The following is a 57671-nucleotide window of genomic DNA, read 5'->3' on the forward strand; positions in this document are numbered from 1 at the left end:
TACCTGGTGGAGTTCGACACCACCTGGACCATCGGCGCCCGGTCCGAGAACACGACCCCCTTCGGTCCGACGGTCCAGCAGTTCACGGCCGATCACACGAACAAGACCAGCGCCTGGATCTCCCAGAGCGACGCCATCGCCCTGGGCATCATCACCCCCGAACAGGCCACCGCGGCGGACGCGCCGATCACCGCCGAGTACGACGCCGCGAAGACCATGGCCGACGCCGAGGCCGCCTACACCGAGCAGCGCGCCAAACTCCCCGCCCTGGTGGACGCCTACCTCGACGCCCACGCGGCCCACGCCGCCGACCCCACACCCGCGAACCGCACCGCCCTCGACGCCGCCCGCACCGCCTACGAGACCCAGAACACCGCCTACCGGGCCGCCCTGGACACCTACAACACCGCCGTCACCGCCTGGACCAGCGCGGCCAACGCCACCGCCGCCCACCTCGCCGGTATCACCCGTTCCGACGCCCCGCCACCGCCGCCGCCCGGACCCGCGACCGGCGCACCCCTGAGCGACCGGATGGAGCGGGAGTTGGGGGCGCGCCCCGCGACCGCCTCGCTCCTGGACACGTTCCACAGCGCCCTCAACACGCAGCCCCCGCCCGTCCCGAGCGGACCGGTGGCCGGGGAGGGGTCCTCCGACCCGGCCGGGCCGCCCCCGCGGCCGGTTACCACCCGGTCGGCGCCCGAGCCGGACACCGGCGACGAGATCACCGTGTTCCTGATGGAGTCGACGGAGCAGGACCCGGCCGAGGAGGACGGACACCTCCCGGAGCCGACGTGGACCCGCGAGCAGGAGGACGGGATGGCCGACCTCCTGGGGCTGGAGGACCCGGCCGCCCGTGCCGCGGAGCTCGATGACCCGGGCACCAACCCGCACACCTTCGACGCGCTGCCCCGGGACCAGCGCGAGGCCGTCGTCGCGCAGGCGGCCACCGGCTGGCTCTCGTCCCTCACCTGGATCCCCTCGCTGGACACCGCCTCCGTCCGGAGCAGGCTGGAGGACCTGACGTACGACGCGGGCGACAACGCCAGCGGAGACGACCCCAACGGCTGGCCGCTGTACGAGAGGAACGGGAACCGGTGGCCGACGCTCACCGAGATCCGGGAGATCCACTCCGACGGCGGGTCCACCCACACCTTCAACTCGCTCGTCGACGACATCTTCAAGGCGCCCGACCCCGGCCGGCGGCTGCGCCACTGGTACGACAACGCGGACGAGGCCGGAGCCCTGGCCAAGGCCAACGGCGGCACCTACCCGACGGCCGACGAGGTCCTGGACACCCTGCGCACCCTGGACGCCGCGACCGACCGACCGCTTCCCGGGGCGGTGGAGGTGACCTTCGCGCCGGGCGGGGACGAAGGCCTGCACGGGCTCGCCGGATACGTCGAGGGCGACCCCTCCTCGCTGGTCGGCACCGAGCAGCGGGAGGCGGGGTACCTGCGCACCTCCCTGGACCGCCCACAGGCGACCGGAGGCGACGGCGAAGGGACGGCCCTGGTCCGCCTGACCGTCCCCGAGGGCGGGCGGGGCCTGTGGGTCGGCGACAGGGCGGGCGCCTCCGACCCGTACACGCTGCTCCTCCCCCGCGGCACCGGCTACCGCGTCACCGGCGTCACGGAGTCGGACGGGATCGTGGAGATCACCGCCGTGGCCCTGCCCCCGCGACCGCGACCGGTGGCCGCGCCCCCGGAGGAGCCCGCCGCCGTCCACGACGACACGGACCACGAGGGCGACGGCACCGGAGACGGCGCGGAATCGGACGCCCCGATCCCGGACGCGGGCACCGACGGCAGGGGCACCCTCGACGAGGACGGCATCCGCCGCTTCGACGCGCCCGGGCAGATCGACGAGCAGGACCGGTGGCTCCAGGACCCGGCGAACAACCCGCACGCCTTCGACACCCTGACACCCGAACAGCAGGGGATGGTCGACGCCTACACCAGGTCGGCCTGGGTCACCCGTGTCGCCCGCGTCCGGCCCTTCCTGCCCCAGACCGTCGCGCGCCGGCTGATGGAGTGGCGCTCGCGGTCCCGGTCGGAGGCGGCCGACCCCGACACGGCGCGGACGGCCCACGGCTGGGACCTGTACGAGGCCAACGGGCTGACCTGGCCGTCCGTGGAACGGCTGCGGCAGATCGCGGCCTCCCCTCAGCCGCTGCCCTCGCGGACCCGGGGGCTCATCCGGTACGTCCTCGACGCCCCCGACCCCCGCGCCGAACTCGACCACTGGTACCACAACGCCGGATACGCGGGGGTCATCGCCCGGCTCAACGGCGGCGTCTACCCCGACGCCACCGCGACCAGGCGGCTGTTCCGCCTCCTGGACGGCGCGGTCGACCGCCCGCTGCCCGAGGGCATGGCCGTGTCCCGCGGCATGCAGACGATCGACCACCTCCTGCGCACGACCGGGGGCACGGACCCCCGCAGGCTGGTGGGCACCGTCCACACCGAGCCCGGCTACATGTCCACCACCCTGGGCGACTCCCCGTTCAAGACGGACGTGGACGGATTCCCCTTCCTGCTGCGCCTGGACGTGCCCCAGGGGAGCCGCGGCCTCTGGATCGGCACACGCAGCCACGACCCGGAGCAGATGGAGCTCACCCTCGGCCGCGGAACCACGTACCGCATCACCGGGGTCGAGGACAGGATCGACCCCGAATCCGGCGGCCCGCAGACCGTGGTCACGGCGACCGTGGTCCCCCTGCCGCGGGCGGTGCCCGACCTCTTCTCGGAGGGGAGCGCGGGCGAGGACGGCGTCCGCAGGTTCTGGAACGCGGAGGAGGCCCACTGGTACGGCCACCGACTCCACGACCCGGCGCACCACCCGTACGCCGTCAACGCGCTCCCCCGGGCACAGCACGACCTCGCCCGTGCCCTCAGCGCGCTCGCGGACGGGTACGACCTCACCCGGACGGGCCCGGACGGCGCCCGCGCACTGCTGGACTCCCTGCGCGCGGCGAGCCGGGTCACCCCGGCCTCCACCCCGGCGGAGCGACAGCGGCTCCTCGGGTGGGAGCTGTACGAGGCGAACGGGTTCACCTGGCCGTCCCCCGAGCAGTTGCTCCGGCTCCTCCCCGTGGAGCAGGGGCGCAACCCCGCTCGGGCCCGGTTCATCACCGACATCCTCCGGCACGGCCCCCAGGAGGCCGCCCGCAGGCTGGGCCGGCTGTACACGACGGCCGGGGACGCCGGAACCCTGGCCCGCGCGAACGGGGGCGCCTACCCCTCGCCCGAGAGGCTGCGGGACATGCTGGCCCTCTACGAGCAGGTCGTCCGCCGTCCCCTGCCGGAGGCGGTGGAGACCACCTGGTACCTGGACCACGCGTCCGCGCCGGCACGGCTGCGCGGATTCGACCCGCGCGATCCCTCCGCGCTGACCGGGACCGAGCAGGCCACCCGGGGCTACACCGCGGTCGCGCTCAACCCGCGGCCGACCGGCAGGGGCGACGGGTCGGCCGCGGTCGTCCGGCTCGTCCTGCCGGCGGGGGCGCACGGCCTCTGGCTGGGCGACGCGGGCACCCACCCCCAGAACCAGGAGATCGTCCTCCCGCCGGGGACCGCGTTCCGGATCGACTCGGTGGACACGTCCGGCGACCGCCCCGTGATCACCGCGCGGGTGCACGCGCCGACGGGCGAGGCCGCCCCACCCGCGGTGGTGAGTGCGCCGCCCGCCTCCGCCGGAGCAGCGGTCGACGGGATGAACGACACCGCCACCGGTCCGGACACGCCCGTCACCGGGAGCGGACCCGGCGACGGGCGGGGGTACGTCGACGGGAACGGGATCCGGAGGTTCCGCACCGAGGAGGAACTCGACGCCTACGACCGGTGGCTCCACGACCCGGCCCACAACCCGCACGCCTTCAACGCCCTGGGCCCGGAGCACCGGGACCGGATCATCGGCTACACGATCGAGGGCTGGCTCAACACCGTGGCCCGCGCTTCCATGAGCGCGGACCGGGTGGCGATCGTGCTGGACCTGATGCGCCAGGACACCGTCGCGGCCTTCGAGACCCACCCCATGGGCTCGCGCGGCTGGGAGCTGTACGAGATGAACGACCTCGCGTGGCCGACCCTGGACCGGCTGCGGGAACTCCTGGCCCAGGGGCGCGTTCCGGAGAGGGCCGAGGGCTTCGTCCGGTACATCCTGGACGCGCAGGACCCGCAGGAGGAACTCGACCACTGGTACGTGCACGCCGGTGAGGCCGGGGAGATCGCCAGGTCGAGCGGAGACGCGTTCCCGACCCCGGAACGCGCGCTCGAACACCTCCGAATCCTGACAGAGGCCATCGACAGGCCCCTGCCCGAGGGGATCGAGGTGATCCGCGGCCTGGAGGAACTGGACCACATCGAGGGCTTCGACGGCAGGGACCCCTACTCCCTCGTGGGCACCGTCCACACCGAGCGCGGGTTCATGTCCACGTCGCTGGGCAACGCGTTGGCCGGGGTCACGGCCAGGTACACCCACGCGCTGCACCTGGTCCTCCCCCGCGGCTCCCGGGGGATGTGGATCGGTTCGGAGAGCAGGTACCCCGGCGAGCGCGAGCTGATCCTCCCCCCGGGTACGACCTACCGGATCACCCGGGCGGGCTGGGGCGGCTCCCAGGGGCTGGACGGCCTGTACATCGAGGCCGAGGTGCTGGTCCCGCAGCGGCCCACGACCGTTCCGGCCACCGCGCGGCAGGCCGAGGACGCCTCGGACGTCCAGGTGTTCACCGTGCGGACCGACACGGACACCACCGTCACCGGCCCCGGCGCACCCGTCCTGGACGGTGGCGCCGAAGCCTTCATGACCGCGCTCCTGGGGCTGGACACCACCGCCGGCGCAGGTGTCACGGCCGCCGCGGTCCCCCCGGAGACCGTCGCGGAGGATCCCGCCGGCCCCCGGGAGGCCGGGACGCGGGCCGCCGGCCCGGACCTGCCCGACGACCGCCCCGGACGGGTCGACCCCGACGGCGTGCGCCGGTTCGCCACCGACGACGACGGCGCGGGGTACGGGAGGCTCGTCCTCGGCGGACGGTTCCCGTCCCTGACCCCGGAACAGCAGAACTCCGCTCGGGCCTACACGAAGAACGCGCAGTTCTACAACGACTTCTCCCGGCACGACGGCCCCGAGAGCGAGGTCCTGCGGCTCAGCGGGCACCGGTTCTTCGGCGCGTGGGTCGAGAAGTGGTTCGGCGGGCACACCCCGACCCGGGAGAACGCCGAGGAGACCTGGGGCCTCCTGCGCGAGGGGATGGACCTGCTCGACCGGGCGATGGAACCGATCCCCGAGACGGTCGAGGTCCGGCGCTCGGTGTTCGGTGTGGGCTTCATGGCCCCGCCGGGGCGCCCCTTCCACGACCCCACGGACCTGATCGGCACGGAGTTCGTCGAACGGGGGTTCCTCTCCGGGTCGCTGGGGATCGAGACCGTGAACCGGACCACCGCCTACCGGTTCCACCTGGCCGTGCCCGCGGGGCACCCCGCCCTGTGGATCGGCGACGACAGCGTGCACCGGTCCGAGCGGGAACTCCTCCTGCCGCGCGGAACACGCTTCGGGATCGACGACGCGCTCCAGGACCCCGAGACCGGGCAGTGGGTTCTGCGGGTCACCGTGTTCCCGTTCGCCCCGGCACCGTGACGGAGGAGAGATGACCGACGAGGAGCAGGCCGACCGGGACGCGTTCCGACCGGACTTCGCGGGCGCCGAACCCCGGTTCGCCGCCGACACCGACGGGCCGGTGCTGCACGTCCCGGTACTGCGGGGGGACGGGAGTGCGCTGGGCCGCCTCTGGGCGTCGCGGGACGGGGCCGCCGCGGGGTTCCTGCCCGTGCCCGGTCCGGCGGGGCTCAACGCCAAGGGCGCCTGGGTGCGCCGCCTGATCCTGGACCGAGCGGAGGGCCTGGACGCCCTCGGCGCACTGGCACGCTGGACCGGGGCCCCGCAGGACGACCGGGCGGGGGCGGTCCCCCCGGGGAGCGTGCCCGAGCACGCCGACCACCTGGACGGACTCCCTCCCCCCTGATCCGGGCAGGACCCCCGATACCGCGGTGACCGCTGGAAGCGAGAGGAAGTGAGGACGGCCATGGACGGTGGACGCCCCGAGGAGAGCGGATACCGCACGGACCACGGCGGGCCGACCACCGGCCCGTCCGGGGAAGGCGCCGCCGACCCGCCCGGCGGCACGGAGTCGCACCCGGGCACCGGGCCCGGTACGTTCGACCGGTGGAGCGACGAGGCGCTGGCCCCGGAACTGGTCGGCCGCTCCTACGCCCCGGTCGCCGGCGGCCCCGTGCTGTACGTCCCCGTGCAACGGGACGGCGGCCTCATCGGGTACCTGTGGGCCTCCGAGACCGAGGAGGCCGGCGACTTCCAGCCCCTCCTCCCGCCCGACGTCGCGGGCAACATCGCCCGCGGCTGGTGGACGATGGAGCACGTGCGCCTGCGCGGTGAGGGGCTGACCGCGCTGGAGGCGCTCCGCTCCTGCGCCGGGAGGGTCGACGACCCCCGGGGAGGACGGGTGGACGCCGACACCCCCGAGTCCCGCGCCGCGAGCCTGGAGGAACTGCGCGCCCTCGCCCGCCGGTGAGGACGACACGGTCCAGGCCGTGGACCGCACCCACGACGCGGGCCGCGGGCGGCCGGCCGGATCCGGGCCCGTACCGGGACGCCACCCGCCGCCGGACGGCAGGGGACCACGACCCCGACGACCAGATCTTCACCGAGTACCGGCGACCGCGGGTGGGGCCGCCTCGCCCTGTCAGGACGCACGGGCCGACAGGGTGGCCCCACACGTGGTCGACCGCCTCGGACGCGCCCGGACGGAGAGACCTCGCGCGAAGCGCACGAGGCCGTGCCGGAGTCAGGGCTTGCGAGCGACGCCCCCGTACTGGGCGACCTCCTGGACCGTGCCCACCTGGGCCTCCTCGGGCCGCCAGAACGGCACGGAGACCACGCCGGGCTCCAGCAGTTCCAGACCGTCGAAGAAGGCGCTGATCTGCTCCGGGGTGCGCAGGTGGATGGGCTGGGCCGCGTTCTCGTTCCAGGCATTGGCCGCCTCCACGATCTGGGGGCTGGTGTCGGTGCTGTCGCACAGGGCGAGGAAGCTGCCCGAGGGCAGGGCGTCCACGTAGGCGCGGGCTACAGCGTAGGTCCGCTCGTCGGCGGGGAAGTGGCCGAGCGTGCCCATGATGATCAGGCCGATCGGCCGGGTGAAGTCCAGGTGCTCGCGAGCCTGGGCCAGCAGTGTCTCCGGGTCCGTCAGGTCGGCGTCGATGTAGTCGGTGGTGCCCTCCTCGGTGCTGGTCAGCAGGGCTCGGGCGTGCGCGAGCACCAGGGGGTCGTTGTCGACGTAGACGATCTTGGACTCGGGGGCGATCGTCTGGGCGACCTCGTGTGTGTTGTTCGCGGTGGGCAGGCCGGTGCCGATGTCCAGGAACTGCCGGATGCCCTCCTCCCGGGCCAGGTGGGTGACCGAGCGGACGATGAACCGGCGGTCCGCGCGCATGAGCTCGACGATCTCGGGGAAGGCCTGTTCGACCTGCTCTCCCAGGGCACGGTCGACCGGGTAGTGGTCCTTGCCGCCCAACCAGTAGTTCATCACTCGTGCGGAGTGGGGGACGGTCGTGTCCAGGGGGGTGTGCGGGGTGTTCGTCATGAGCGCCTTCCGGCTCGGCCGATGATCGAGGGATCATCGGTCATTCTCCTCGCTCACGGACCCTTCTCGCAAACAAGAATCCCCTGTACACAAGGGTTTTCGCGGGCATCGACGCCCCTCCCGCCCACCGACCGGGGGGACCGCGGAGAGTGCTCGGGGCCGCCCGGGAGGAACCCACCGACACCGGACTCCTGTCCCTTCTGCGACCGGGACGACGCCGGAGGGGCCGGCCCACCGGGCCCGGGTGGCGGATCCCGGGAGCCCGGGCGGTGTCCCGGGCCGCCGTGACCGCCCGGCGGTGCGGCGCGGTCCCGGGCGGTCTCGGCCGTGCGACCGCTCATACGGCGCGATCACGAGGCCAGAGCGCGAAGTGCGGCGACGGACTTGCGCAGGCCGTACGCGACGACGGTCGAACGCCCGTCGGGTCGGTCCCAGGTGAGCAGGGCCCGCCCGGCCCCCGGATCACCGTCCCGTGCCGTCGGTTCGCCGGTGACCGGCAGGGGACCCACGACCTTGATCGCGAGACCGGCGACCTCGGTCCAGAAGAAGTCGTCGGTGGGCGGTCCCGCCGCCGGGAGTCCGAGCACCGAGGCCGCCGCCACCCTGCCCTGCGCGACGGCGTTGGCCCAGAAGGGGGCGCGCCGCGGAGGGACGGATCCCTCGTTCGCACGGAGGTACGTGACGTCACCGGCCGCGAAGACACCGGGCACGCCGGTGGAACAGGCGTGGTCGATCCCGACCCCGAGCCCGTCGGCCAGGCCCGACCCGGCGAGCCAGCCGGTGCACGGTGATTCGCCGGCGCAGGTGACCACCAGGTCGGCGGTGAGCACGGTCCCGTCCGGGAGCCTCACCCCACTGACGGGGTCGCCGGCCAACGTCGCGAGCCCCCGGGCGTGATGGAACCGGATACCCCGCTCCCGCGCCCGTGCCGTGATCGCGGCGGACAGGTAGCCCCCGAGGACCCGTTCCAGTGGCCGATCGACGTCCACGACGGTGACCGGGACACCGCGCGCGGCGCACGCACCGGCCACCTCCATGCCGAGGAATCCGGCGCCCAGCACGATCGCGGACCGGGCGTCGGCCATGCGCGCCCGCAACCTCCGGGCGTCGTCCAGGGTCCGGAGGACGAGTTCGCCCCGCTGGCCGGGCACGGCGATCCGTCGCGCCTCGGCCCCCGTCGCGATGATCAACGCGTCGTAGGCGAACGATCCGTCCACGGCGGTCACCACACGACGGTCGACGTCCACTCCGGTCGCGGTCGTCCGGGCCACGTCGACCCCGAGGTCGTCGAGACGCAGGCCCAGACTCTCGTCCGCCGTCGGGTCCTTGAGGACCGTCTTGGACAACGGCGGCCGGGAGTACGGACCGTGCCGCTCGGCGCCGATGACGGTGATCGCCCCGCCGTACCCGAGGGTGCGGAGTTCCCGAGCGGCCGTCGTGCCGGCGAGTGATTCACCGACGATGAGCACCGACGCCGGCGTGGTCACGGGATCGCCCGCAGGACGGCGACGGGGCAGGAGTTCACGGCCGCCCGTGCGGCGGAGGCGTGTTCACCCGGCACCTCGGCCCCTTCGAAGTGGTAGCGGAGTTCGGCGTCGTCGTCCAGGCTGAACACGTCCGGAGCCCGCTCCGCGCACAGGCCGTGGCCCTCACAACGGTCGTAGTCGACGGAGATCCTCACCGGCCCTCTCCCTCGCGAGTCGGGACGAGTTCGAGCGGCAGGCGCTCGAAGCGGTGGATGATGTTGTTGAGCGCCCACTCGGGCGTGCCGGTCACCTCGATCCGGTCCACGCGGTCGATCAGGGCGCGCAGCATCGCCGACGTCTCCAGACGGGCGAGTCCCTGTCCCGCGCAGCCGTGGGTGCCGTGCCCGAAGCCGAGCTGACGGGCGGCATCGCGGCGGATGTCGAAGGTGTCCGGGTCGTCCCACTCGCGGGGGTCGCGGTTGGCCGAGGCGTAGACCACCAGGAGTCGTGAGCCCTTCGGGATCGCGGTACCGGCGACCTCGCAGTCGCGGGCCGCGGTGCGCGCGAAGGCGCGGAGCGGCGATTCGTAGCGGACCACCTCGTTGACCGCGTTCGGGATGAGCCCGGGGTCCTCCTTGAGCAGTCGCCACTGATCGGGATGCGTCGCGAACAGGTACAGCGCACTGGATATCGCACTGATCGTGGTGTCCAGCGACGGGGCCAGGTAGTCCATCATCAACGTCGCGCACTCGGCGTGCGGCATCGCGCCGGCATCCGCCGCGCGCAGGATGTCATCGCCCATGCTGCCTTCGAGCACGGTCCGTTCCCGGACCACGCGATGGGCGAAACGCACCATGCCCAGTGCCGAGGGGAACGTCTTCATCGACTGCCGGTTGGCGGGCCCCTGGGCGTCGAACGCCGCGCCGGCCCACCTGAGCAGGTGCTCGCGGCCCTCCTCGGGCCAGCCCACGAAGTCGGGGACGACCGACATCGGCAGCTCGGTGGCCATCTCCACGCCGTCCACCGTCCGGCGTGCGACGGCCGCGTCGACGACCTCGGCGGCCTGCCGCTCGACGGCGTCCTTCATGGAGCGCAGTGCCCGTGGCGTGAGCCGGTGCGCGACCTGGCCGCGGCGGCGCGCGTGGTCCTCACCGTCGCTGTAGAGCGTGGTCCCGCGGCCGGTCCGGTTGGCGACGCAGTTGAGTGCGACCCCCTCGCCGGAGATGAAGGTCTCGTCGTCCAGCAGGACGGCCTTGCACTCGGCGTACCGGGGCAGCGCGTAGACCTTGTGCCTGCTCAGCCACACGACGGGACCGAGGTCGCGCAGTGCGGTGTAGCGCGGGTAGGGGTCGCGGATGGCCGCGGCCGAGTACAGGTCGGAGCGGTGGACCGGGACCTTCGCGAGAGTGGACATCACGCCTCCTTCGGCCGACGGGCCACACCGGTGCGGAGGACCGGGGTGGCGGAACGGTGTTCGGACGGGTCGGTCATCGACCGCCTCCTTCGCTTTCTGACGATATATTCACTTACGATCATAACGTCAGTCAAGCAGATCCGAGGATTTCGTCAGAACCGAGGTCGGTGTCAGGGAGGGGGTGTCGTGGACGGCGACCCCACCGGCAGGCGCCGCAACGCCGTGCGACGGCGGGTCCGGGGCGCGACGCCCACGGAGGTCGACCGTCGACCGCTCCTCGCGGTCCGCGCCCGGACGTCCCGGCGCGGACCGACTCCCCGGCCCCGGGCCGTGCCACGCGAGGGCGTCAGGCCGCGGGGAGCGCCGTTCCGTCGACACGTCCACCCCGGGGGCGGCACGCCCCGGACCGGCGAGGACCCCCCGGTGGGGCATGGCGGGACACCCGACTCACGTCCCCTCCGCCGATGTGGTCGACGCCCTCGCGGGGAGTCCGTCCTCGAACGGGGGCAGCCTGCCGAGAAGCGCGCCGGCGACGCCGATCAGCGCGGCCAGCACGAGCACGGGGATCAACGAAGCCGCCCAGGAGTCCGTCACCGCGTAGAGCAGACCGGTCGCGAAGGTGGCGGCGCTCGCCATGAGGTAGCCGCCGCCCTGGACGAACGCCGACAACTGGCCCGCGCCCTCCGGCGTCCTGCTGCGAACGCCGATCATCACCAGGGTCCAGGAGAACGCCCCGGACCCGGCCCCCAGAAGCGCGGCCCACAACCATCCGTCCAACATGAGCGGCGCGAACATCACACCGATCCACCCCGCCGAGGTCAGCGACGCGAAGGCGATCGGAAGCAGCAGGGAACCGCGCGTCCCGCGGATCAGGAGCGGCAGCATCAGGGAGACGGGGATGCTCAGGCCCGAGATCACGCCGAGAAGGGCCCCGGCGTGGGCCGTGTCACCGCCCGCGTCGACGATGAGGGCGCTCCACCAGCCGAACTGCACGTAGGCCTGCGACGCCTGGGCGCCGAAGCACAGCGCCATCGCCCAGCCCAGCCTCGTCCTCGCCGCGTCCGCGATGGACAGGCGTCGCCCTCCTGGTCGGCCGGTCCCGCTCGACCGGCCGGCCACGGCCCAGGGGATCCACAGGGCGAGGCTCAGGAGGGGCAGCGCCGCCCAGACGCCCAGTCCCCCGCGCCACCCGCCGGAGACGTCGCCGATCGGAACGGCGGTGACCGCGGCGATGGTGGCCCCGAGATTGATCGCCACGCCGTACAGCGCGCCGACCACGACGATCCGCCGGGGGAAGTGCAGCTTGGCCAGCGCCGGCAGCACCACGTTCCCGACGGCGACGCCGGCCATGGCGAGGCCGGTCGCGAGAACGAACACGAGCGATGATCCGGTCAGCGCCCTGGCGACGAGACCCGTGGCGATCGTCGCCAGGAGCAGGATCGTCACCCTGTGCGGGCCGTACCTGGAGATGACCCGACCCGCGCCGAGACCGACGAGCGCGAAGAACAGCGTCGGCAGGGTGGCGAGGACGCCGACGGCCGCGGCCGTCAGGTGCAGGTCGTCCCGCAGGGTCGGCAGCAGCGCGCCGAGGCTCCCCACACCGGAGCGCAGCGACAGCGCGAGCGACTCGACGGCGGCCAGGGCGAGGACCGCGAGGAGCACTCGTCGCACCCGCGCACCCCTGGGTCCGGTTCGCTCCGCGGGCGGTTCGTCGTCGTGTATCGGTCGCACGGGTCATCCACTCTCCGCGTCGGCCGACGGGGCGTCCGCTGGTCGCATTCCGAGGTCCGGTCGTCTGACGACCTTGTTTTCGGCTACAACGTATCAGCAGGATTCCGCGCAGGCCGGACGGGCACTCCTCGACAAGGGTCGACCCCGGACGGCGGTCCCGTCACCGAGGACACCGTCGCGGACGACGGGTCCGGGTCGACACGCACGGGGACCCGGCGCCGCCGGACCGGAGACCGGGGTCGCCGCGGCCGGCGCCGTCGGCGCTACGGCGCCGGCGTCCGGGCGTGACGGGAGCGCAGCCCGTCCATCATGAGTTCGAGTCCGAAGTGGAACTCGTCGGCGAGGGCGATCGGCCCCACCGACTGCACGTAGGCCGTCACGGGGAGGTCCAGCTCGCCGTGGCCCTCGATCCGGTAGGCCGCACCGGACGAGGCCGCCTCCGAGGCCGCCTGGACCGCGAATCCCAGCACGTATCGCGCCAGGGTCGCGTACGCCCGGAGCGCGTTGAGCGGCGTGAACCCGTTGGTGACCAGGACCGAGAGGCAGCGCTCCCGGAGCCGGAGCGCGTGAGGGCCCATCGGGATCTCACTGAGGATCAGCGGGGCGACGTTCCGGTGACGTTCGAGAACGGTGAACATGTTCTCGGCGATGTGGGCGATGGACACGTCCCAGGTCGACGTCTCCACCAGGGCCTCGTCGAGGCGCACCTCGGCGAAGACCGCGTCCACGACGCAGCGGGCGAGGTCGGCACGGCCCGAGAAGTGTCGATAGAGCGTCGCGGTGCTGCTCTGCATGCGCGTGGCCAGGGAACGCAGGGTCAGGGCCTCCGCGCCCTCCTCGTCCACCAGGTCGAGCGCGACACCGACGATCCGGTCCACGGGAAGGGGTGGACGGCCGGGCCCCCGGCTTCTCCGGGACCCTGTGGTGGATGCATGTGTCGACACGCCACGAGTATGCCACGGCGGCACGGAAGGGGCCTCCTTGCCAGCCGCCGCAATAACGGCTACGTTGTAGTCACAATGGGTCGGCGCGGACCGCCGGGCGTGTTGGACGCTGTCGTTCCGGCCGGCCTTCCCCGCGAACCGGAGGCCACCACAGTGAGCACCTCTTCCGACGTACTCGTGATCGGCGCCGGTCCGGCCGGTATGACCCTCGCCTGCGACCTCCTGCGTCGTGGCGTGGCCGTCCGGATCGTCAGCGCCTCGTCCGAGGGTTTCCAGGGCTCCCGCGCCAAGGGCGTCCAGCCCCGGACCCAGGAGGTGTTCGATGACCTGGGCGTGCTCGACGCCCTGGGGGCGCGCTCCACGACGTATCCCCGGCTCGGCGTCCACCTCGGTCCGTTGACGCTCCGGCGGACGATGATCCCGCTGCACGAGGCCACCGAGGCGGTACCGCACGCCGACACCCTCCTGATCGGCCAGTACGACACCGACGCCGCGTTGCGCCGTCGGATCGCCGAACTCGGCGGCGAGGTCGAGTTCGGCACACGGCTCACCGATCTCGAACCATCGGCCGACGGGGTCCGGGCGACCCTCGAAGGACCGGACGGGACCACGTCGGCCCACGCCGGATACCTCATCGGCGCCGACGGTGGCGCCAGCACCGTGCGCACCCTCCTCGGGATCCCCTTCGACGGCACGACCGACGAGAGCGACCGCATGATCGTGGCGGACCTCGTCCTCGACGGGCTCTCCCGCGACCTCTGGCACGTCTGGCCGGGCCTGGGAGGACGGTTCATGGCACTGTGCCCGATGCCCGGTGGCGAGGTCTTCCAGCTGATGCTCAAACTGCGGGCGGGCGAGGAGGCGGACGTGACGACCGACGGTCTCACGGCGAAGATCCGTTCGTTCTCGGGAGCCCGCTCGGTGACCGTGTCCCGTGTCCGGTGGTCCTCGGTCTGGCGGCCCAACACGCGCCTCGCCCGGAGGTACCGCGAGGGCCGGATCCTCCTGGTCGGCGACGCGGCCCACGTCCACCCGCCGACCGGCGCCCAGGGTCTCAACACCGGCGTCCAGGACGCCTACAACCTCGGCTGGAAACTGGGGCAGACCCTCGCGGGCGCACCGGACTCCCTGCTCGACACCTACGAGGACGAACGGCAGCCCGTCGCGGCCCGCGTGCTCGGTCTCGCCTCGGAGATCTACGCGAGCACCCGGAACCGACCGACCGCGGCGATGACCCGTGGCGACGAGGAGCGGCAGCTCTCACTCGGCTATCGCGGCGGCCCGCTGGCCCCGTCGGTCGCCGAGGACGCGACCGGGGTCCGGCCGGGCGATCGCGCGCCGAACATCGACTGGACCGACCCGGAATCGGGCCCCCAACGTCTCATCGACCACCTCCGCGGACCCCACTTCACCCTCCTGGCCTTGGGCGAGGAGGCCATCGCCTCGGCCGCCGACCTGCCGTGGCCGCGATCCGGCGCGCCGCTGCGCACCGTCGCCCTCCCCTCCTCGGAAGCGGACCGCGCCGCGCGGGCCTACGGAACGCGGACCCCCGCCCACATCCTCATCCGTCCCGACGGATACGTGGCCTACACGGCGAACGGTCGGTGGGCCGAATCCGCCGCCCGATTCGGTGCGCTCGCCCTTCCCGCGTAGCCGTACGCCATCCGGACCCCACCCCGTAACACTCCGCAGAAGGAGCGTCCCCGTGTTCGACGACCCCCGTGTCCACGTCCGCCGGTTCACCGGCCGGCGGGCCGAGACGGAGGAGGCGCTCGCCGCCCTCTCCCAGGTCTCACAGGCCGCGTTACGCCAGTTCTCCCTTGAGCGGACCATGGCGTACGGAGTGGACCACGGCGACGTGGTGGAGCTCAGGGCCCGAGTGGTCGCCGGCGAGGATTGGCGGACCGCCGCGACCGACCTCGCCCGGACCTGCTCGGAGTACGCCGACACGGCCCCGGGCGCGCCCACGCGCGTGGCCTACCTGCGGCGCGGATCCGCTCTCCTGCGCATGAGCCAGATGATGTTCCTGGAGGACACCGACGACCGCCGGGCGATCTTCGCCCGCGCCGCGGAACTGTACGACGAGGCCGCGCGCCTCGCCGGCGACCGGACACGGGTCGTCCTCGAATCCGAGGACGGGCCGTTGGCGGGCTGGTGGCTCTCCGGCGGCACGTCCCCGGTCGGCGCCGTCATCGTGATCGGCGGCATCGAGGGCTGGGCGATGGACTTCGACGGCATGGGAACGGCACTGGCGGCACGCGGGCTCGACGTGCTGTTGCTGGACGGTCCCGGCCAGGGGGAGTCCCGTTTCGCCCATCGGCACTACCTGACGCCGAACTGGATCCGCGCCTACGAACGGGCGATCGATCACGTCGCGGACCGCTCCCCCGCGTCCCCCATCGGCATCGTCGGGAACAGTATGGGCGGCGGGCTGGCGATGGCGGTCGCCGCGCACGACCCCCGCGTCCGCGCCTGTTGCAGCAACGGCGGACTCGTCCACCCGAGACTGGTCCCTCCCGACATCGGGACGTTCTTCACCAAGATGGTGGCCTTCTGCGGCACCGACGACCCGGACTCGGCGATCGCCACCTGGGCGTCCGTCGACCCCACGGCGGACGGCCCGAACAGCGGCTACCCGCTGCTCGTCGTCCACGGGGGCAGGGATCCGATGATCTCCGACGATCTCGCCGCCCTGCTGTTGGACGGGGCGCCGACCGACGACAAGGAGATGGTGGTGTTCTCCGACGGCGATCACTGCGTCTACAACCACCGCCAGGACCGCGACGTGCTCGTCGCGGACTGGATGCTCCAGCGGCTCACGACGGCGCGAGGGGTCTGAGATGCGCATCGTCGACGCCCAGATCCACCTCTGGGAGGGTCCCGACGCCCCTCCGCACCACGCGCGCTCGCCGTTCACCATGGAGACCGCCGTCGAGGCCATGACCGCGGCCGGCGTCGACCGGGCGATCAACTGCCCCGCGCTGTGGGACGCCGACGCCAACGCCTACGCCGCCCTCGCCGCGAGCACCCACCCCGAGCGCTTCACCACCATGGGATGGTTCCCGCTCTCCCCCGGCGGCGACGCGTCGCTGGTGGCCGACGCGATGGCGGCCCCCGGCGCGGTCGGGCTGCGATTCGTCATCGTCGACCCGGCCGAGGTCGCTCGGGTCGCCTCCGGAGAACTCGACTGGTTGTGGCGCGCCGCCGACGAGCGGGCGCTACCGGTCGCCCTCATGGTGCTCCCGGGCGATCTGCCGCTCATCGGCGGGCTGGCCGGACGTTTTCCGCGCATGCGCCTGATGGTCGACCACCTCGGGGTGCTCCCCTTCCTCACGCTGCCCGAGGCCATGGCGCACCTGGACGACCTGCTCGACCTGGCGCGGCACCCGAACATCGCGGTGAAGGCGACCGGGGTCCCGAGCATGGCGACGGACCCCTACCCGTTCGTCTCGACCCATGACGCGCTCCGGCGGATCCACGACGCCTTCGGGGCCGAGCGCATGTTCTGGGGCACCGACGTCACCCGCATGGACCGCACGTGGGGTGAGTGCGTCACGATGTTCGTCGACCACCTGCCGTGGCTGACCGGCCGCGACCTCGAACTGGTGATGGGCGACGCCGTGACGGCGTGGCTCGATCGGCGGTGACGGAAGGGCGCCAGAGCCGGCCGGGGCCGGGACCGTCGTGACGGTCCCGGCCCCGGCCCGTCGTCAGCGTGTGCCGCGGATCCGGGTGACGGTCACTCCGCCGAGGACGGCGAAGAGGGCCGCCGCCGGGAAGACGAGCGCGTATCCGTCCGTCGTCACGACGATCACGCCCGCTATCGCCGGGGCCAGGATCTGAGGCGCGATGGACGCCACGTTGGTGACACCGAGATCCTGCGCGAACGAAGTCGAGCGGGGCAGCACCTGCGTGACCAGGGCCGTGTCCACCGCCTCGAAGCATCCGAAGGCCAGCGAGGTCACGACCACCATCGTGAGGTAGGCGGGCAGGGACGGGGAGAAGAGCGGGATCATGAACCCGACGCCCATCGTCACCGAGGCGACCTGAACGAAGATCTTGCGGCGGCCGACGCGGTCCGACAGCAGTCCGGCGGGCACGGCGGCCAGGCAGATGCACAGTGCCGCGATTCCGGCGGCGATGCCCACCTGGCCGACGGCGTCGTCACCGAGACCGACGTAGTCGCCCAGCAGGTACAGGGAGTACCCCTGGACGACGAAGAAACCGGTGTAGGTGAACATCCGGCTCCCCACGACCCACCAGAAGTCGGGGTGGTCCCTGGGGCTGACCAGGAACGTGCGCCACCACCTCATGCCGTCGGTCGACGGGGGGCGGGCGACGCCGCGGTTGTCGGTGTCCGCCGCGAGGTAGAGCCGGGTCGCCCCGAGGACGACGGGGACGCAGCCGAGCACGAGATAGGCGATCCGCAGGTCGTCGGAGAGGACCGAGGCCAGCACGGTGCCGGCCACGGAACCGAGCATGATGCCGAGCCCGAGGCCGGCGCTGAAACGTCCACGCCGTTCCGCGGGCACGCGGTCCGGCAGCACCGCGGCGAGGGGCCCCTGGGCCGCGCTGAGCACGAACTCGGACACCACGTAGAGAACGGCGAGGACGAGCAGGGAGTCCACCGTGCCCATGGCCCACAGCACCGGCGCGGCGATCAGGCCGCCGCCGAGCACGTACGGGGTCCTGCTGCCGACACGGCTCCGGGTCCGGTCGGAGAGCATGCCCGCCAGGGGTTGGGACAGCAGCGCGGCGACGGCTCCGAAGGCGGTGAACAGGCTCAGGACGCCGGCCTTGGCGTCGTCTCCCGCGAGCGTCTGCACCTGGAGCGCGAGCAGCACCCCCGGGACCGCCCCGTAGACCATGGAGATCCCGAACTGCGAGGTGACGATGGAGATCAGCAACGGGGTGCGGGCGAGATCCGCGCCGCGCGGGGGCGTCCCTCGGGGGGCGCCCTTCGGGGGCGGGTTGGACGGGGTCGACGTACTCACGCCTGTCTCCTTGCGTCAGGGGCAAGCCCACCGGCGGTGGGACCGGGGGTTCTCGGGTCGGGTGGAAGGTTCGAAGTACGGCGCCTCGGCGGACGCCCGCGGATGATCGGTGGGCCGTGGCCACACGGGCCCGGCCCGATCACCGGCGGCACCGTCCGACGTGTGATCGCGCCCGCCGCGCGGGGTGGCCCCTCGGCCCTGTTCCGCCGTCCGCCGCGAGCGCCGACGGGGTGTTCGTCCACGGCGCCCGGGCGAGCCCGACGAACCCCGGGTCGCGGTTCCTCCTCGAAGCGCGCCGAGCCCGCGGATGCCGAGGTCGGCGCCCTCCGCTTCGACGGGCGACCCCCGTGGATCCCACCGGGGTCGGCGCCGTCTCGCCGTTCGTATGACGGCGATCACATAGTATCGGCTATACTGTAGCCGATATTCACCGACCTGAGGAGTCCTCGTGAACCGCACGCTGATCACCGGGGCCACCGTGATCACGATGACCCCGGATCGCCCCGAGGCCGAACCGGCCGACGTCCTCATCGAGGGGGACACCGTGCTCGAAGTCGGCCCGGACCTTCCCCGCGGCGAGGCGGAGATCGTCGACCTGACGGGGCGCGTCGTGTGCCCCGGCTTCGTCAACGCCCACCTCCACACGTGGCAGACCGCCTTGCGGGGCACCGGCCCGGATTGGACCCTCCTGGGCTACCTGGCCCACATGCACGGCGGAGTCACCGGGCGTTACCGACCGGAGGACGTCCATGCGGCGACCCGGGCCGGCGCACTCGCGCAGCTCGATCGGGGAACGACCACGATCGCCGACTGGGCGCACCACTGCTCGACCCCCGAGGACGCGATCACGGCCGTCGACGCCCTCGCCGATTCGGGGATCCGGGCGGCCTTCCTGCACGGAACGCCCTACCGCGACCCCGACGTCCCCCACCCGGTCGAAGTGATCGACCGGCTCATCGCGCACACCTCCGGAAACGGGCTCATCACGATCGGCATGGCCGCCCAGGGCCCCCAGTACTCCTCCCCCGCGGTCGCCGTCACCGACTTCGGGGCCGCACGCGACCGGGACATCGTCGTGTCGTTCCACCAGAGCGGTGGTGACCTGGCCGACGGGTGGACCGCGCTGCGGTCGGAGGGCCTGTTCGGACCGCGCGTCAACATCGCCCACGGGGTCGAGTTGTCCGACGGGTGGCTGGAGTACCTGCTCTCGCGGGGCGTGACGTTCACCAGCACACCCGAGAACGAACTGGGGCAGGGGCACGGCACGCCCATCGTCCCGCGCCTCCTGGACGCCGGCGGTCTCCCCTCGCTCGGCACCGACACCGACGCGGTCACCGGCGGGGACGTGCGCGACGCGGCACGGCTGGCCCTCGCCCTGCGACGAGGGGTCGAGCATGAGCGGAACCGCCGCTCGGGCGAGCCCATGGCGCTCGAAACGTCGGTGCGGAGCCGGCGGGCCTTGGAGTGGATCACCACCGGCGGCGCCACGGCGCTCGGGCTCGCGGACCGGGTGGGACGGATCTCCGCCGGGATGCGGGCCGACCTCGTCGTGGTCGATCCGCGCGGCCTCTGCGCGGGACCGATGCCCGATCCGGTGGGAGCCGTCCTGAACGCCGACCGGGCGGACGTCGAAGCGGTGATGGTCGGCGGCGCCTGGCGCAAGCGCGACCACGCGTTGGTGGACGTGGACGTCGAAGACGTCATGTCCCGGCTCGCCCGCTCGGCGCGTCACCTCCTCGGGGAACGGAACGTGCCGAGCGGCGTCCCGGCCGTGTGACGGATCGAGGTCGGGCGCCCTCGGTCGCCGCCGAGGTCGCGGACGTGGGACGGCGGAGGCGGGCTCGGTTCGCCGAACCGGCCTCCGTCACGGACCTCGGCCGCCGTGTCCGGTTCGTGGGCGAAGGTCTCCCTCGTGCCCGGCGCTCTCCGGTGGACGCCCTCGGGGCACCGGCGTCCCGTCCCGGCGGAGCAACGGTCCGTGTCGCACGCAGGTCCCGTCGCCGCCGCGCGGCTCGCGGACGACGTGGCCGCGCGGCTCGGGCGACCCCGGCCGGTGGGCCCGGACCCGGCCGGATCGCCTCGTGGCCCGGCCGCGGCTCCATCGCAGGCGTTCGGAGGGGGGAGCCGGTGCCGTGCGGGAGCGGCCGGGCCGCTCCCGCACGAAGCGCACGCACCCCCGACCCACGGCGATGACCACGCCGTGGCCGCCATGTGCCGGATGCGGCGTTCACCGACGGCGAGAACGACGGGGCCGCTCCGCGCCGACCGACGCCCGCCGGGTCACCTCCAGACGCCGCTCGGCGCCGAGGCGGGCGTAGAAGGCGATGAGGTCGGGGGCGTCCACGGTGCCCGCGCTGACGGCCTGTTCCGGCGCGACGCCCTGGAGCAGGCGTTTGACCGGGACCTCGATCTTCTTTCCGGTACGCGTGTGGAGGACGGCCGGGACCTGGAGGATCTCGTCGGGGACGTGGCGGGGCGAGGCGCCGGAGCGGATGGCCTCGCGAATCGTCTCGCGCAGGGCGTCGTCCAGCACGGCTCCGTCCGCCAGGACCACGAACAGGGGCATCCAGTACCCTCCGTCGGGTTCCTCGCAGCCGATGACCAGGGCCTCGGTGATCTCCGGAAGCCGCTCGACCACGTCGTGGACGTCGCCGCTGCCCAGGCGGACGCCGTGGCGGTTGAGCGTGGCGTCCGAACGGCCGTGCACGATGACCGAACCGTGCGAGGTACGGGTGATCCGGTCGCCGTGCCGCCACACTCCGGGGTAGGCGGCGAAGTAGGCGTCGTGATAGCGGGTGCCGTGGGCGTCGTTCCAGAAGTGGAGCGGCATCGAGGGCATGGGACGGGTGACGACGAGCTCACCGACCCGGTCGGTGACGGGCCTGCCCCTGTCGTCGTAGGCGGCCAGCGCCACGCCGAGGTTGGGGGCGGAGAGTTCGCCCGCCCAGACGGGGGTGGTCGGGGTGCTGCCGGCGAAACCGGAGGCGACGTCGGTGCCCCCGGAGGTGGAGGCGAGCTGGACGTGCGCGCCGACGTGCGCGCGCACCCACGGATAGGCCGAGGCCGGAAGGGGGGAGCCGGTACTGCCGACCACCCGGACGGCCGACAGGTCGTGGGCGTCGGGCTCGATGCCGTACTCGGCGCACGCGAGCAGGTACCGGGGGCTGGTGCCGAAGACGGTGACCCGATGGCGGGCGGCCAGCTCCCACAGCAGGTCCGGGCGGGCGGGGGGCACCGGGCCACCGTCGTAGGTGCAGGCGGCGGCCCCGGTGAGCAGGGCGGAGACCTGCATGTTCCACATCATCCAGTGGGTGGTGGTGTACCACAGCAGGCGGTCTCCGGGACCGAGGTCGGAGTGCAGGCCCATGACCTTGAGGTGTTCGAGGAGGATGCCGCCGTGGCCGTGGACGATGCCCTTGGGCAGGCCGGTGGTACCGGAGGAGAACAGGATCCACAGGGGGTGATCGAAGGGGACCGCCTCGCAGACGAGCGGCTCGGTGCGGGTGGCCGCGTCCTCCCATCGGGCGGTGGCCGTCGGGTGGCCGTCCCCGGGCCAGGGCAGGCCCACGTGGTCGACCAGGATCGTGGCCTTGAGGGAGGGCAGGGCGCGTGCCAGCTCGCGGGAGGCGTCGCGGCGGTCGTGCGTCGTGCCGTTGAAGAGGTAGCCGTCCGCGGCGACCAGGACCGTGGGTTCGAGTTGGGCGAAACGGTCCGCGGCGGCCCGTGGCGGGTAGTCCTGGCCGCACACCGACCAGACGGCCCCCAGGGCGGCGGCGGCGAGCAGGGCGATCATGGCGTGCGGGGTGTTGGGAAGGTAGCCGACCACACGATCCCCCCTGCGGACACCCATGTCCCTCAGGGTGGCGGCGACCGAGGCGACCCGGGCGCGCACGTCGTCGCCGGACAGCACGTGCTCGGAGCCGTTCTCGTCCAGCGCGATGATCGCGGGACGGTCCGGCGCGAGCGCCCGCAGCAGGTGCTCGGCGTAGCTGAGGGTGGCGCCCGTGAACCAGCGGGCCCCCGGCATCGTCTCCTCCTCCAGCACCCGCTCGTACGGGGTGTCGGCCCTGACCTCGAAGTACTCCCAGATCGCGCTCCAGAAACCCTCCAGATCGGTCACGGACCAGCGGTGCAGGGCCGTGTGGTCGGAGGCCTCCACCCCACGGTGGCGGGCGACCCAGCGTCCGAAGTCCGCGATGCGGCTGTCCTCCGAGGTGGCGGGGTCGGGGGTCCAGAAGGGCTCGGGGTGGTCCGTGCCGGTCGGGGTGGTCATGAACTGCTCCTGTGCGGTGGGGTGGCGGGTCGGTCGTGCGGATCGGCCGTGGTCGGTGGGCGGGGAACGGATGCCGTGGTCAGCAGCGAGGTCCAGGCGGGGGTGTCGCCCAGGGTGCCCGCCGCCGGCACGGCGTCCAGGACGACGCGGTCGGGACGGAGCAGGACCGCCTGCGCCCGGCCGCGGCGCAGCCAGTCCGTGAGGCCGCCGTCGTCGTCGACGACGGTCTCGCCGGGAAGGGCGCCGATCGGGCCCACATGGACGACGCGCGCGCCGAGGGCGACGGCGACGGCGCGCGTGGCGGGCGCGGGCGGCACGGCGGTCACCAGGGCGAAGCCGTCCCCGAGGACGTCGTCGAGGAGTGCGCGCCGGCCCTCGACCGTGACCCGGGGCTGCGGGCAGGAGACGCCCACCAGGCGGGTGCGGGTCGGCCCGCGGCGTGGGACGAGGGGCCCGACCGGTATCGGGCGGCCCAGCCGCTCCCCCGCCACCCGGGTGAAGCCGGGCAGGCGGAAGAGGGTCCTGAGCGCGGCACCGCGCAACGCGGCCACGCGGTCCCGTCCTCCGGTCATCGTCCATCCCATCGCGACGGCGAGACGGATGAGCTCGCGGGCGTGGGGGCGGCGCTCGCTCTGGTAGGTGTCGAGCAGCTCCTCGTCGGCGTCGCCGGCCAGGACACGGGCCAGCTTCCAGGCGAGGTTGTGCGCGTCGCGCAGGCCCGCGCACAGGCCCTGGCCGATGAAGGGCGGGGTCTGGTGGGCCGCGTCGCCCAGCAGGAAGACCCGGCCCTGACGCCACCGGTCGACGAGCCTGGCCCGGAAGGTGTACTCGACCTGTTTGAGGATCTCGAAGTCCTCGGAACGGGACGCCTGCACCCAGGGGCGGACCAGCTCGCGGGCGCGTCGTTCGGCGGTGACGCCCTCGACCCCCTCCCCCTCGCGCAGGCGGAACTCCCAGCGGTAGCGGTCCCGCGCGATGCGCATGAAGGACGCGGCCCTGGCCGGGTCGCAGACCTGGTCGACGCCGCCCCACGAGCGCACGGGCAGCGTCGTGCGAGCGTCGAGGACCATCCATCGCTCCTCGAAACGCAGGTCCTCCCATGCGGCGCCGATGACCCTCCGGGTGAGGCTGTTGGCGCCGTCGCAGCCCAGCACCGCCTCGGCCCACAGGTACTCCGGTTCCCCTCCGTCGACCGGGCGCACGGTCACCCGCACCGGCCCGCCCGGGGCCTGGCGCACGTCGGTGACCTCCAGTCCCTCACGCAGCTCGCACCGGCCGCAGGCGGCGAGGGCGCGCCGCAGCAACCGTTCGAGTTCGGGCTGGTCGAAGAGGGTGGTCTGCGGATGGCCGTGGTGGCCCTGGTCGGTGTCGCGGTCGAAGGTCGCCATCACGCGGTGCCGGGCGTCCAGCAGGCGCAGACCCCGGGCGGGACGGGCGAGGGCGGCGAACCCCTCGTGGACACCGGCGGCCTGGAGTATGCGGCGCGCCTCGTCGTCCATGGCCACCGCGCGGGGCAGCGGGTAGACGTCGCGATGGCGTTCCACCAGGACGGAGCGGACGCCCTGGCGGGCGAGCAGGAGGGCGGCGGTGACGCCGACGGGGCCCGCGCCGACGATGACCACGGGTACCCGTCGGGGGGTCGGCGTCGTGGTCATGGGCGCCCCACCTCCTGCTCGGAGCGGCGACGGTCGGACTCACGGTGCGGCATGTCCACCTCGGTTCGAGACGATGTTATTTGACGAAATCATCAGGCATGAGGAAATATTCGTCAACTGATTCTGAGGAATTCGTCAGATACGTGGCGCCCGCCGTGCGCCACCCGCCCCGGACGCGCGGACCCCCGCCCGACGGCCCCCGGGCGCACGGGCCCGGGTGACCACGCACCGGCCGGCGCGGTGGAGGCGGGCTCAGGCGACGACGCCGAGCCCGTCGACCGCCGCCTCCAGGTCGGGCAGGGGGCGCCGGCAGATCTCGTGGGCCTCGTCGGCGGGGAGGCCGAACATGCGCAGCAGGTCCTCGGCGACCCGGTCCGTGGTCCGGGCGTCGTCCCACTCGGGATGGTCGTGCAGCATCCGCCCCAGGCAGAGTTCGGCGCCCGCGACGATGACCAGGGAGAGTTCGGGGTCGCGCACGGTGAACCGACCGGCACGTTCGGCCGCCTCGATGTCGCGCAGGGCACGGTGCGCGATGCCCCCGTCCGCCCCGACCAGGGACAGCCCGTTGCTCAGAAGGACCTTGCCGAGCTCCGGCCGACAGCGGTGCAGCCGCCCGGCCAGGCGGAAGCCCTGCGTGAACACGTGCGCCGGGTCGTCCAGATCCGTGGTCAACCCGTCGAGGAGTTCCCCGTAGGCGTCGAGCGCGTCCTCGATCACCGTCCGGTAGAGCCGCTCCTTGCTCTCGAAGTGGTTGTAGAACGACCCCACCCCCACGTCGGCGGCCCGCGTGATCTCCAGGATCGAGGCGTTCACGTCGCCGGACGCGATGAAGGCCCCGGCCGCCCGGATGAGCGCCGCACGGGTGCGCGCCCCGCGCCTCGCCGGACGGCCCGGGGTGCCCTCCGCCATGCCTGCTCCCCTCTTCCGCGTGGGCGGGCTTCACCCTGGCCCAGCCCTCAGTTGTGAGGATCTCGTCAGTTAACTTCGAATGATGATACATTCGCATGTGACGATATCGTCAGGACAGAGAAGGGAGAGTTCGATGACCCACGACCACGACCCGCACGCGGATCTGCACGGTGAGCGGGGCGCGCTGCCGGGTGAGCACCCGGGCCGGGCGCGCGACCCGATCATCAAGGTGCACGACCTGGCGTGGCTGGAGTTCGAGAAGCCCGATCTCAAGCGGGCCGAGCTGTTCGCCGGCGCCTTCGGCTTCACCACCTCGCTGAGCACCCGCGACGAGCTGCACCTGCGCGGCACGGACGCCGGTCCGCCCTGCGTGATCGTCCGCCGGGGCCCCGGATCGCGGTTTCTCGGGTCGGCCTTCAGAGCCGCCGACGACGGCGACGTCCTTCGGCTCGCGGACGCGACCGGGCGGAAGGTCGAGAGCCTGCCGGAGGCCTTGGGCGGGATCACCGTCGACCTGAAGGATCCGAGCGGGGCGAGGGTGCGGGTCGTGTCCGGCACCCACGAGCTACCCGCCCTGCCGGGACAGGAGCCGCTGACGTTCAACTCCGGACACGGCACCGCCCGGGTGAACGCGGCCCAGCGACCGCGGCGGGAGCCGTCCAAGGTCCAGCGGCTCGGCCACGTCGTGCTCCAGTCGACGAGGTTCCGCGAGACGCTCGACTGGTACCTCCGTCACCTCGGCATGATCGTCAGCGACTTCCAGTACTTCCCTGGGCAGCGCGAGCGTGGGCCGGTCATGGGCTTCGTCCGCTGCGACCGCGGGCCCACACCCGCCGACCACCACACCTTGGCGATGAACCTCGGCCCGTCCAACCGGTACGTGCACTCGGCGTTCCAGGTCTGCGACCTCGACTCGATGGCCGCGGGCGGCGAGTACCTGCTCGACCGGGGGTACCAGCGGTCGTGGGGCATCGGCCGACACATCGAGGGCAGTCAGATCTTCGACTACTGGCGCGACCCGGACGGGTTCCTGGTCGAGCACTTCAGCGACGGCGACCTGTTCGACTGCACGCTCGAACCCGGTTGGAAGCCGTTCTCCGCCTCGACGCTGTTCCAGTGGGGACCGGCGCCGACCATGGACTTCCTCGGCATCAAGCCCGGCCGGGACTCCCTCCGCGAACTGCGCGAGACGATCGGCGCGCTGCGCGACGACAACGAGTTCGACCTGCACCGCCTCCGCGGTTTCCTGAAGGTGGCCACGTCATGAGCACCACAGTCCTGCGCACCGCCGACGCCTGGTGGGTCCGCACTCCCACCGGTGCCGTCAGGGTGCGGACCGAAGCCACGACCACGGCGCAGCTCCTGGCCGACCGCGGGGCCGTCGCCGAGGCCGAGGCGGGCACCGACGGCGTCGACCCCGGGGACCTCGCCCTGGTCTCACCGGTCACGGCGCCCTGCCGCGTCGTCGCCCAGATGACGAACTTCGTCTCCCACGTCAAGGACACCGGCGGCAGGCCCGAGTCCGTGCCGTTGACGTTCTTCCGCAAGGCGTCGGGGTCGATCAGCGGCCCCTTCGACGACGTCGTGCGGCCCGAGCACGTGCGATTGCTCGACTACGAGGTCGAGATCGGGCTCGTCGTGGGCTCCGAGATCCCCGTGGGCTCGCGGATCGGAGAGGACGACCTCGCCGACCACGTCGCCGGACTCGTGGTGACCAACGACGTGTCGGCACGTGACGTCCAGTTGCCGCGGACGCAGTACTACGAAGGCAAGTCCTACCCCTCCTTCACGCCGACCGGCCCCGCGCTGGTCCTCCTCGACGCCGGCGAGTTCAGACGTTTCGCCGACCTGCGGCTGCGGCTGTGGGTCAACGGCGGGCTCCGGCAGGACATGACGGCCGCCGACATGATCTACCGGCCCGTCGAGGCGCTGCGCGGCCTGGCCCGCTTCCAGCGGCTCGAACCCGGTGACCTCGTACTCACCGGGACTCCGGTCGGCACGGCCGTCAGCGCGCCCGCGAAGCCGATCCGGCTCATCGCCGGGCTGCTGCCGGAGGACCTGAAGTGGTCCCTGTTCTTCCGCGGCCAGTCCCGGAACCCGAAGTACCTCAAAGCCGGCGACGTCATCGAGGCCACCGTGGCCACGGACGACGGCGCCATCGACCTCGGCCGGCAGCGCACGGTCGTCAGAGACCCAAAGGTGGAGCGTCCGTGAACGTCGTCTTCGTGATCCTCACCGTTCTGCTCGCGGTGTTCTTCCTCGCCCTGGGCACGGCCAAGATCCTGGCCCGGCCGCAGATGCGCCTACTCGCCGAGAAGAGCGGGTTCTCCGTCGGGGCCTACCGGGGCATCGGCGTCCTGGAGGCCGCCGGCGGGGTCGGGCTGCTGCTGGGTCTGGCCGTTCCTCCGCTCGGCGGCCTCGCCGGCACGGGACTGCTGCTCCTCCTGGCCGGCGCCCTCATCACCCACCTGCGCCGGGGTGACGGGCCGCGCGAACTCGCCCCCGCGGCGATCGCGGGGCTGCTCGTCGCCGTCCACCTCGCCCTCGGCCTGGCCCCCGGGCTCGTCTCCTGACCGGAGGGGGAACGAGGACGCCGGCTCGGCCACCGGGGGTTCGGCTCCCCCGGGGGCGTCTCCGACCGGTCGGTGAAGACGCGACGTCCCGGATCGGGGCGTCGGGGAGAACACCCTCGAAGCGGGCTCCTCCGGGAGCCCGTCTCACCGTCCGATCGTCGAGGTGCGCGACCCGGCGCGGCCGATTGCTGAATTCGTCATGGCTGAGGATGACGTCTAGAGTGAAGGTGACCGACCGAGGAGAGGTGAAGGGGCATGGCGGGACGAACCGGTGACACGCCGAACCGCTTGGACCGGCGCAAGGCGCGTACCCGCGCCTCGCTCGTCAGGGCGGCCCAGGCGTTCATCGCGGCGGGAAGGTCGAACGTCCCGATTCTGGAGATCACCCAGGCCGCCGACGTCGGGATGGGCTCGTTCTACAACCACTTCGACAGCAAGGAGGGGCTCTACGAGGCGGCGGTCGAGGCCGCCCTGGACGCCCACGGCTCCCTCCTCGACGAGCTGACCACGGATCTGGACGACCCCGCGCACGTGTTCGCGCAGAGTTTCCGCCTGACCGGTCGCCTGCACCGCCGGACACCCGAACTCAGCAAGGTCCTTCTGAACAACGGTCTGTCCCTGGTCGGGTCGGACAAGGGCCTCGCCCCCCGGGTCCGCCGCGACATCGACGCCGCGGTCCGGGCAGGCCGGTTCAGCGTGCGCGATCCCGAACTCGCCCTGGTGACCGTGGCCGGTGCGGCACTCTGCCTCGGCCGGTTGCTGCACGACCACCCCGAACGCGACGACGCGGAAGCCGCCGACCACATCACCGAGGACCTGCTCCGCATGCTCGGTCTGTCCGCGGACGAGGCCCGGGAGATCTGCCGACGCCCGTTGCCCGACCTCGACGGCCTCGCGCGCCCGGACTCCGCCGCCTGAGCCCTCGGCGATGACGCCGGAGCGCCTTCGGGCGCGCGCCCGCGGCGGGCCCCTGAGCAGGTGCGCACCGCCGCCCGCGGCCGTCCGCTCCGACCGACCGTCGTCTCCCGCGGCGGGTCCGTGCCGGCGGCCGGGGCCGCGGACCCGCGCGCGGCCCACGCCCCCGACTTCGAGGCGAGCGCCGAGAGCGCGGCGGGGGACGCCCGCCCGGCGTCCGTCGTGTGCCCGCCGAGTCCGCGTCGTCGGGTCCGCACGGTGGCGGCACGGCCGTCACCCCGAACGACGACGGCCGTGCCCGGGTCCTCAGGTGGTGCGCAAAGGACCGCTGGTCAGGCGTTGATCAGGCCGCCCCCGTCGGCGTGGATGTTCTGCCCGGTGATCCAGCGGCTGTCGTCCGACGCGAGGAACACGGCCACCGGCGCGACGTCCTCGTAGGGATCACCGGCGCGCCCGAACGGGTTGTTCACGAAGCTCTTCTCGATGTGTTCGCGCGTCGCGGGCTCCATCCAGTCGATCCCGCCGGAGATGTTGTCGGTCATGCCGTTCGGGCACAGCGTGTTGACGCGGATGTTGTACTTCCCCCACTCTCTGGCCACGACGCGCGACAACCCGCGGACGGCCTCCTTCGACGCCGCGTACGGGGCGTAGAACGCGTCGCCCATCACGGCGGCCTCCGAGGCGAAGTTGATGATGGACGCGCCGGCGCCCGGCCGGTCGCGCAGGAACGGGAAGCACAGCTTCATGAGGTGCCAGTACGCGTACAAGGAACTGCGCATCTCCAGGTCGAGATCCTCGATGGGCTTCTCCAGGAACGGGGCCGGGACGGTGATCGTGTGCGCGTTGTTGACGAGCACGTCGATCGTGCCGAACCGGTCGGCGGTCGCGGCCACGAACGCGGACAGCGCGTCGTAGTCCATGATGTCGACCGTCATGGCCAGTACCTCGGCGCCGTGCTCTTCGCAGATCTTCGCGGTTTCCGCGAGCTTGCTCTCGGTCCTGGCGCAGATCGCGAGGTTGGCGCCCTCGGCCGCCATCCTGATCGCCTGCTGTTTGCCCAGGCCCGAGGAGGCGCCGGTGAGCAGTACGACTTTTCCGTCCAGCTTTCCCATGGTCTTCTTCCTGTTGTTCGGAGAGGGTGATGTCGGCCGCCCCTCGGTTCCGGACGGCCGTCGGGAGCGGTTCAGGCGCGCATCGTGGTGCCGCCGTCGACGCAGAGGATCTGCCCGGTCGTCCACGCGGCGAGGTCGGAGAGCAGGAAGGCCACGGTGGCGCCGATGTCCTCCGGTCTGCCGTGGCGCGACGCCGGCGTGGCCGCGAGGATCGAGTCGCGGAACCCCTCGGGCAGGTTGAGCTCGGTCTGCCGGGTCATGACCAGGCCGGGGGCGACGCCGTTGCACCGGACGCCCTCCTTGCCGTGACGGCGGGCGACGTGGCGGGTGAGCGCCCCGATCGCGGCCTTGGTCGCCGAGTAGGCGACCTTGTCGGGCATGCCGGCGTAGACCGCGCCGGACAGGGTGTTGACCACGGATCCGCCGCCGCCGGCGATCAGGTGGGGCAGCGCGTGCTTGAGCGTGAGCAGGTAGCCGGTGAGGTTGACGTCCAGGGAGCGCTGCCACGCGGCCAGGTCGATGCCGACGGCGTCGGTGTCCCGAGCGACCGAGTCGGGGTGGATGTCGGCGGCGACGTTGAACAGGCCGTCGATGCGGCCGTACGTGCTGATCGCCAGGTCGATCTGCCGCTTGACCTGGTTCTCGTCGGCGATGTCGGTCACCGTGGCGATGCCGTCACCGCCGGCGTCCCTGGCGGCCTGGACGGTGGCTTCGGCCGACGTGTCGACGACGTCGCCGACGACGATCCGAGCACCGCCGGCACCGAGGAACGACGCGGTGGCGGCGGCGATCCCGCCGGCGCCGGCGAAGACGATGACCTTGTCACGCAGGCCTTCCATACGTGGTCTTCCTTTCGTTGCGGGTGGGTCGGCGCGGGGTCAGGTGATCTTCACGACGGGTCCCGCGGTGATGCCGTTCTCGTTGAACGAGTCGACGGCGACCCAGTAGTCGGACCCCGCGTTCAGGGTCCGGAGGTCGAGGTCGTTCTGCTCGTAGAGCAGCCAGCTGTGGTAGAGCTTGTCCGGCGCGATCCCGTAGCGGACGTTGTAGCCGTGGGCCGTCTCGCAGGGGTCCCACTCGATCCGTGCCGTGCGCCCGTCGACGCGCTCGGCCCGCGCGTCGGCGGCGGCGGGTGGCGCTCCGTCACCCGTGCCGAAGACCCGGAGCCCGCTGACCGAGAAGGGTCCGTCGAAGGGCGTTCGGCCCGCCGTCACCCGGACGAACCGGGCGCGCCGCGCGGGTTCGAGCACCACGAGCGCGTGCGGGGCGTCTTCGCCCGAACCCCGGTTGTCCGAGACCGTGTGCCACCGCTCGCCGTCCGAGGAGACCTCGATGAGCACCTCGGTCGGTTGGGGGTCGGGGTGGATCGCCCGCCAGGCACCGGCGGCCTCCGCGCCGTCGGTCCTCTCCGGCGCGTGCGCGGCCAGGTCGTGGTCGGCGAGGTTGAGCTGGATCGCCGTGACGGTGCGCTCCTCGCCGAGGTCGGTCCGGAGCCATGCACCCGGCTGCGTCGTGCCGGCGGCCCACCAGGTGCGGATGTCCTCGTTGACCGCGAGTTCGGGCCCGTGTCCCTCGGCGGAGGAGGAGGCGGTCGTCTCGGCGCGGAAGGACTGCAGCATCCATCCGGCGAAGGTCCCGGTCCATGGATCGACCCGCCGGTCCGGCACGATCGTCGGGTAGTCCCCGAAGTTCTGGTTGCAGAAGAGGACTCCGTCGGCGTCGAACCCGGCGGGGAACAGCCCGACGCGCCGTTCGAACTCGTGGTGGACCGAGACGCGCATGGTCGAGGCGTGCCACCAGTTGCCGTGCTCGTCCTGGAAGGTGCTGCCGTGGCCGGCGCCGGTGACGAAACCGCCGGGCTTCGAGGAGAACGGGCTGTTCGGCCCGTACTCGAACGGCCCGAGCGGCGACGGAGCGGTGTAGTAGCCGTCCGCGTAGGTGTTCCACTCCGTGCCCGGTGCGGCGTACTGCAGGTAGTAGGTCTCACCGTGCCGGGTCATCCAGGCGCCTTCGACGAAGGGGGCGTCGCCGAGGTAGTCGGCGATCATCTTCGCCAGTTCCGTGGTGGGTTCGGTCTTGACGTGGTTCTCGCCGATCTGTTCCCAGCCGTGGTGTTCGGGGTCGCCGCCGAAGAGGGGGACCGGTTCGCCGATCCGGTCCATGGTGTCCGGGTCGACCCGGACACCGGTGATGGGTTCCTTGTTCGAGCAGCCCCAGTAGAAGTAGACGGCGCCGTCGTCGTCCTGGAACAGGTGCGGGTCCCAGAAGGGGAAGCCCGGGTTCACCAGGGTGAAATCGTCGGCCAGGGGATCCTCGCTGCGGAAGAACGGGCTGTCGGTCCGCCGGGACGCCGAGACGTAGAGCGCGCCGTTGATCTCACGGACGTCGGGGGCGTAGTCGAGCGCCGGCAGCCTCTCGCTGCCCCGGTACTCCCAGGTGAGCAGATCCGTCGAGTGCCAGAAGCCGGCGGCCATCGACACGAAGAGGTAGAACCGGCCCCGGTAGCGGATCACCGACGGATCCGCTCCCTCGCGGTGCACGGTGCGGCCCCCGGACCTGGGGCGCAGGTCCTGGTAGCGGTAGGAGAGGTTCATCGGGTTGCAGATGAACGCCGCCTCGCGGGATTCGGACGTCATGAGTGCGTGCCTTCCTGTTCGTCGGTGGAAGTGGGAGAAGCGCCCAGGAGCGACAGGAGCCAGTCGCCGTCGATGGCGCCGCCGGTCAGGTTGAGGATCTGGTTCATCGGCATCGACGCCACCGTGCGCATCTCGTCGCCGTCGTCGTCGAGGTCGGATCCGCTCCGCGCCATGAGCGAGCCGATCCGGGCCCGGAGCGGGGGACCCGCCGCGGGATGCGCGAGCCACTCGCCGACGTTCGCCTGGAGAGACAGTGGCGGTTCGACACCGTCACCTTCGAGGTGGACGGCCTGTTCGTGGAGCACGGTGGCGGCGTTCTCGCCGACCTGGACGACGTAGGTCCCCTCCGGAACGACCCATCGGGCGAGGGGGACGTCCCAGTACGCGAACGCCCGCCGGTCCAGTTCGAGCCGGACCCGGGTCGCCCGCCCCGGTTCGACGCGCACCTTGGTGAAGGCCGCGAGCGCGCGCTCCGGACGCCGGACGGGGCCGGCCTGCGTGGAGACGTACACCTGCACCACGTACTTACCGGAGCGGACCCCGGTGTTCGTCACCGTGACCTCCACCGAGGCCCCGGCCGGGCCGTCGACCCGGACCCGCATGTCGGACACCTCGTATTCGGTGTAGCCGAGGCCGTGGCCGAAGGGGTAGCGGACGGGGGCGTCGATCGTCCCGTAGTGCCGGTACCCGACCATGACGCCTTCGGAGTAGCGGACGTGGCCCTGCTCTCCGGGGAACGACAGATAGGTCGGGGTGTCCTGTAGGCGGTGGGGGATGGTCTCCGCGAGCCTCCCCGAGGGGTCGGCCTCGCCGAAGAGGAGGTCGGCGATCGCCGCACCGCCGCCCTGGCCGAGGAGGAAGCCCTCCAGGATCGCGTCGACGTCGTCGTGCCATTCCTCCAGCGAGACCACGCCGCCGTTGGCCAGCACCACCACGGTCCGAGCGGCGACCGCCGCGACCTCCTTGATCAACCGCACCTGCGACGGCGGCAGTTCGATGCGTTCCCGGTCGAAGCCCTCGGATTCCTCGGCCTCGGGGTTGCCCGCGAAGACGACGACCACTTCGGCCTCGCCGGCGGCGCGCACCGCCGCTTCGCGCAGCGCCGCGCCGTCCTCGTCCCGGGTGTCGAACCCCCGCGCGTAGGTGACGCGGGTCCCCCGCGTGGCGGCGTGCGCTTCGATGAACTCCAGCGGGACGTCCACGCGCGTCGCGTTCACGTGGGAACTGCCGCCGCCCTGGTAGCGCGGTGCGGTCGCGAACTCCCCGACCACCAGCACGGACGCCGGCCGGTCGAGCGGTAGCACGCCACGCGCGTTCTTGAGCAGGACCGCGCATTCGGCCGCGAGTTCGCGGGCCAGCGCGTGGTGCGCGTCCAGGTCCGGGGCGGCGGCCTCGTGCGGGGCCGCGTCGACGAGGGCGAGCACCCGCTCCACCGCCCGGTCCACCGCCGACTCCTCGACACGACCGGACGTCACGGCGTCGACGAGGGCCTGCGTCGCGTACTCTCCCGGGCCGGGCATCGACAGGTCCAGTCCGGCGCTGAGGGCGGTGGGGCGGGCGCGCACGGCGCCCCAGTCGGAGATCACCGCGCCCGTGTACCCCCATTCGCCGCGCAGCACATCCGTGAGCAGCCGGCGGTTCTCCGACGCGGGGACCCCGTTGACCCGGTTGTAGGAGCACATGACCGTGGCCGGTCCGGCCTCGGTGACGACGCGTTCGAAGGCCGACAGGTGGATCTCGCGCAGCGTGCGTTCGTCGACGTCCGCGCTGATCACCATGCGGTCGGTCTCCTGGTCGTTGGCCGCGAAGTGCTTCACCGAGGCCCCGACCCCGCCGGCCTGCAACGCCTTCACGTACGCCGTCGCCAGCCTCCCGGACAGCAGGGGGTCCTCCGAGTAGTACTCGAAGTTGCGTCCGCCCAGAGGTGAGCGCTTGATGTTCACACCCGGGCCGAGCAGGATGTCGACCCCCAGGGCCCGGGCCTCCTTCGCGAGGGCCGCACCGATCTTCGCGGCCACCTCCTCGTCCCAGCTCGAACCGACCGCGACCGCGGGCGGGAAGCACGTCGCCGGTTCGCTGTGCTCCAGGCCGAGGTGATCGGTGCCGTGCTTCTGGCGTCGGACCCCGTGCGGTCCGTCGGAGAGCACGATCGCGTCGATGCCCGCCTCGGGGACGGCCGTGGTGGACCAGAAACCTCCGCCGGTCAGCAGCGATGCCTTTTGCCGGAGGGACAGGGTGTTCGGGTCGGCTTTCACGATGGGTTTCCTTCTGTACCGGACGGTGTGCGCGGGTCAGCGGACGGATCTGACCCGCAGGACGACGAGGCCGCCCAGCAGGGCGAAGCAGGCGGCGACGATGTAGAGCAGCATGTAGTTCTTGTCGCCTCCCTCGATGACGCCGACGGTGAGGAAGGCGGGCGCCACGACGGGGGCGAGCGACTGCGCGATGGAGTTCGCGAGTCCGGTGATGCCGACGAACCGGCCGGCGTCGGTGTCCTTCTCCGGCATCACGTCCAGCATCAGCGCGTGGTCGACGGCCGAGAAGATCCCGAGGCCGAAGTTGGTGATGACCAACCCGGCGAGCAGGACCGGGAGACCCGTGGAGAAGGCCATGGTCAGGGCCCCGATCGCGAATATCACCCCGGAACCGAGGACGAACGGCTTGCGCCGGAGCAGTTTGTCGGAGAGGAACCCGCTACCGAGGGCGCCGAGCATGACCGCGATGACGCCCAGGAGGCCGGCGAGCGCGATGGTCGCCCCGATCTCGGTCACGTCCATGCGCAGGCGCTGCGCGAGCAGGAAGGCGGTGAAGGTGGAGCTGAGGGTCAGGCCGAAGTAGAACAGGAAGCGGGCGAGCCAGTTCCAGGAGAAGTCGGGATACCGACGGGGGTCGAACGCGAACTTCGACAGCAGGAGCCTGAGGTCCAACGCCTGCTCGAACGTGCGCCCCCTGCTGTCCTCCTCCGGCACGATGACGCAGAACAGCAGCACCAGGATCACGCCGATGACCGCCGGGACCATGAACAGGAGGACGGAGTTCGTGGCGAGGGCGCCGCCCAGAATCGAGCCGCAGACCGGGGCCGCCATGGTGACGAAGCCGACGAGGCCGCTGACCCTGCCGCGCTGCGCTTCCGGCAGCCGGTCGGCCTGCGAGTTCGTGATGTTGCCGATGACCGTGTTCCAGCCCAGCGTCGCGATGATCCAGCCCACTCCGACGACGAGGACGTCGGGCGCGACGGCGATGACGAACAGCCCCGCCGAGCCGAGGACGGAGCCGGCGATGAGCCAGGGGCGTCGTCGACCGAGACGGGTGCGGGTGCGGTCGCTGAGGATTCCGACGACCGGGCTCGAAACGAGGGAGATCGCGGCCGCCGTCCCGATCACGTACCCGAGGTACTCCTCGTTGGCCGGTGCGAGTTCCTTGACGCGGATGGCCAGCGAGATCGCGATGGGCGTGACCAGTGCGACGTAGGTGCCGAACAGCGCGATCAGAAGGAACCAGATGTAGCGGGGACCCACTTCGGGGAGATCGTCGCCGGGTGTGCCGGCGACGAGCGGTTCGGGGTCGGTGTCGGGTATGGGGGGATTTTCAGCCTTGCTCATGAGGACCTCCTTCGTCCCGGGAAAACTGTGGGATCGTTCCGTCCGGCCGGGGTCAGGGAACGAGCGCGTCGTGCTCGACGGCTTCCACGGCGCCCGCACGCAGTGCGAGCCGGGCCGTTCCACAGCCGTCGGCGCGGACGGTGACGGTGATGTCGCCGGCCCCGGTGGGGCGGATCACGGCCAGGGCGCGACCGTCGAAGGTCCGCCGGCTCGGCCCGGAAAAGGTCTCCTCCGTCGCCGGATCGGCGCTGCCGAGCGCCTGGAGGACCGCGGGGCCGTCCACGGTGACGGTCACCGGGCGGTCCCGACCCGGGTGCGCGTTGCCGGCGCCGTCGGTGAGGACGATGTCGACGAACGCGAGGTCGCCGCTGTCCGCGCGCAGATCCGAACGGTCCGCCCGGACGTCGAGCGCGAGGTCCTCCCCCGCGGTGACCAGCCCGAAGCGTCCCTGTTCGCGTCCGCCCGTGTAGGCGACCGCGACCAGTTCTCCCGGCGCGTAGGACAGCTCGAAGTCGGCGCGGAACCCATGGTCGGGTCCGGCGGGCCGACGGCCGACCGTCGTCCCGTCGAGGAGCAGTTCGACCTCGTCGGCGTCGCTGTACACCTCGACGTGGACCGGCTTCCCCTCGAATCCCTCCCACGTCCAGGAGCCGATGGCGTCGCTCCAGGACCACGGGGTGGCCAGGACCGTGCGCCCGTGGTGCCGGGGGCGCCGCACGGCGATGTACGGCGTCGACCGGAGACCGAACACGATCTCCCGGTAGTACGACACGGGGCGACGCCGACCGGTGATGTCGATGTCGCCGCACCACGCCGTGAGCCACGGATAGGGCTGGGCGACCGACGCCGTCCGCTCATCCGAGTCGCCGTAGCCGACGGATCCCAGACCCGCCTCCCCCAGGTAGTCCCAGCCCGTCCAGGTGAAGTCGCCGATCACATGGTCGTTGGCCAGGACGAGCGACCAGTTCTGCGCGGCGCGGACGGGGAAGGTCTCGGTACCGACGATCACCCGGCCGGGGAACAGCTCCCGGTCAAGTTCGTAGCGGCCGTCGCCGTAGTTCAGGCCCGCCACGTCGAGGACCGAGAAGGACTCCTCGGTGCGCCCGGTGACCTCCTCCGAGGCCGAGACCTGGTTCATCATCACCGCGGCCTGGGTCATCATGCCGTTGACCCCGCCCCCGCCGTTCGACGGCTCCGCGGAGGTCGCCTGCCGTGCGCCGGCCAGGACCACGTCGAGCACCGACACGAACCCGTTGACGCCGTTGGTGATGAGGCGGGTGTCGTCGAGGGACCGGACCTTCTCGGCGATCCTGCGACTCCACACACCGCCGAACGGGGTGCCGGTCTCCGGGATCTCGTTCCCGATCGAGTAGAGGATCACGCTCGGGTGGTTGAAGTCCTTCGCCACGAGGGCCTCCACGTCCCGTTCCCACCACTCGGCGAAATCGCCCGCGTAGTCGAAGTCGGTCTTGCCGGAGGTCCAGACGTCGAAGGTCTCGTCCATGACCAGCATGCCGAGCCGGTCGCACGCCCTGAGCAGCGCGGAACCGGCCGGGTTGTGGGAACTCCTGATGGCGTTGAAACCCGCCGCCTTCAGCGACTCGACCCGGCGTTCCTCGGCCCGTTCGATGGCCGCCGCGCCGAGAGGACCGTTGTCGTGGTGCAGGCACGCGCCACGGAGTTTGACCGTGCGGCCGTTGATCCGCAGACCCTTGTGGGGGTCGACCTGCACGCGGCGGACACCGAACTCGACGGCGTGCTCGTCGAGCACGCGGTCCCCGTCCCGGAGCAGGAGCCGGGCCGTGTAGAGGGACGGGGTGTCCACGTCCCACAGCGCCGGATCCGCGACGTACAGCCTGTGCCGGACGATCGCTCGCTCACCGGGCGGCACGGTGACCGGGGAGCGGTCGCGTGCCACCTCCGCCCGACCCTCGTCGTCCACCGCGGAGGCCAGCACGGCGGTCGTGGTCACGGCGCCGGTGTTCACCACTTCGGCCACGATCTCGACGACCGCCCGGTCGGGCTCGATGTCGGGGGTGCTGATCCGTACACCGTCGACGGCGATGTGGACCGGTTCCTTGACGATCAGGCGCACGTCCCGGTGGATGCCCGCGCCCGTGTACCAGCGACCGTCCAGGTGCGCCCGGCACTCGACACGGATCTCGTTGACCCCACCGAAGCGGAGGAAGGGGTCGATCCGCACCGTGAAGCGGGAGTATCCGAAGGCGTGCTGTCCCGCCAGGGCGCCGTTGACGTAGACCATCGCGCCCCGGTAGACCCCGTCGAACTCCAGGAAGAAGCACCGGCCTCGATCGGACTCCTCGACCAGGAGGTCCTTCCGGTATTCGAACGCGCCGCCGGGAAAGTACCCGGCGGCGGCGCCACCGGGCGCGTCCGCCCGCCGCGGTGTGCCGATCAGCGCGTCGTGCGGGAGGGTCACCGTCGTCCAGTCCTCGCGCACGCCGCCGAGCTCCGCGAAGGCGCTGACCTTCCTGCGGTAGGCCCAACCGTCGTTGAAGGCGGTGATCGTCATGGAGGACTCCCGGTGCGTCGGTGTGACGGAGGTAACGCGCGTCAACACCTAATCAGGCGTAAGTGACGCGCGTCAATAGTTGGTTACGTGCAAGTTGACGCGCGTCAATAGTTGATTACATCCAGGGTGACGCGCGTGAACAGATGGTCACGCCGAGTCGACACGGGACGGTCCGCGCTACAGTGGGGCGGCAGACAGGAGGCACGGAGGCTCGATGATCGCAACCAGTCAGGACGTCGCCGACCGGGTCGGCGTCTCACGGTCCACCGTCAGCCAGATCCTGAACGGCCGCGGTGAGCACTTCTCGGCCCGGACCCGGGAGCGGGTGCACCGGGCGGTCGCCGAACTCGGCTACGAACCGTCCGCCGCCGGACGCACCCTGGCCAGGGGATCGAGCGACATCGTCATCGCGCTCATCCCCGACACCACCTTCGGGGGGAACCTCCAGGACATCTACGGCGCCCTCACCGACGAGTTGTCACGGCGCGGGCTCATCCTGGTGCTGCGCCTGGCGACCCACACCTCGACGGCGCTGGACCGCCTCCTCATCGGCATGAAACCCCGGGCGATCCTGTCGCTCACCCCGTTCTCCGACGAGGACAGAAGCCTCCTGGAGCGCCGAGGCGTCAAGGCGATCGATCCGGGAAGGACGTCGCGCCCGGACGCCAACGCCGAGATCGGCACCCTCCAGGCCCGCCACCTGATCGAACGCGGCTACCGACGCCTCGCCTACGCCCACCTGCGCGACGCGCGCGCCGACCCCTTCGGCGGCCCCCGCGAACGCGCGTTCGTCGCCGAATGCCACGCCCACGGCGTCGACGGCCCCCGGACCCTCGCGCTCGGGATCACCGCCGAGGACGCGTCCGCCGCACTGGACGAACTCGGCGAACCGGGCTTCGCCGTCGGCTGCTACAACGACGACGTCGCGACCGCGCTGCTGCACGCGGCGTCCCTGCGGAAATGGCGGGTGCCGCGGGACCTGGCACTGATCGGCATGGACCACACGCCGTTGTCCCGCCTCACCACTCCCCCGCTCACGACGATGGAGTACGACACTTCCGCGGTCACCGAGGAGACCATCCGAACGCTCCTCTTCCACCTGGACGAGACGGAGGCCGGACGGGATCGCACCGAGGTGCGTTTCCGGCTGATCGAGGGCGGGACCGCCTGATCACGCGGCCGGGACGCGACCGCGACCCGGCCGTGAGGTCGCACCCTCCGCGTCCGGCCCCGGGGATCCGCGGACGACGACGTCGAGAAAGCGGCGAACCGGCGTGTCGATGCTCGGAGCCATCCGCGGGGCCGTAGGGGTCTCCGATGACACCCGTCCGGCCATCCGGGACGCGACCGCGCGCCTCGTCCGACGGGTCATGGAGCGCGACCGGCTCGCTCCGGCCGATGTGGAGTGCCTGTGGTTCACCATGACACCGGATCTGACGGCCGACGTACCGCCTCTCGTCCTCCGAGAGGAAGGGATCCTCGACGTACCGGCCCTGTGCGCCGCCGACCCCGTGTGGGAGGGCGCCCCGCAGCGCACCATCCGGGTGATGGCCCTCGCCCGTATCGGCGATGACCTCCCTGTGGACCACGTCCATCCGGAGGGGGCGGGCAGGGACCGTCCGCGCCGGTGAGCACGCCGGTGTGCCCCTTCCCGGAGCCCGATCGAGGGCATCGGTTCGAGAAGTTCCCTCGGAGTGCTCCGTGCCGGGTGTGATGGAGGTGGTGGTGTGTACCGGCTTCGGTGAGGACGGCGTCGGTCATCGCGGCGCGGGGGCGGGTCGGTGTCGGCCGGTGCGCGGCGGCGCAATCGGGCGCTCTGCACACCTTGTGGTGATACATCACTACACATAGCATCATGCCGACCCCACAGGGTCACAAAAAACATCAGCACCCTCACCCCCGGGGAGACCCCATGCTGAGACGCTTCCTCACCCACCTCCTGATCGCGCTGAGCGCGCTGGCACTGACGTTGGCGGGCGCCGCACCGGCCACCGCGGAACCCGCGGAGCGGCCCCAGCCGCTGCGCCAGACCGTTCTGTACTACGACGCCCGTCAGGCCGCGGAGTACACCTCCGCCGTCTCCTCGGCCGTGCGGATATGGAACTCCAGCGTCACCAACGTCCGGCTGGAGCCGGCCCCCGCCGGCCGACGCGCCGAGATCCGCGTCATCGCCGACAACGGCTGGCCGCGCGCCCACCTGGGCCCGGTGCGGCCGGGCGGGCAGGTCACCGTCTGGATGGGCCGCGAGGGCACCGCCGCGGGCTACGACGCGGTGCGCATCGCCGCGCACGAACTCGGTCACAGCCTGGGCCTGCCCGACGTCAAGCCCGGCCCGTGCTCGTCGCTGATGTCGGGCTCCACCGGCGGCGTGAACTGCGTCAACCGCCACCCGAACGCCTCCGAGCGCGCACGGGTCGAGGCCAACTACGGCAGCGGCGTGGCCGGCCGGAGCGCCACCGACGGACGGCTCCTGGTCGACCGCCTCTGAGCGGGCGCACCGGTTCCCGGTCCGACGGCCTTCGGCGCCGGCCCGCGTCGGCGGGCCGGTGCCGGGGGCGTCACGACGACCCGCTCCCGACCCGTGCCGGTGTCCCACGCCGCCCCGCCGTGACCGTGCGGTCGCCCCCGCCGGGCCGCGGAGCGGTCACCCCGTCCGAACGGGGCGGGTGCTGCCGCGGACCACCAACCGGGTGGGCAGCACCGTGGTCGGCGGTGGCTCCCCACCGGATTCGAGGAGATCGAGCAGGATCCGGGCGATGAGGTTCCCCTGCTCGGCCACGGGCTGCTCGACGGTCGTCAGTTCGAGGACGTCGGCGAGTTCGTGGTTGTCGAAACCGACCACCGAGATGTCCTCGGGCACGCGCAGACCGCTGTGGCGGATGGCCCGCAGTGCCCCGAAGGCCATCTCGTCCGACTGCGCGAAGACGGCGGTGGGGCGCGTGGCACCGCTGAGAAGGGCGCTCATGGCGCGCTCACCGCCCGCCACCGTGTAGTCCCCGACGGCCTCCAGCTCGGGGCGGTATCCGATGCCCGCCTCGGCCAGGACGTCGCGGTAGGCGCGGGCACGGTCGCGCGGGGTGGTGAAACTGTGCGTCACCGGTCCGCCTCCGCTGATGTGCGCGATGTCGCGGTGACCCAGCATGGTCAGGTGTCGCACGGCGGCGGTGGCCCCCGCCACGTCGTCGATGCGCACGCACGCGAAGCCGTCCGCCATCGTGCCCACCAGCCCCAGAGGCACGTCCAGTCCGGACAGGGCGGCCACCTGTTCCTCCGTGAGCGGCATGCTCAGCACGGCCACGGCGTCCACCCGGCGCCGCAGCGGCATCGCGTCGAAGAAGCGGTCCCGGCTGGTCGCGTCGGCGAGGTTGTACAGCAGGAGGTCGAAGCCCCTCGCCCGGAGGACCTCCTCGACGCCGAAGATGACCTGCCCGAAGAACCACCGGTTCACGTAGGGCGCCACCACACCGATGGTGTGGGTGCGCCCGCTCGCCAGCCGGGAGGCGCTCGGTGTGATGGTGTAGTCCAGTTCGCGCGCGATGCGCACGATGCGCAGGCGCGTGCCCTCCGCCACGCTGGGCAGGCCGCGCAGGGCACGCGACACCGTCGCCGTGGAGACCCCGGCCCGGTTCGCCACATCCGAAAGACTCGCTCCCACTGCTCTTCCTCTCGATCAGCGCCGACCGGCGCTGGCCGGCGCCGGGAGCCGAGCGGAACCCCCCGCGCCCACGCGGCCCGGGACCGCGTCGCGCCGGGCGGGACGCGCGACCGTCACGGCGGGCCCGCGACGGACTCGTCGGCGCGCAACGCGACCGACACGTCGTCGCGGTCCCGGTAGGGGTCCTCCACCTGCCGCACGGTCACGGGGAGGGAGCGGTGGTCGACGGTGCGGGCCCGGCAGACGCCCGGCGTGCGCTCGTAGGATACGGCACAGGCCACGAAGACGCCGTCGGCGTACAGCTCCAGGTACTCGCCGAACAGCAGTGCGCGCAGGTTCCGGACGGGTCGTTCCAACGCGGTCTCCCGCACGGGGCCGGCCGCTCCGCATCGCACCCGCAGTCCGCCGGGCGTCACGTCCACGGTGAACCCCGACTCCTCGCCCCGGAGCACGACCCTCGCGGGCCCGCCGTCCACGGCGACGTCCACAACGGCGTTCCACACCGGGGCGCCGGGGTCGGACGGGGGTCGCAGGTACGTCTCGGCCCCCCGCCACCAGCCGAGCCGGGGACGGCCGTCCGGGGCGATCTCCAGGACCTTGGGCTGGGCGAGCATGCCCCGGCACGGTGCGCCGTCGTCGTCCAGGCGGGTCCGGCGCTGGACGGTGTGCAGCAGGAGCCGCTCGCCCCCGGGACCGTCCACGAGACGAGGGGCGTAGGGGCCGGGCGGGGTGAGCGGCCCGAGCCGTTCCCACTCCCCGTCCAGCCGGTCGGCCCGCCACACCTCGATGTGGTGGGAGGAGCCGATGGAGCCGAACAGCAGCCATCCTCCCGGGACGCGTTCGAGGACCGGGCACTCCAACTCGTCGACGTCCCCGGGGACGAGCAGGGGAGGCCGCACGGTCCACCGGTGCAGGTCGTCGGAGACCGCCAGCCCCACGCAGCCGGAGTGTTCGACGGGGCCGTGCGCGGTCCGCGCGCACACGAGCATGGCGTAGCGGGACCCGAACAGCCCGCCCTCCGGCTCGACGATCCACGGATCCCGCCAGGCCTCCTGCTCACCGGTCCGGTACCACCGTTCGTCCGGACCTACGACCACCCCGGGAACGCGCCGCCATCCCGAGGCGTCGTCGCTTCGGGTCCGCGCCAGGCCCACGGCCTGCCGTTCGTGCCCGTCATCGTGCACTCCCGTGTAGGCCATCGTCCAACCGGCCCCGTGGCGCAGCGGGTGCATCGTCCACACGGCGGTGTCGTCGAACCCTCCGGGCGGGCCCACGCCGAAGGCCGGGGCGAGCGGTTCCCAGCGGACCAGGTCGTGGGAGACCGCCCGCCCGTAAGAGGTCTCCAGCAGGCTGACGGCGGGGCGCTCGGTCCAGGGGGCCTGGAGGTGCAGGAGGACGTAGGGCGGTCCTTCGACGACCGCGAAGTCGTTGAGGCAGGCCCCCGGGGGTGCGTAACGCATGGTCGCTCGGTCCTCTCGGTGATCGGCGTAGGGGCGGCGTGGTCCTGCCACTGAGCGTGGAGGCTTCGCAAGAGAGAAGATTTTATGCAATCGCTTACATGCTACCAATCGCACAAGAGACCCCGGCGCGTCAACACAAAGCAGCAGTTCAAAGAGTTCTTATTCTCGCTTCGTGTCCACTCGCACTCACTCCGTGGACATATGGTAACGGAATGGCAACGAGTCAATGTAAGCGATTGCATTCCTGTTTCGCGTGGCTAGCGTTGGGTGGCACAGCTCACAGGGCACCGCCTGTCCAGCACGCGACCCCCGGACGGCACCGCCGTCGAACGCGGCCGACATGTCGGGTGCCCGTCGAAGGAGACGACCGTGCGATCCAAGCGAACCGAACCACAGGGCGCCCTGCGCGCCGCAGCCGCGCTGGCGGCCCCGCTCCTCCTCCTCACCGGATGCGGCACCGGCGGAGGGACCGCCGGGGCGGGTGACGGCGAGGGCACCCTCACGATCTGGGCCCACCAGGGACAGGACCGGGAGGTCGTCGCCCTCCAGAACGCCGTGGACGCCTTCGGCGACCTCAACCCCGACATCACGGTGGAGCTCACGCTCATCCCCGAGGCCGACTACACGACCACCCTCACCACGTCGAGCCCCGACGAACTGCCCGACGTGATCGAGTTCGACGGCCCCACCATGGCCAGCCTGGTCTACAACGGCAAGCTCTCGCCGATCGACGACCTCGTGTCAGAGGAGACCCGCGCCAACGCCACCGAATCGATCCTCGCCCAGGGCACGCTCGACGGGTCGCTCTACGGCCTGGGCGTGTTCGACTCCGGGCTCGGTGTCTACGGCAACGCGGCCCTCTTGGACGAGGCCGGGATCTCCTACCCCGAAGGGATCGAGGACGCCTGGACGGCGGAGGAGTTCACCGCCGCGCTGGCGGACCTGGCCGTCGAGGACGAGGACGGCCGTGTCCTGGACGTCAAGCAGAACTACGGTTTCGGATCCGGTAGCGAGTGGACGACCTACGCCTTCTCCCCCGTGGTCTGGTCGGCGGGCGGCTCGCTGATCGAGGATGACAGCGCCGACGGCGCCCTCAACACCCCCGCCACCGTCGAGGCGCTGAGCCTGGTCCAGGAGTGGGCCGCCTACACCGACGCCAACACCGACGACAACGCCTTCGTCTCCGGGGACGTCGCGCTGTCCCTCGTGGGGCACTGGGAGTACCCCAACTACGTCGAGGCCCTGGGCGAGGACCTCGTCGTGCTCCCTCTCCCCGACTTCGGCAACGGCGTCAAGACCGGCCAGGGCTCCTGGGCCTGGGGCGTCTCCAGCACCTCCGGCAACGGTTCCGCCGCCGGAGCGTTCATCGACTTCCTGATGGCGGACGAGCAGGTCGCCGCCCTGACGGCGGCCAACGGTGCGCCTCCCGGCACTGCCACCGCCACCGAGGCCAGCGACCTGTACGGGCCGGGCGGAGATCTCGAACTGTTCGCCGACCAGTTGGCGGCGACCTGTGGAAGGGGAGCGATCACCGCCGACTGCGTGTCCGTGCCCCGGCCGGTGACCGCCGGCTACCCGGTCATCACCCGCCAGTTCGCCGAGGCCTTCGCCACCATCTGGGACGGGGGCGACGTCTCCGGGGCGCTCGACGGGGCGGTCCGCGCGATCGACACCGACTTCGCCGACAACGACTCCTTCACCATCCCGTAGCCGCCCCGGCCCCGAACGTCCGGGTTCCGCGCCGCGCCGTCCGCCCGGAACCGCGCCCGTCGACGGGCGCGGTTCCGGTGCGGCACCCGACCTCCACCAGAGACGGTCCCCCGAAAATCCCGCGACTCCAAGGATCCTCCATGACCGCTCCCCCTCCGCCGGGTTCTCCCAGAACACGCCCGAAGGCACGACGTGAGGAATGGGCGGGGCCGCTGATGGCCCTGCCCGCCCTCGCCGGGCTGGTGCTGTTCGTGGCGTTGCCCTTCGCGATGGCCATCGGGCTGTCACTGTTCAACGTGCGGCTCGACTCCTTCCGACCACCCGAGTTCTTCGCCCTGGAGCAGTACCGGCGCATCCTCGTCTCATCGGAGTTCAGCGGCGACTTCTACCGGGCGCTGGGCAACAACGTCCTGTTCGCCGCGGTCATCGTGCCCGTCCAGGTCACCGCGGCCCTGGGCCTCGCGCTCCTGCTCAACCGTCCGCTGCGCGGCATGCCGGTGTTCCGGACGTTCTTCTTCATGCCGGTCGTCTTCCCGATGGCCCTGATCGCGACGGTCTGGCGGCTCATCTTCGATCCCGGTCCGGACGGCATGCTCAACTCCGTGCTCGGGTTCGCGACCTTCGGCCTGTTCTCCCCGCACGACTGGCTCGGAGAGGCGAGCACCGCCATGCCGTCGATCATGCTGCTGTCCCTGTGGCAGGGGGTCGGTCTCCAGATGGTCATCATCCTCGCCGGGCTCCAGGGGATCCCCGGACAGCTCTACGAGGCGGCCGAGGTCGACGGGGCGGGACGTTGGCAGAGGTTCCGGGCGGTCACCCTGCCGGGTCTGCGCAACACCCTCGTCTTCGTCGCCCTGGTCACCACCATCCTGTCGTTCCGCCTGTTCGACCAGGTGTACATCCTGACCCGAGGAGGCCCGGACGGAGCCACCAGCACGGTGATGCACCTGGCGGTGACCACCGCCTTCGCGGAGAGCAACGTCGGCCGCGCCGCGGCCATGACCGTCGTGCTCTTCGTCGTCGTCCTGGGCCTCACCCTGCTCCAGCGCCGACTCGTCACCCAGGAACGGGAGATCTCATGACCGTGCTCGCCGACCGGCCGACCGTGTCCGGACGGACGCGGGTCTCGCACCCCGGACCGGGGCGCCGACTCCGTCCGCTCGTGCGGAGCGGACTCGACCACCTCTTGATGGGCGCGGTGACGCTGCTCTTCGCCTCGCCGATCCTGTACATGTTCATCGGCAGCCTCAAACCCGATGACCAGGTCCTCGACGGTCTGTCCGGCTTCGTCCCCAGGGACCTGTCCCTGGACAACTACGCCGATGTGTTCGCCACGTTCGACGATCCGAGCACCGGGTTCTTCCTGAACTTCTTCGGCACGTCGGTGATCGTCACCGGCGTCGTCGTCCTGGGTGGCCTGGTGGTGAACTCCATGGCCGCCTACGCCCTGGCACGGCTCCGCTGGCGGGGGCGCGACGCCGTCCTCATCCTGGTCCTGGCGCTGCTCGTACTCCCCTTCGAGGCCATCGCGGTGCCCTTGTTCTACCTGCTCAACGACTTCCGCAACACCATGGCGGTGCAGTCCGTTCCACTGATCGCCAACGCCTTCTCCATCTTCCTCTTCTACTCCTTCTTCCTGAAGCTCCCGAAGGAGATCGAGGAGGCCGGGCGTCTGGACGGCGCCGGACCGTGGAGGATCTTCGTGCGGATCATCGTCCCCATGAGCAAACCCGTCTTCGCGACCGTCGCCATCCTGTCCTTCCTCACGCAATGGGGCATGTTCCTGTGGCCGGTGCTCATGGTCAGCGATCCGTCCGTGCGCCCGCTTCCCCTGGCCATCAGCGTCTACCAGGGACAACCCCCTTTCGCCTGGGGGGACATCATGGCTTTCGGGGTGATGATGGTCCTGCCCATGCTCCTCGTGTTCCTCGTCTTCCAGCGCTGGTTCGTGCGCAGTGTGGCCTCCACCGGCCTCAAGGGCTGACCGCGTCGACGGTCCCGTCGGCCGGGAGCGGGTCCGTGGGGCGGGCGCGGGCGGGGGCGCTCGGACCGTCCGCTCCGTTGCCGCCCGCCCGTCCCACTGAGCGCCCCGCCTGGTCGGCCACCGCCTGAGGACGCCACCCGGCCACGTGGTCTCGCGCGTCCCTGGACCGGCGTCGCGATGCGCCGGGCGAGTCGGGACGAACGTGGACCGGCCGCCTCACCCCCAGGATGAAGCGGCCGGTTCAGGACCGATCGGGCTCACTCGTGAAACAGAGAACGTTCTCGTTTCGAACCCGGGCAGAGCGCGAACCCGCGTCCCACGTTCCCGGTCATGGGCGTCACTTCAGTATCCGTATCCGTACCCGTTGTACCCGTTCCCGTTACCGTTGTCCCCGTTACCGTTCCCGTTCCCGTTACCGTTCCCGTTGCCGTTGCCGTTGTCCCCGTTCCCGTTGCCGTTGTCGCCGTTACCGTTACCGTTGTCCCCGTTGCCGTTACCGTTGCCCCCGTTGCCGTTACCGTTGCCCCCGTTGCCGTTACCGTTACCGTTCCCGTTGTCCCCGTTGCCGTTGCCGTTGTCGCCGTTACCGTTCCCGTTGTCCCCGTTGCCGTTGCCGTTGTCGCCGTTCCCGTTGTCCCCGTTCCCGTTGTCCCCGTTACCGTTCCCGTTGTCGCCGTTACCGTTGCCGTCGTCGTCGCAGTCGGCACGCTGGATCACGTTGTTGTCGAGGGTCACCGAACCGTTGCGGGCCAGCAGACGGCCGTCGACCGTGGCGCCCGTGTTCGCGCTGATCGATGTCAGGGCCAGGACGTTGCCCACGAAAGTGGAGTTCGTCCCCAACGTCGCCGAGCTCCCGACCTGCCAGAAGACGTTGCACGGCTGAGCACCGTTGATCAGTTCGACCTCACTGGCCGATCCGGTGATGAGCGTGGAGCCGATCTGGAAGATGAAGACCGCGTCGGGATCCCCCTGGGCGTTGAGCGTCACCGTACCGGTCAGTCCGAGCGACGAACTGGCCTCGTAGACGCCGGGAAGGAAGGTCTGCCCCACGAGGTCACCGGAGACGCTGGCGGTTTCGGGACGCCCGGCGGCGTCGTTGTACGCGGTGGTCAGGTCGGACTGGGCCTGGAGCGCGACGGCATCACCGAGGTGCACCGCTCCGTTGACGGCACCCGGGGGGAAGCCGGTCACCGCGTCGTTCGGGTGCACCCCCAGGTCACCCGTGATGACGGTGGGACCGGTGTTGGTGACCGTCTGACCGGCCAGGACGGCGAAGCTGTCCGCGGTACCGAGCTCCACCGTCGCCGGCTGCGCGTGCGCGCCGGTCGGCGTGAGACCCAGCATGGCGAGGACCAGCAGGAGGGCGAATACGGACGCCGCCAGAGGCGACGACCGGTAAGCACGGGCGGAGGTAGCTTGCATCTAGGACACCATCTCCCTGAATTGGGCGTTCGACCGGAAATGGGGCACACGTGGAGACTCATTCCCTGGTCGTTCATGATCAATATTTCGATATCGCCTGAACAGACCCGAGCCCCGGGTGGGGCCCGAAGCCCTCTCCACAGGAAGAGACTGTACACAGGGACTACGAGATCCCCTCAGTGAATCTCCGAGAGGAAAAATATTGCCGCGAAACTGCGGCCAGGGATCATTCGAACCCCCTGATGACGCAGATAGCCCGAAATAAACCGATCCGCTCCGGACGTAAAAGAAGAAGCGGGCTCCCGAGATCACAAAGGCAGCCCACGCTCCGATCACACTTTGTGGTGGGCCACGCGTTTCTGACACCGGTGGTGACGAATTCTTCCACCGCGACGTGTTCCGTGCCGGTCTCCCTGGAATCCCCGATGGGCACGGGAGGCGATTCCGAGACATGCCGGGCCCCATCACACCCGGGAGGGGAACCTTCCCCCTCGTGCGACCGAGAGCGGATCCGTGTGCCGGGCATGTGTGCCCGATCCGTCCGCTCCGTGGCCTCCCGCGCCCTTATCGGACCGCCCGCCCATGCGTAGATTGGGCGCCATGGACAGGGAGAACACGGGAACGGGGCGTATCGTGGTACTGGTACTCCCCCACGTCAACCTCCTCGACCTGGCGGGTCCGGTACAGGTGTTCGACACCGCCGCCCACCTGGGCGCGCCCTACCGGATCGAGTACGCGGCCGAATCCGCCCAGGTCTCCTCGGCGCAGGGGCTGCGGTTGGCCGAACTCGTCCCGCCGCCCCCGGTCGGCGCGGGCGACCTGGTCCTCGTCCCGGGGCCGAGTCTGGGCCCCCGGAGCACCGAGCCCCTGGTGTCCGAGGGGGTGGCGGAGTGGCTGAGGACCGCCCATCGCGCGCGGGCGCGGATCGCCTCGGTGTGCACGGGCGCGGCGGCCCTGGGAGAGGCCGGGTTGCTGGACGGGCGCCGCTGCACCACCCATTGGTCCCTGATCGATCCGATGCGCGAGCGCTATCCCCGCGCCCGGGTACGGGAGGCGGTGCTCTACGTCCACGACGGGCTCGTGAGCACCAGCGCCGGGGTGGCGGCGGGAACGGACCTGGCGCTGTCCCTCGTCGAGCGCGAACACGGCCCGGAAATGGCCTGTGCCGTAGCGCGGCAACTCGTCGTCTACCTGCGCAGGGACGGCTCCAGCGGCCAGGTGAGCCCGTTCCTGCGGCACCGCGACCACCTCGACCCCGCCGTCCACCGGGTGCAGGACCACCTGGCGCGGCACCCGGATTCCCAGGAGACCCTCGCCGACCTCGCCGCCACGGTGAACCTGTCACCGCGCGGCCTGAGCCGCGCCTTCACCGCGGCCACCGGCATCACCCCGATGGAGTACAGACAGCGGCTGCGCCTGGAGTACGCCGGGACCCTGCTGCGCGAGACCGACCTGACCATCGCGACGGTGGCCGCCCGCTGCGGCTTCCGCGACCCCCGCCACTTCCGGCGCCTGTTCCGGACCCGCCACGGGTTCCCTCCCTCGGAGGTGCGCCGAAGCGCGCCCTGACCGATCCGCCGTCCCACCCCACTCTCGGAGTTGTCGCCATGTCCTCGGTTCCGCGCGTCCTCGTCCGCGTCCTGTTCGGATGCGCCCTCTCACTCACCGTGTTCGCGGGCCTCTGCCTGGGAGGGGTGACCGTGACCATGGGGCAGAGCTACGTCGACGCCCCGCACCCCGTCGAGAGCGGGCCACCGGTCCCACGGGCTGCGCCCGCCGAGGGACGGACCGTGGTCGCCGTCGCCGTCGGGGCCACCGGATCCGTCAACGCCGACGTCCTGCCTCCCTACGAGGTCTTCGCCCGTTCCACGGAGTTCTTCGTCTACACCGTCTCCGCGGACCCCGACCCCGTACCGCTCTCCGGTGGCGTGGGGCTGCTGCCCGACCACACCTTCGACGAGGTGGCGAGCGGCGCGGCGCCCGCTCCGGACGTGGTCGTGGTTCCGGCGGTGGTCGCCCCGACCGGGGACGCGGAACGTCCGTTGCGCGAGTGGATCGCCGCCCAGCACGGCCGAGGCGCCCTGCTGCTCGGCATCTGCGACGGCTCCCGCCTCCTGGCCGCGGCGGGTCTGCTGGACGGACGGCGGGCCACCGCGTTCTGGGCCGGGCTGGGGGCGTTGGAGCGCGATCACCCACGGGTCGAGTGGACGAGCGGACAACGCTACGTCGATGACGGGGACATCGTGACCACCGCCGGGGTGACCTCGGGCATCGTCGGCGCGCTGCGGATCGTCGAGCGGATCGCGGGTGCGGACGAGGCCGCGCGGATCGGCGCGGCGACGGCCTACCCGGGCTGGTCGGTCGGCGGACCGACCGAGATCCCCGCGCACCGCCTTCGACCGGCCGACCTCCCCTACGGGCTGAACGCCGCCTTCCCGTGGCTGCGACCGGTCTACGGCATCGGGCTCGTCCAGGGCGTCGGCGAGACCGAGGCGTCGGCCGCGTTCGAGGTCTACTCGGCGACGGCGTTCGCCACCCGAACGGTCGCGGTCGCCGCGGAGCCGGTCATCACCACCCGACACGGTCTCAGGCTGGTCGCCCGCCCCGTGGACGGGGAGGTGCCGCGTCTGAGCCGACTGGTGATCCCCGGAGGCGATCAGGGCGCGGGGGACCGGGAACCGCTCCTCTCCTGGGCGGCCGAGCGGGGGCTGCGGCCCGAAACGGTGCGGCCCGCGGCCGGGGAGTCCGCCTTCGACCCGGTCCTGCGGGACCTGGCCGCGCACACCGACCGCGCCACCGCCCGCGTCACGGCGAAGTTCGCCGAATACCCGGTCGAGACGGGCGGGCCGGAGGGGGGCGTCTGGCCCTGGCGGCCGACGGTCGTAGGGGTCGGCGCACTCGTCGTGTCCGCCGCGGTCGGAGCCCTGCCCCTCCTGGTGCGCCGCCGTGCGGGCGGGGGCGCTCAGCACGGTACCCGCACGCTCGGCCGCCCCACCCCGGATGGCCCGGAGTCCGAGGAAACGGCCTGATCGGCCCTACCCTGACCCCGTCGGGATCCGCGCGGGAGCCGACGGCGGACCGGGGCGTGTGAGCGGCCCGATCGGTGCGGGCCGCGTGAGGCGGGCCCCCGCCGCCGCGGCCCCGCCACCGGCGGATCAGGACGCACGCCCGGCCGGGGCCCGCCTCGGCCGCGCCCTCCGAAGGGGGCGTTCCTCACGCGCGGTCGACGCTCGTCCCCTTCAGGGCGGGGGCGGGGCGTCGGGGCGCGGCCGTGCTCCTGCGGATGACCCACTCGGCCACGGCGACGTTGATCACCCAACCGGCGGCCATCAGCAGGGCCCGGGTGAGTTGGTCGGGTGGGCCGAGGAACAGCATCCAGGGCAGGTGGGTGAACACCTGGGTGCCCGCGCCCTGGGCGATCGCGTAGCCGCGGATCATCCAGGCGCGGTGCGCGGCGACGTCGCGGCGACGGATGGCGAGGAAGCCGAGGACGATCGCGATGGCCATGGCCGCGCCGAACACCAGCCGAATGGCGGTGAGCAGCCCGACGTCGATCGCGGGGAGGGCGTAGAAGAGGGTCATCCACAGTCCGGTGAGGGCCGCGATGAGGCCGAGCGGGACCAGCAGTCGCCCGGTGACGCGATGCCATCGCCGACGGCGCAGGCCGGGGACGAACTGGAGGGCGCCCAGGACGCAGTACGGGACCGCGGCGGCGATGTGCAGCACCACGGGGACCGGGTCGGCGAAGAACCGGGCGTTGTCCGGGGTGACCGGCGCGCCGACGGCCACCTCGCCCAGGCGCGCGGCACCGGCGATCACGGGAACGACGCTGAGCAGGATCAGCAGGGCGGGTACGGGCCACTCGCGTCGAGTGGAGGAGGTCACGGCGGGTCCTTTCGCTGTCGCGGCGGCGACACCGTGGCCGCCGCCGTGACTCGATCGTGGCGTCCGGGGGCCGGGCGGGACATCGGGAATCGGGCCGGAACCGGATCGACCGAAAGGAGGAGGGCGCGGTCGTACTTCGGGCCGGGGCCCCGAGGGCGGGGGCCGCTCCGGTCACGCGACCCGTGGGCCGTTCCGGTCCCGTCCGACCGTCGGGGACGCTCAGGGGCGGGGCGGCCCCGCGCGCCGCGCGCCCCTCCCGACCCGACCGGTCTCGTAGGCCCACACGGCGACCTCGACGCGGTTGCGGGCGCCGAGTTTGGCCATCAGGCTGGCGATGTGGGTCTTGACCGTGCTGAGCGCGATGTGGCTCTCGTCGGCGATCTCGCGGTTGGTCCGCCCGCGGGCCACGGCCGCCAGGATCTGTTCCTCCCGGTCCGTGAGCGGCTCGACGGGCCGGGCCGGCGGTTCGGCGGACCCGTGGTCGGCGAACGCGTGGAGCAGCCGGGCGGTGACGCTCGGGGCGATGAGCGCGTCGCCGGCGGCGGCCGACCGTACGGCCTGGGCGAGCAGCTCGGCTCCGGCGTCCTTGAGCAGGAAGCCCCGGGCGCCCGCCTTGAGGGCGGCGTAGACGTACTCGTCGAGGTCGAACACGGTGATGACGACGACCGCGAGGGGGTCGACGACGTCCGGTCCGGCGAGGGAGCGCGTGGCCTCGATGCCGTCGGTGCCGGGCATCCGGATGTCGAAGAGGCACACGTCCGGGCGCAGGCGCCGCGCCAGCGCGACGGCCTCGCGCCCATCGGCGGCCCGGCCGACGACGTCGATGTCCGGCTGGGCGTCGAGGATCATCGCCAGGCCGGTGCGGACGATCTCCTGGTCGTCGGCGACGATCACCCGGATGCTCATGCCGCCACCCCCGACCGGGGCAGTACGGCGGTCACGGTCCAGCCCCGGTCCGGACCCGGGGCGGCCTCGCAGGTGCCGCCCAGCAGCTCGGCCCGCTCGATCATGCCGGTGATCCCGTAGCCCGGCGCGGCCGTGGACCGCCGGGGGCCGGTGTCGCCGTCGTCGCTGACGCGCAGGCGCACCGACGTGTCGTCGGCGGTGACGCGGACGTGGACACGGGTCGCGTCGCGGGCGTGCCGGCGGGCGTTGGTGACCGCCTCCTGGGCGAGGCGGTAGAGGGCCGCCGCGACCGACGGCGGGAGGTCGTCGAGGTCCTCGGCGATCTCCACCTCGACGGACGGGCCGGTCCGGGCGGTTCCGGCGAGCCGGTGGAGGTCCTCGACGCGCGGGTGGGGCGCCAGGTCCGCGGGGGCGTTCCGGCGCAGGACGCGGACCATCGAGCGCATCTCGGCGAGGGCGCGCGAGGCCTCGGACTCGATCACCTCCAGCGCGTCCACCGCGGCACCGGGACGTGACTCCGCCAGCGCCAGGCCGGCCTGGGCGCGGATCGCCATCGCCGAGACGTGGTGGGCGACGGTGTCGTGCAGGTCGCGTGCGATCCGCTCGCGTTCGAGCAGCCTGACCCGGTCGAGTTCGCGGGCCCTGGCTCCGGCCCGGTACCGCAGGGCGGCGCCCACGGCGCAGACCGAGAACAGCACCGCGAACCCGCCCACCGCGTCGTCCGCGCCGGCGTCGTCGAAGACGGCCGTGACCGCGGCGTTGGCGAGCAGGATCGCCGAACCGATCACGATCTCCCGTCCCGCCCCCCAGCGGAAGAGCGCGTACGGCAGGAGCAGGAAGGCGACCATCGTGTACAGGGCGACGACCTCGCCGCCCATCACCGCCGTGACGGCTCCGGAGAGACCGAAGGCGATCGCGATCATCGGCAGCGGTCGGGTACGACGCCACGGCAGGGTGGGGGTCATCCCGATGACGAGCGCGACCGACAGCGACCGCCAGGGGAGGTCGGGGCGCAGCACCCCTTCGAGCAACGTGAGGGCGACGAGCACGACCACGAGCGCCGCGTCCCACCGTGTCCGCCGCGGCGGGTGGGGCGGGCGGGGCTCGTCCCACAGGGAGCGGAGGAGGCCGGGCACGGGGCCAGCGTACAGCGGCGGCGCGCCTCCCGGATCGGCCCCGGGGGGTACGGTCCCGGCCGACCGGTGTCGTGCGTCCCCGCATCGCGCCCGGGTCCGGTTCGCGGCGGGTGGGGCGGGGGCCGTGCGCGCCCCGGGGGCGGCCTCGGGGCACGAGCGCCCACGGGGTCGGGGAACCACCGACGCGCCCCGACGGGGACGGCCGTCCGCTCGGAGCGCGCCGTTTCGGAGTCCGCGGGGAAAGGCCGTCGATACATTCATCCAGTGCAATAATTCTCCGGGCATCCGGTCACCGACAATGCCCCGGCGAAGCGAATACCACTGCCACTGAGCAGGAAAAACGTTTTACATCACCCCATTCGCGAGTGCCGTCCACACGACACGCAGGCCGAATGGCGACCCCGAATTGTAAGGCGAGCCTGGCCTAGGTTAGGCTCGCCTTTGTAGAGAGCTCGGGCCGGCCGAGTCCATGTACCAGCACAACTCGGTAGGAGATCCCCCGATGAACGTCGTACCCCGAAGGTTCGGGCTCGGTCTGATCGTCGTCCCCGTCCTCGCCCTGATGGCCACCGCCTGCGGTGGCGAGGGGACCGCCACGGAGGGAGGCGACGGCGCCGCCGAAGAGGCGGGCGCCCTGGTCATCTACTCCGGCCGCGACCAGGAGCTCATCGACCCCCTGATCGAGCAGATGCGCGAAGCGACCGGCCTGGAGATCGACGTCCGCTACGGCGACACCGCCCAGATGGCCAACCAGATCGTCACCGAGGGCGAGAACACCAACGCCGACCTGTTCATCGCCCAGGACGCCGGGGCCCTCGGCCTGCTCGTCCAGGAGGGGGCGCTCGCCGACCTGCCCGCCGAGGTCACCGACCTCGTCCCGGAGCAGTACCGCGACGCCGGCGACCAGTGGGTCGGCATCTCCGGCCGCTCCCGCGTCATCGTCGTCGACCCCGCCGACGTCGACGAGGTCCCCGACAGCGTCCTGGACCTGACCGACCCCGAGTGGGAGGGCCGGGTGGGCATCGCCCCCACCAACGCCTCGTTCCAGGCGTTCGTCACCGGCCTGCGGGTGATCGAGGGCGAGGACGCCGCCCGCCAGTGGCTGGACGACATGGTCGCCAACGACGTCCAGACCTTCGAGAACAACCGCTCGATGCTCGACGCCCTGGAGTCGGGCGACATCGACCTCAGCCTCAACAACCACTACTACTGGTACGAGCGGGTCAAGGAGCAGGGCGCCGACGCCGTCACCTCCGAGGTGCACTACCTCCCCGCCGGTGACGCGGGCGGCCTGGTGAACGTGGCCGGCGCCGGCATCACCGCCGACGCGGCCAACCCCGAGGGCGCGCTGACCGCCCTGGAGTTCCTGCTCGGCGAAGAGGCCCAGACCTACTTCACCCAGGAGACCTCCGAGTACCCGCTCGTGGCGGGTGTCCCCCTGGGCGAGGGCCTGGAGGAGCTCGACTCCCTGGAGCAGCCGAACATCGACCTGAGCGACCTGCACTCCCTGGACGAGACCGTCGAGATGCTCCGCGAGGCGGGCCTGGAGTGACGCGCGTCCCCTCGGAGCGCACCGCGCCGGAGTCGCCCCCGACCGGGGGCGGCTCCGGCCGTGTCATGTCCCCGCCCCGATCCCTGCCGCTCTACCTCCTGGCCGGGGTCACCGCGCTGTTCGCCGTGCTCCCCCTGGTCTATGTGCTCCTTCAGGCGTTCGGCGACGGCGTCGGCACCCTCGTCGGGTCGCTCCTGCGCGGCCGCACCCTCGAACTCCTCGTCAACAGCCTCGTCCTCACCGCGATCGTCACCGTGGGCTGCCTGGTCCTGGGGATCGGCCTGGCCCTGCTCGTCACCCGGGTCCGGCTTCCGGGGCAGCGTCTGTGGGCGTTGATCGCCACGCTCCCCCTGGCCATCCCGAGTTACGTCGCCGCCATGGTGTGGATGGAGGCGGTCCCCGACGTCCGCGGGCTGTTCGGCGCCTCGATCGTCCTCACCCTGTGCTGTTACCCCTACGTCCTGTTGCCCGTGGTGGCCGCCCTGCGATCCGCCGACCGCGACCAGGAGGAGGTCGCCCGCGCACTGGGACGGGGACCCCTGTACGTGCTCGTCCGGGTGACCCTTCGCCACGTGCAGCCCGCCGCGGCGGCGGGATCGCTGCTGGTCGCCCTGTACGTCCTGTCCGATTTCGGGTCCGTGGCGACCCTGCGCTACGACACCTTCACCAGGGCGATCTACAACGACTACGCCAACCGGTTCGACATGGCGAGCGCCGCCTCGTTGAGCGTCATCCTGGTCGTGGTCACCCTGGTCGTGCTGTGGGGCGAGGCCCGGGCCCGGGGACGGGCCCGGTTCAGCCGGCTCGGCGCCGGCGCGACCCGCCGGCGCCCGCCCAGGGACATCGCCGCCGAACTCGGCGCCCACCTCCCGCCCGGCCCGGCCCGCGCGGTGCGCGTGTCGACGGCGGCCGTGTTGACGCTGCCCTTCCTGGTGGTGTCGGCGGCGGCCCTGGTCTTCCCGATCGTCAGCCTGGCCTACTGGATCGTCCGGGGCTCCTCGGCCGGGTTCGACCTGCCGCGCATGGCCGAGACCGCGGTGACCACGCTCGGTGTGTCCGCCGCGGGCGCGGCGGTCACCCTGGTCCTGGCGCTGCCGGTGGGCATCCTCGCCGCCCGGCACCGGGGCCGGATCCCGCGCTTGCTGGAGGGCGCGACCTGGATGGGCTACTCGATGCCCGGCGTGGTGGTCGCCGTGTCCCTGGTCTACTTCGCGGTCAACCACGCCTTCGCCCTGTACCAGGGTCTGCCGCTGATGATCTTCGCCTACGCGCTGCTGTTCCTGCCCGCCGCGGTCGGCTCGGTGCGCAGCGCCGTCGCCCAGTCCCCGCCGGGGCTGGAGGAGATCGGCCGTTCGCTGGGGCGCACCCCGCCCCAGGTGTTCACCGGGATCACCCTGCCGCTGGCGGCGCCCGGGGTGGCGGCCGGGGCCACGCTCGTCTTTCTCACCTGCATGAAGGAACTCCCGGTGACCCTGATGTTGCACCCGACCGGAATGGAGACCATCTCCATGCGGTTGTGGAGCGCCACCAACGTGGGACGGTTCGCCGCGGCG

43 protein-coding genes (2 of these 43 cut by a window edge) are annotated in these 57671 nt (G+C 72.1%); 21 read left to right on the top strand and 22 right to left on the bottom strand.

The features are described from left to right. The 3 genes in view from RM479_RS08930 to RM479_RS08940 are tightly spaced (at most 60 nt apart) and all read left to right on the top strand, a layout consistent with a single transcriptional unit that may run on beyond the window. Positions 1-5634, top strand: the end of a protein-coding gene (locus tag RM479_RS08930; protein WP_311511248.1) for an ADP-ribosyltransferase. Its footprint begins 17742 nt before the window's first position; 5634 of the gene's 23376 nt are visible here — the last part of the coding sequence; its start codon lies beyond the left edge, outside the window; its stop codon occupies positions 5632-5634. A 10-nt stretch (positions 5635-5644) separates the two neighbouring features. Beyond that, positions 5645-6019, top strand: coding sequence for a hypothetical protein (locus RM479_RS08935; RefSeq protein ID WP_311511249.1), 375 nt, complete (start codon positions 5645-5647; stop codon positions 6017-6019). Positions 6020-6079: 60 nt separating this feature from the next. Continuing rightward, positions 6080-6583, top strand: coding sequence for a hypothetical protein (locus RM479_RS08940; RefSeq protein WP_311511250.1), 504 nt, complete (start codon positions 6080-6082; stop codon positions 6581-6583). A gap of 273 nt (positions 6584-6856) precedes the next feature. Here RM479_RS08940 and RM479_RS08945 read toward each other — a convergent pair whose 3' ends face one another. From RM479_RS08945 to RM479_RS08970, 6 genes are all read right to left on the bottom strand, one after another. Continuing rightward, entirely contained in the window at positions 6857-7651 is a 795-nt protein-coding gene (locus RM479_RS08945; protein ID WP_311511251.1) for an SAM-dependent methyltransferase, read from the bottom strand. A 350-nt stretch (positions 7652-8001) separates the two neighbouring features. Then, positions 8002-9138, bottom strand: a complete 1137-nt coding sequence (locus tag RM479_RS08950) for an NAD(P)/FAD-dependent oxidoreductase (protein ID WP_311511252.1) — start codon at positions 9136-9138, stop codon at positions 8002-8004. Further along, positions 9135-9332 carry a ferredoxin gene (locus tag RM479_RS08955; RefSeq protein WP_311511253.1) on the bottom strand — a complete coding sequence of 66 codons (198 nt, stop codon included), beginning with the start codon at positions 9330-9332 and terminating at the stop codon, positions 9135-9137. Before RM479_RS08955 ends, RM479_RS08950 begins: the two co-directional genes overlap by 4 nt. After that, on the bottom strand, positions 9329-10531 hold the full coding sequence (locus RM479_RS08960) for a cytochrome P450 (protein WP_311511254.1): 1203 nt from the start codon (positions 10529-10531) through the stop codon (positions 9329-9331). Before RM479_RS08960 ends, RM479_RS08955 begins: the two co-directional genes overlap by 4 nt. Positions 10532-10978: 447 nt before the next feature. Continuing rightward, entirely contained in the window at positions 10979-12202 is a 1224-nt protein-coding gene (locus tag RM479_RS08965; protein WP_311511255.1) for an MFS transporter, read from the bottom strand. A 323-nt stretch (positions 12203-12525) separates the two neighbouring features. After that, positions 12526-13140, bottom strand: a complete 615-nt coding sequence (locus RM479_RS08970) for a TetR/AcrR family transcriptional regulator (RefSeq protein WP_311511256.1) — start codon at positions 13138-13140, stop codon at positions 12526-12528. Between the two features lie 219 nt (positions 13141-13359). Between RM479_RS08970 and RM479_RS08975 the strand changes: the two genes are divergently transcribed. From RM479_RS08975 to RM479_RS08985, 3 genes are read left to right on the top strand one after another with little or no spacing between them, the layout of a single operon-like run. Beyond that, positions 13360-14859: an FAD-dependent monooxygenase gene (locus tag RM479_RS08975; protein WP_311511257.1), complete on the top strand. Its 1500-nt coding sequence runs from the start codon at positions 13360-13362 to the stop codon at positions 14857-14859. Positions 14860-14911: 52 nt separating this feature from the next. Further along, positions 14912-16045 carry an alpha/beta hydrolase gene (locus RM479_RS08980; RefSeq protein WP_311511258.1) on the top strand — a complete coding sequence of 378 codons (1134 nt, stop codon included), beginning with the start codon at positions 14912-14914 and terminating at the stop codon, positions 16043-16045. 1 nt (position 16046) lies between these two features. Beyond that, complete coding sequence (locus RM479_RS08985) at positions 16047-16853, top strand: amidohydrolase family protein (protein ID WP_311511259.1); 807 nt, start codon at positions 16047-16049, stop codon at positions 16851-16853. A 63-nt stretch (positions 16854-16916) separates the two neighbouring features. Here RM479_RS08985 and RM479_RS08990 read toward each other — a convergent pair whose 3' ends face one another. Next, the gene (locus RM479_RS08990) at positions 16917-18200 is read right to left on the bottom strand and encodes an MFS transporter (RefSeq protein ID WP_311511260.1); all 1284 of its coding nucleotides are present in this window, start codon (positions 18198-18200) and stop codon (positions 16917-16919) included. A gap of 448 nt (positions 18201-18648) precedes the next feature. Between RM479_RS08990 and RM479_RS08995 the strand changes: the two genes are divergently transcribed. Further along, positions 18649-19977 carry an amidohydrolase family protein gene (locus RM479_RS08995; RefSeq protein ID WP_311511261.1) on the top strand — a complete coding sequence of 443 codons (1329 nt, stop codon included), beginning with the start codon at positions 18649-18651 and terminating at the stop codon, positions 19975-19977. A gap of 450 nt (positions 19978-20427) precedes the next feature. On the opposite strand, the gene RM479_RS09000 is transcribed toward RM479_RS08995, so the two are convergent. The 3 genes from RM479_RS09000 to RM479_RS09010 form a co-directional block, all read right to left on the bottom strand. Then, positions 20428-22473, bottom strand: a complete 2046-nt coding sequence (locus tag RM479_RS09000; RefSeq protein WP_311511262.1) for an acetoacetate--CoA ligase — start codon at positions 22471-22473, stop codon at positions 20428-20430. Further along, positions 22470-24128, bottom strand: coding sequence for a bifunctional 3-(3-hydroxy-phenyl)propionate/3-hydroxycinnamic acid hydroxylase MhpA (mhpA, locus tag RM479_RS09005; RefSeq protein WP_311511263.1), 1659 nt, complete (start codon positions 24126-24128; stop codon positions 22470-22472). Before mhpA ends, RM479_RS09000 begins: the two co-directional genes overlap by 4 nt. Before the next feature lie 252 nt (positions 24129-24380). Further along, positions 24381-25037 (bottom strand): TetR/AcrR family transcriptional regulator, encoded by a 657-nt coding sequence (locus RM479_RS09010; RefSeq protein ID WP_311511264.1) that lies wholly within the window; start codon positions 25035-25037, stop codon positions 24381-24383. Positions 25038-25170: 133 nt separating this feature from the next. Between RM479_RS09010 and RM479_RS09015 the strand changes: the two genes are divergently transcribed. From RM479_RS09015 to RM479_RS09030, 4 genes are all read left to right on the top strand, one after another. After that, complete coding sequence (locus tag RM479_RS09015) at positions 25171-26304, top strand: VOC family protein (protein ID WP_311511265.1); 1134 nt, start codon at positions 25171-25173, stop codon at positions 26302-26304. Then, positions 26301-27251: a fumarylacetoacetate hydrolase family protein gene (locus RM479_RS09020; protein WP_311511266.1), complete on the top strand. Its 951-nt coding sequence runs from the start codon at positions 26301-26303 to the stop codon at positions 27249-27251. The genes RM479_RS09015 and RM479_RS09020 overlap by 4 nt, the downstream gene beginning before the upstream one ends. Continuing rightward, positions 27248-27610 (top strand): DoxX family protein, encoded by a 363-nt coding sequence (locus RM479_RS09025; RefSeq protein WP_311511267.1) that lies wholly within the window; start codon positions 27248-27250, stop codon positions 27608-27610. Before RM479_RS09020 ends, RM479_RS09025 begins: the two co-directional genes overlap by 4 nt. Before the next feature lie 255 nt (positions 27611-27865). After that, on the top strand, positions 27866-28528 hold the full coding sequence (locus RM479_RS09030; RefSeq protein ID WP_311511268.1) for a TetR/AcrR family transcriptional regulator: 663 nt from the start codon (positions 27866-27868) through the stop codon (positions 28526-28528). A gap of 329 nt (positions 28529-28857) precedes the next feature. On the opposite strand, the gene RM479_RS09035 is transcribed toward RM479_RS09030, so the two are convergent. The 6 genes from RM479_RS09035 to RM479_RS09060 all read right to left on the bottom strand — a co-directional run bounded on the left by RM479_RS09035 (position 28858) and on the right by RM479_RS09060 (position 38408). After that, on the bottom strand, positions 28858-29637 hold the full coding sequence (locus tag RM479_RS09035; protein WP_311511269.1) for an SDR family NAD(P)-dependent oxidoreductase: 780 nt from the start codon (positions 29635-29637) through the stop codon (positions 28858-28860). Between the two features lie 71 nt (positions 29638-29708). Then, positions 29709-30476 carry an SDR family NAD(P)-dependent oxidoreductase gene (locus RM479_RS09040; protein ID WP_311511270.1) on the bottom strand — a complete coding sequence of 256 codons (768 nt, stop codon included), beginning with the start codon at positions 30474-30476 and terminating at the stop codon, positions 29709-29711. 39 nt (positions 30477-30515) lie between these two features. Continuing rightward, positions 30516-32273 carry a family 43 glycosylhydrolase gene (locus RM479_RS09045; protein ID WP_311511271.1) on the bottom strand — a complete coding sequence of 586 codons (1758 nt, stop codon included), beginning with the start codon at positions 32271-32273 and terminating at the stop codon, positions 30516-30518. Further along, positions 32270-34528 carry a beta-glucosidase family protein gene (locus RM479_RS09050; RefSeq protein ID WP_311511272.1) on the bottom strand — a complete coding sequence of 753 codons (2259 nt, stop codon included), beginning with the start codon at positions 34526-34528 and terminating at the stop codon, positions 32270-32272. The genes RM479_RS09045 and RM479_RS09050 overlap by 4 nt, the downstream gene beginning before the upstream one ends. Before the next feature lie 36 nt (positions 34529-34564). Next, positions 34565-35875 carry an MFS transporter gene (locus tag RM479_RS09055; protein WP_311511273.1) on the bottom strand — a complete coding sequence of 437 codons (1311 nt, stop codon included), beginning with the start codon at positions 35873-35875 and terminating at the stop codon, positions 34565-34567. Between the two features lie 52 nt (positions 35876-35927). Beyond that, positions 35928-38408 (bottom strand): glycoside hydrolase family 2 TIM barrel-domain containing protein, encoded by a 2481-nt coding sequence (locus RM479_RS09060; RefSeq protein WP_311511274.1) that lies wholly within the window; start codon positions 38406-38408, stop codon positions 35928-35930. A 214-nt stretch (positions 38409-38622) separates the two neighbouring features. Between RM479_RS09060 and RM479_RS09065 the strand changes: the two genes are divergently transcribed. The 3 genes from RM479_RS09065 to RM479_RS09075 all read left to right on the top strand — a co-directional run bounded on the left by RM479_RS09065 (position 38623) and on the right by RM479_RS09075 (position 40896). Then, positions 38623-39579 (top strand): LacI family DNA-binding transcriptional regulator, encoded by a 957-nt coding sequence (locus RM479_RS09065; RefSeq protein ID WP_311511275.1) that lies wholly within the window; start codon positions 38623-38625, stop codon positions 39577-39579. A 109-nt stretch (positions 39580-39688) separates the two neighbouring features. Continuing rightward, complete coding sequence (locus RM479_RS09070; RefSeq protein ID WP_311511306.1) at positions 39689-40039, top strand: chorismate mutase; 351 nt, start codon at positions 39689-39691, stop codon at positions 40037-40039. 281 nt (positions 40040-40320) lie between these two features. Further along, positions 40321-40896, top strand: coding sequence for a snapalysin family zinc-dependent metalloprotease (locus RM479_RS09075; protein ID WP_311511276.1), 576 nt, complete (start codon positions 40321-40323; stop codon positions 40894-40896). Between the two features lie 156 nt (positions 40897-41052). On the opposite strand, the gene RM479_RS09080 is transcribed toward RM479_RS09075, so the two are convergent. Together RM479_RS09080 and RM479_RS09085 are read right to left on the bottom strand one after the other, a co-directional pair. Further along, positions 41053-42042 carry a LacI family DNA-binding transcriptional regulator gene (locus RM479_RS09080; protein ID WP_311511277.1) on the bottom strand — a complete coding sequence of 330 codons (990 nt, stop codon included), beginning with the start codon at positions 42040-42042 and terminating at the stop codon, positions 41053-41055. 134 nt (positions 42043-42176) lie between these two features. Further along, on the bottom strand, positions 42177-43523 hold the full coding sequence (locus RM479_RS09085) for a glycoside hydrolase family protein (protein WP_311511278.1): 1347 nt from the start codon (positions 43521-43523) through the stop codon (positions 42177-42179). Between the two features lie 369 nt (positions 43524-43892). Between RM479_RS09085 and RM479_RS09090 the strand changes: the two genes are divergently transcribed. The 3 genes from RM479_RS09090 (at position 43893) to RM479_RS09100 (ending at position 47217) form a co-directional block, all read left to right on the top strand. Continuing rightward, the gene (locus RM479_RS09090) at positions 43893-45233 is read left to right on the top strand and encodes an ABC transporter substrate-binding protein (protein ID WP_311511279.1); all 1341 of its coding nucleotides are present in this window, start codon (positions 43893-43895) and stop codon (positions 45231-45233) included. Between the two features lie 140 nt (positions 45234-45373). Next, the gene (locus tag RM479_RS09095) at positions 45374-46315 is read left to right on the top strand and encodes a carbohydrate ABC transporter permease (protein WP_311511280.1); all 942 of its coding nucleotides are present in this window, start codon (positions 45374-45376) and stop codon (positions 46313-46315) included. Then, a complete protein-coding gene (locus tag RM479_RS09100) occupies positions 46312-47217 on the top strand; it encodes a carbohydrate ABC transporter permease (RefSeq protein ID WP_311511281.1) in 906 nt (301 codons plus the stop codon). Before RM479_RS09095 ends, RM479_RS09100 begins: the two co-directional genes overlap by 4 nt. A 342-nt stretch (positions 47218-47559) precedes the next feature. Here RM479_RS09100 and RM479_RS09105 read toward each other — a convergent pair whose 3' ends face one another. Next, positions 47560-48639 (bottom strand): ice-binding family protein, encoded by a 1080-nt coding sequence (locus tag RM479_RS09105; protein WP_311511282.1) that lies wholly within the window; start codon positions 48637-48639, stop codon positions 47560-47562. A gap of 600 nt (positions 48640-49239) precedes the next feature. Here RM479_RS09105 and RM479_RS09110 point away from each other — a divergent pair. Both RM479_RS09110 and RM479_RS09115 read left to right on the top strand, forming a co-directional pair. Next, positions 49240-50208: a GlxA family transcriptional regulator gene (locus RM479_RS09110; RefSeq protein ID WP_311511283.1), complete on the top strand. Its 969-nt coding sequence runs from the start codon at positions 49240-49242 to the stop codon at positions 50206-50208. Positions 50209-50246: 38 nt separating this feature from the next. After that, positions 50247-51668 (top strand): DJ-1/PfpI family protein, encoded by a 1422-nt coding sequence (locus tag RM479_RS09115; RefSeq protein WP_311511284.1) that lies wholly within the window; start codon positions 50247-50249, stop codon positions 51666-51668. A gap of 184 nt (positions 51669-51852) precedes the next feature. Here the strand turns inward: RM479_RS09115 and RM479_RS09120 are convergent, their stop codons facing one another. The 3 genes from RM479_RS09120 to RM479_RS09130 all read right to left on the bottom strand — a co-directional run bounded on the left by RM479_RS09120 (position 51853) and on the right by RM479_RS09130 (position 54566). Then, positions 51853-52524, bottom strand: a complete 672-nt coding sequence (locus tag RM479_RS09120) for a DUF2306 domain-containing protein (RefSeq protein ID WP_311511285.1) — start codon at positions 52522-52524, stop codon at positions 51853-51855. 219 nt (positions 52525-52743) lie between these two features. Further along, positions 52744-53430 (bottom strand): response regulator transcription factor, encoded by a 687-nt coding sequence (locus RM479_RS09125; RefSeq protein ID WP_311511286.1) that lies wholly within the window; start codon positions 53428-53430, stop codon positions 52744-52746. Next, positions 53427-54566: a sensor histidine kinase gene (locus RM479_RS09130; protein WP_311511287.1), complete on the bottom strand. Its 1140-nt coding sequence runs from the start codon at positions 54564-54566 to the stop codon at positions 53427-53429. Before RM479_RS09130 ends, RM479_RS09125 begins: the two co-directional genes overlap by 4 nt. A 502-nt stretch (positions 54567-55068) precedes the next feature. Here RM479_RS09130 and RM479_RS09135 point away from each other — a divergent pair. Both RM479_RS09135 and RM479_RS09140 read left to right on the top strand, forming a co-directional pair. Continuing rightward, positions 55069-56118: an iron ABC transporter substrate-binding protein gene (locus RM479_RS09135; RefSeq protein ID WP_311511288.1), complete on the top strand. Its 1050-nt coding sequence runs from the start codon at positions 55069-55071 to the stop codon at positions 56116-56118. Continuing rightward, positions 56115-57671, top strand: partial view of an ABC transporter permease gene (locus tag RM479_RS09140; RefSeq protein ID WP_311511289.1) — the 5' portion only. 84 nt of this gene lie beyond the right edge of the window; only the first 1557 of its 1641 coding nucleotides appear in the window; its start codon is at positions 56115-56117; its stop codon lies off the right edge, out of view. The genes RM479_RS09135 and RM479_RS09140 overlap by 4 nt, the downstream gene beginning before the upstream one ends.

The organism is Nocardiopsis lambiniae (genome assembly GCF_031845465.1).
GTDB classification, from domain to species: domain Bacteria; phylum Actinomycetota; class Actinomycetes; order Streptosporangiales; family Streptosporangiaceae; genus Nocardiopsis; species Nocardiopsis lambiniae.

What these genes read in the sequence shown, in the direction of transcription:
- RM479_RS09045 (WP_311511271.1), bottom strand. Translation starts at nt 32,273, where the DNA reads ATGACGTCCGAATCCCGCGAGGCGGCGTTCATCTGCAACCCGATGAAC.
- RM479_RS09015 (WP_311511265.1), top strand. Translation starts at nt 25,171, where the DNA reads ATGACCCACGACCACGACCCGCACGCGGATCTGCACGGTGAGCGGGGC.
- RM479_RS08960 (WP_311511254.1), bottom strand. Translation starts at nt 10,531, where the DNA reads ATGTCCACTCTCGCGAAGGTCCCGGTCCACCGCTCCGACCTGTACTCG.
- RM479_RS09040 (WP_311511270.1), bottom strand. Translation starts at nt 30,476, where the DNA reads ATGGAAGGCCTGCGTGACAAGGTCATCGTCTTCGCCGGCGCCGGCGGG.
- RM479_RS09065 (WP_311511275.1), top strand. Translation starts at nt 38,623, where the DNA reads ATGATCGCAACCAGTCAGGACGTCGCCGACCGGGTCGGCGTCTCACGG.
- RM479_RS09060 (WP_311511274.1), bottom strand. Translation starts at nt 38,408, where the DNA reads ATGACGATCACCGCCTTCAACGACGGTTGGGCCTACCGCAGGAAGGTC.
- RM479_RS08985 (WP_311511259.1), top strand. Translation starts at nt 16,047, where the DNA reads ATGCGCATCGTCGACGCCCAGATCCACCTCTGGGAGGGTCCCGACGCC.
- mhpA (WP_311511263.1), bottom strand. Translation starts at nt 24,128, where the DNA reads ATGACCACGACGCCGACCCCCCGACGGGTACCCGTGGTCATCGTCGGC.
- RM479_RS09035 (WP_311511269.1), bottom strand. Translation starts at nt 29,637, where the DNA reads ATGGGAAAGCTGGACGGAAAAGTCGTACTGCTCACCGGCGCCTCCTCG.
- RM479_RS09105 (WP_311511282.1), bottom strand. Translation starts at nt 48,639, where the DNA reads ATGCAAGCTACCTCCGCCCGTGCTTACCGGTCGTCGCCTCTGGCGGCG.
- RM479_RS09020 (WP_311511266.1), top strand. Translation starts at nt 26,301, where the DNA reads ATGAGCACCACAGTCCTGCGCACCGCCGACGCCTGGTGGGTCCGCACT.
- RM479_RS09125 (WP_311511286.1), bottom strand. Translation starts at nt 53,430, where the DNA reads ATGAGCATCCGGGTGATCGTCGCCGACGACCAGGAGATCGTCCGCACC.
- RM479_RS09000 (WP_311511262.1), bottom strand. Translation starts at nt 22,473, where the DNA reads ATGACCACCCCGACCGGCACGGACCACCCCGAGCCCTTCTGGACCCCC.
- RM479_RS09085 (WP_311511278.1), bottom strand. Translation starts at nt 43,523, where the DNA reads ATGCGTTACGCACCCCCGGGGGCCTGCCTCAACGACTTCGCGGTCGTC.
- RM479_RS08945 (WP_311511251.1), bottom strand. Translation starts at nt 7,651, where the DNA reads ATGACGAACACCCCGCACACCCCCCTGGACACGACCGTCCCCCACTCC.
- RM479_RS09115 (WP_311511284.1), top strand. Translation starts at nt 50,247, where the DNA reads ATGTCCTCGGTTCCGCGCGTCCTCGTCCGCGTCCTGTTCGGATGCGCC.
- RM479_RS09010 (WP_311511264.1), bottom strand. Translation starts at nt 25,037, where the DNA reads ATGGCGGAGGGCACCCCGGGCCGTCCGGCGAGGCGCGGGGCGCGCACC.
- RM479_RS09095 (WP_311511280.1), top strand. Translation starts at nt 45,374, where the DNA reads ATGACCGCTCCCCCTCCGCCGGGTTCTCCCAGAACACGCCCGAAGGCA.
- RM479_RS09030 (WP_311511268.1), top strand. Translation starts at nt 27,866, where the DNA reads ATGGCGGGACGAACCGGTGACACGCCGAACCGCTTGGACCGGCGCAAG.
- RM479_RS09135 (WP_311511288.1), top strand. Translation starts at nt 55,069, where the DNA reads ATGAACGTCGTACCCCGAAGGTTCGGGCTCGGTCTGATCGTCGTCCCC.
- RM479_RS09100 (WP_311511281.1), top strand. Translation starts at nt 46,312, where the DNA reads ATGACCGTGCTCGCCGACCGGCCGACCGTGTCCGGACGGACGCGGGTC.
- RM479_RS08935 (WP_311511249.1), top strand. Translation starts at nt 5,645, where the DNA reads ATGACCGACGAGGAGCAGGCCGACCGGGACGCGTTCCGACCGGACTTC.
- RM479_RS09075 (WP_311511276.1), top strand. Translation starts at nt 40,321, where the DNA reads ATGCTGAGACGCTTCCTCACCCACCTCCTGATCGCGCTGAGCGCGCTG.
- RM479_RS09070 (WP_311511306.1), top strand. Translation starts at nt 39,689, where the DNA reads ATGCTCGGAGCCATCCGCGGGGCCGTAGGGGTCTCCGATGACACCCGT.
- RM479_RS08940 (WP_311511250.1), top strand. Translation starts at nt 6,080, where the DNA reads ATGGACGGTGGACGCCCCGAGGAGAGCGGATACCGCACGGACCACGGC.
- RM479_RS09055 (WP_311511273.1), bottom strand. Translation starts at nt 35,875, where the DNA reads ATGAGCAAGGCTGAAAATCCCCCCATACCCGACACCGACCCCGAACCG.
- RM479_RS09110 (WP_311511283.1), top strand. Translation starts at nt 49,240, where the DNA reads ATGGACAGGGAGAACACGGGAACGGGGCGTATCGTGGTACTGGTACTC.